Raw genomic sequence first — 57,671 nt, 5'->3', positions numbered from 1 at the left:
ATAGACATAACGTGACGGCTGGAAGTACCGGTACAGATGATCATGCAATCGGTGATACTGGATTTGCCCTGAACGTCTAAGGCGATGATGTCCTGACCTTTAAGGTCATCAATTTTGTCGATAACAAAATCCTGGAGTGCTTTACCCTGCAAGTTTTCCCCCTGGGTGCATGAATGAGTATTAATAAGCCTGTCAGTATACCTGAACCCACCGGCTTTTCGGGACAAATGTCACCGGGCGACTTTGGAAAGTGGGCTATCATCCCACCCCATGCAACAGAATGCATCGCCATTTTTGTAAAACAATTTCTGCAAAACGCTGAAGGGTGGGAAAAGTCTGGCAGCGGAGAATAGCAGCCTGTCCGGGGGTGTCAATGGGCGGAGCGTTGCTGGCAGTAAAAAACCGATATTTTACTCGCCGGGCGCCCATATCGCTCTGCTGTTGAGAACCCGAAGCGTGGCAAAATCGCCAGTAAAATCAATAGCACTCCAGCAGCCTTGCTCAACGCGAAAATGCCACATCGCCGCGGCGGGCATGGCAAGCAACCGGGCGATTAACAGGCTGAGAACACCCTGATGGCTGACTATCAGCACATGATCATGGTGCTGATAATCAGCAAGGATCGAAATTGCCTGCTCAACGCGCTGGGCGAAAGCCTGAAATCCTTCCCCATTGGTGGGAACGGCATTTTGCCAGTCGTTGCACCAGGCCGCGTAGTTCTCGGCATCTTCGCGGGCCAGATCCTGGTGATGACGCATCTCCCAGTCACCAAAAAACATCTCATTGAGCTCAGGCTTCACCTGTAGCGGCAGTTCACGTCCCTGAAGCACTAAGCGCGCCGTGTGCTGCGCGCGCTCCAGCTCGCTACACAGCACCTGCTTAAAGGGAACCTGGCGAAGCAATGTATTCAGCGTTTGCGCCTGCGCCACGCCGCGCCCGGTCAACGGTGTGGGGGCATGACCGCTGTACAAACCCGCCACATTAGCCTCGGTTTCACCATGACGAACTAACCAGAGTCGCATTTATCCCTCGTGATACGTATTCGCGCAAAACATGATATTCGCCCTGAATGCGCGCGCTAATTTCTCTAAAATAGCCTCTTTTGCCAGGAGCGGCACGATGTCTCTATTCCAAAGCGCCCACGGCGGTAATATCCGTGAGGCGGCTGAGTTCCTCGGGATCTCGCCCGAGAAGTTGCTGGATTTTAGCGCGAATATTAATCCATTGGGTATGCCTGAAACGGTAAAACGCGCCATTGTCGACAATTTACACCTAGCCGAGCGCTATCCTGACGTCGATTACCGCCACCTGCATCAGGCACTGGCCCGACATCATCAGGTTCCTGTCGAATGGATCCTCGCCGGAAACGGTGAGACGGAGTCGATCTTTACTCTGGTAAACGGTTTGAAACCGCGGCGAGCGATGATCGTCGCGCCGGGATTTGCCGAATACCGCCGCGCGTTGCAGTGGAGCGAATGCGTCATTGATACGTTCATGCTGCGTGAAGAGGATGGCTGGCAACTGACCGGGGCGATTCTTGATGCGTTAACGGCAGAACTGGACTGTCTGTTTTTGTGCACGCCTAACAATCCCACCGGATTACTGCCGGAGCGGGCGTTACTCGAGGCGATTGCCGGGCGCTGTCAGGCGCTAAATATTGCGCTGATTCTTGATGAAGCATTTATCGATTTTATCGCAGACGAAGCGGGATTTATTCCGCTGTTAAAGGATAACCCGCATATCTGGGTTCTGCGTTCACTGACAAAATTCTATGCCATCCCGGGACTGCGGCTGGGATATCTCCTTAACAGCGATGTGCAGGCGGTCGCGGCGATGAGGGCGCGCCAGATGCCGTGGTCGATCAACGCTTTTGCTGCACTGGCAGGGGAACAGGTGCTGGAGGATACCGCGTATCAACAGGCGACATGGCAGTGGTTGCGGGAAGAGGGCGGACGTTTTTATCAGCAGCTGTGCGCGCTGTCGGGACTAACGGTCTATCCCGGTCAGGCGAATTATCTTCTGCTGTGTTGCGAAACCGATCTCCAGCGCGCTTTGCTGACGCGACATATTCTGATCCGCAGTTGCGCCAATTACCCAGGTCTTGATGGACGCTATTTCCGCGTGGCAATACGCAGTCAGGAAGAGAACAACCGCCTGCTGGCGGCGTTAACCGAAGTACTTAGCGATACAGTCCATGCTCATTGATATAGTCCAGCACCGCGTGCGGCATCAGATCATCACACGGTTCGCCGTTTTCCAGCCGCTCGCGGATGATCGTGGCGGAAATATTGAACCACGGCGTCTCGGCGAGATAAATTTTCCCTGCCGGTAGCTGGTGCAGATCGTCCGGCGTATTCGTCAGATGTTGATCCAGCCAATGCTGATGCTGTTCCTGCGCCATTTCAAGCGGATAGCCCGGACGGCGGCAGACAATCAGATGGGTATTGTCGAGAATGGTTTCGTAGTCGTGCCAGGTCGGGAAGGTCAGCAACGAGTCCTGGCCGATGATAAACGCCAGTGGGGCATCTGGACCTTGCTCTTCACGCCAGGCCTTTAGCGTTTGCGCCGTATAGGAAGGGGTGTCGTGCTTTAGTTCGCGCTCATCAAGGATAAACAACGGCTTGTCGGCAATTGCCAGTTCAAGCATAGTTTTGCGCTGTTCACTCGTCGCCTCTGGCTGCGGGCGATGAGGGGGAACATTATTAGGCATCACGATGACCCGTGATAAACCAATCAGATTGGCCAGCGTTTCCACGGGTTTGAGGTGACCATAGTGCACCGGATCAAAGGTGCCGCCAAAGAGTGCCTGTAACGATTTCATATCAGCCATCAATAAAAACTTCAGCCAGCGCTTTGTGGCAAATCAGCAGTGAGAGCCCTTCAAGCTCCGCCCAGACCGACTGGCCATAGTCCTGCTTCAGCGTGATTTCCGTACGTGTCAGTAACTGGACCGCCTGACGTAACTGCGCCGGACTCAGTCGGTTCAGCGCGTCGCCAATCATGCCCCGACGGTTTTGCCAGACGCGATGCTTATCAAAAAGCGTGCGCAGCGGGGTATGGGCCGACTGGCGTTTCAGCGTAACTAGCAGCAACAGTTCACGTTGCAGGGTTCGCAGCAAAATAACCGGTTCGCTGCCTTCCAGACGTAACTGCTGAAGAATGTGCAGTGCGCGCTTACTTTTGCCCATGATCAGCGCATCCACCCAATGGAATGGGGTGAAGTGGGCGGCATCATTAACGGCCTGCTCGACGCGAGGCAGGGTGAGCTTACCGTCGGGCCACAACAAGGACAAACGTTCCAGCGCCTGCGCCAGCGCCAGCAGGTTACCTTCATAGCAATAGCACAACAGTTGATTTGCTGCGTCGTCCAGCTGCAAATTATTTTGTTTTGCGCGCGCCGCCACCCAGCGGGGAAGTTGCGCCTGCTCCGGCGTCTGACAACTGATCTGTACGCTTCGATCGGTCAGCGCTTTAAACCATGCGGCATTTTCCTGGGCTTTGCTGAGCTTGTTACCGCGTACGATCAGCAGCAGATCGTCATGCAGCAACTGAACCAACGTTGCCAGTTGTTCATTAATCGCGGCATTCGGACCGTTTTCGGGCAGCAGCAACAACAGCGTCTGACGGCTGGCGAACAGACTCATCGCCTGGCATTGCGAGAACAATGCGTTCCAGTCGGTATTGTTGTCGAGAGTAAACGTGTGGTGTTCGTCGAACCCCTGCGTTGCCGCAACCTGACGGATGACATCCTGGCCTTCCTGCAACAACAATGGGTCGTTTCCAAGGAGCAGATACGCCGCGCGCAACCCTTCAGAGAGTTGCGCGCGGAGTTGTTCAGGGTACAACCGAATCATCAGTTACCCAGCGTGCTGGAGACACGCGTTGAAGAGGAAGCGGAAGCCGCTTCTTTATCGTCAACGGCAACCTCTTCTTGCGATGAGAGACGATCCGCAGCATGTACGCTTGGCAGCTTACGAATTAATTGCTCCGCCGCTCTGTCGTACATTTCTTTGATGATCATATCCTGCTCGTTATCCTTCGCCAGCGCCATCTGTGGGTTGTCGAAGAACGAACGGAATACCCGGACGCTGATAGGATAAATATCGTGACCAGGAATCAATACTGACGCATTAACCGTCATAATCATCTGATATTCCGCTGTCTGCCCATTCTGGAAGACAGATGCGGTATCTTTCGAAATGCTGACCCGACCCAGACGCAGAGACGGTACGTCTTTACGCAGCGTACTCTTATCCAGCAGCTCAACGTCGTTCAGACGCAGTTGGTTACGCACCGCACGGCTTAGCGGACCGTTCGGATCCCCCGTGTCCAGAATCATGGTTTTCATGGTGTCCGGAACCTGCGTGGTATTGCGCAGGTGCCAGCCACATCCGGCGGTAGTTAACACCGCCAGAGATAACAACAATGTTGCCAGATATCGCACGCTTCCTCCCGCGCTTAGCCAACGACCAGATTGAGGAGTTTACCCGGTACGTAAATCACTTTACGCACGGTAACGCCATCAAGATATTTAGCGACCAGATGTTCCTGGCCAGCACGTTCACGAACCTGCTCTTCTGTCGCATTCACCGGAACGGTGATTTTACCGCGCACCTTGCCGTTAACCTGAACCACGACCAGCGTGGAGTCTTCGACCATTGCAGCATTGTCCGCAACTGGCCACGGCGCGTTGTCGATGTCGCCTTCGCCTTTCAGCGCCTGCCACAGCGTAAAGCAGACGTGTGGGGTGAACGGGTTAAGCATCCGGACTACCGCCAGCAGCGCTTCCTGCATCAGCGCGCGATCCTGCTCGTCATCCTGCGGGGCTTTCGCCAGCTTGTTCATCAGCTCCATCACGGCGGCAATCGCGGTGTTGAAGGTCTGACGGCGGCCGATATCATCGGTCACTTTAGCGATCGTTTTGTGTACATCGCGACGCAGCGCTTTCTGATCTTCTGTCAGCACGTCAACGTTCAGCGACGCAACATCGCCACGGGAAGTGTGTTCATACACCAGTTTCCAGACACGTTTCAGGAAGCGGTTAGCGCCTTCCACGCCGGACTCCTGCCATTCCAGCGTCATATCAGCCGGAGAGGCGAACATCATAAATAGACGCACGGTATCTGCGCCGTAACGTTCAACCATTACCTGCGGGTCGATACCGTTGTTTTTCGACTTGGACATTTTGCTCATGCCGGTATACACCAGCTCATGGCCCGCCGCGTCTTTCGCCTTCACGATACGGCCTTTCTCGTCGCGTTCAACGATCGCATCCACCGGAGAAACCCAGTTACGCTCGCCGTTTTCGCCCACATAGTAGAACGCATCCGCCAGTACCATCCCCTGACACAGCAACTGTTTCGCCGGTTCGTCAGAGTTCACCATGCCGGCATCGCGCATCAGTTTGTGGAAGAAGCGGAAGTAGAGCAGGTGCATGATGGCATGTTCGATACCGCCAATGTAAATATCTACCGGCAGCCAGTAGTTTGCTGCTTTGGAATCCAGCATCCCTTCCTGATACTGCGGACAGGTGTAGCGCGCATAGTACCAGGATGACTCCATAAAGGTGTCGAAAGTGTCAGTTTCGCGCAGTGCAGGCTGGCCATTAACGGTGGTTTTTGCCCATTCAGGATCGGCTTTGATCGGGCTGGTGATGCCGTCCATCACGACATCTTCCGGCAGGATCACCGGCAATTGATCTTCCGGCGTTGGCAGCACGGTGCCGTCTTCCAGCGTGACCATCGGGATCGGCGCACCCCAGTAACGCTGACGGGAAACGCCCCAGTCGCGCAGACGGTAGTTGATCTTACGCTCGCCCACGCCTTTGGCGGCCAGCTTATCGGCAATGGCGTTGAAGGCCGCGTCGAAGGCCAGACCGTCAAATTCGCCAGAGTTAAACAGAACGCCCTTATCGGTCATCGCCTGTTCGGAAAGATCCGGCTCTGAACCATCGGCTGCCAGGATAACCGGTTTAATGGTTAAGCCGTATTTGGTGGCAAATTCGTAGTCGCGCTGATCGTGACCCGGTACGGCCATGACCGCGCCAGTGCCGTATTCCATCAGCACAAAGTTAGCCGCCCAGACCGGGATTGCTTCGCCAGTCAGCGGGTGAACCGCCTTAAAGCCGGTATCGACGCCTTTTTTCTCCATGGTCGCCATGTCAGCTTCGGCCACTTTGGTGTTACGGCATTCGTCGATAAAGGCTGCCAGTTCAGGGTTGTTCTCTGCCGCTTTCTGCGCCAGCGGGTGACCAGCGGCAACCGCCAGATAGGTGGCGCCCATAAAGGTGTCCGGGCGGGTGGTGTAAACGGTCAGCGTGTTGTCATAATCGTTCACGTTGAAGGTGATTTCCACGCCTTCAGAACGACCAATCCAGTTGCGCTGCATCGTTTTCACGGTGTCAGGCCAGTGATCCAGTTTATCCAGATCGTTGAGCAGTTCATCGGCATAGGCGGTGATTTTAATAAACCACTGTGGGATCTCTTTACGCTCAACTTTGGTGTCGCAGCGCCAGCAGCAGCCGTCGATAACCTGTTCGTTCGCCAGTACGGTCTGATCGTTCGGGCACCAGTTGACCGCAGAGGTCTTTTTGTAGACCAGACCTTTTTTGTACAGTTCGGTGAAGAATTTCTGCTCCCAGCGATAGTATTCCGGGGTACAGGTCGCCAGCTCGCGGCTCCAGTCATAGCCAAAGCCCAGCATTTTGAGCTGGTTCTTCATGTAGGCGATATTATCGTAGGTCCACGGTGCCGGCGCGGTGTTGTTTTTTACCGCCGCGCCTTCTGCAGGCAGGCCGAATGCGTCCCAGCCGATAGGCTGCAGCACGTTTTTGCCCAGCATGCGCTGATAACGGGCGATCACGTCACCGATGGTGTAGTTACGTACGTGGCCCATGTGTAGTCGACCAGAAGGATAGGGAAGCATAGACAGGCAGTAATACTTCTCTTTGCTCTCGTCTTCGGTAACTTCAAATGTGCGCTTCTCATCCCAGTGAAGCTGTACTTTGGATTCTATCTCTTCCGGGCGGTATTGCTCTTGCATGGCAGCCAGTGGTCCTGTTTTCAATACAGCTACAAACGTAGCTTCGATGTGGTGTTTCAGATCCGCATAGCATAGCCCAAACGCCCGCGTCAAAACAGCCTTTCGCGCATTCAGGTTCGAATTCACGCCACGATAATCCTTGCACGAATTTACACACTCTGTGGACAGTCTTGCAAAGCGTAACCCAAATAACGTCTATTATTATAGACAGTTAACGACCCAGGAGGCGAAACGATGAACAAGGTTGCTCAATACTACCGTGAACTGGTGGCGTCATTAAGTGAACGTCTGCGCAATGGCGAGCGTGATATCGATGCGCTGGTGGAACAGGCGCGGCAGCAGGTTTTGCAAGCCGGGGAGTTAACGCGAACCGAAGTGGACGAACTGACGCGCGCTGTCAGACGTGACCTGGAAGAGTTTGCCATCAGCTACGAAGAGAGTCTGGAAGAGGAGTCCGACAGCGTCTTTATGCGGGTAATCAAAGAGAGCCTGTGGCAGGAACTGGCGGATATCACCGACAAAACGCAGCTCGAATGGCGTGAAGTGTTTCAGGATCTAAGTCATCACGGGGTATATCACAGCGGCGAAGTGGTGGGCCTGGGCAATCTGGTCTGTGAAAAGTGTCATTTTCACTTGGCGGTGTATACGCCGGATGTGTTGCCATTGTGCCCAAAATGTGGACACGACCAGTTTCAGCGTCGTCCGTTTGAACCGTAATCTAGTCTGATGCCGAGGTTGACGCATCTTATCAGGCCTACGGTGACTCATTACGTAGGCCGAATAAGCGTCAGCACCGTCCGGCATTGGTCATGCGTAAAACTGTAGCCGTTCTGCCAGCAGGTCTACAAATCCCTGACGATCGACATCCACCATCACGGTGGCATTCGGTTTATTGCCCGTCAGGAAGTAATAGTCCACCACGGTCATCCCCTGAGTGTATTTCCCCTGAGTTTCCACCCCAACCCAGCGTTCAACGGTGGTAAACAGTTCGGGTTTCAACAGCCAGGCGATGGTGCACGGGTCGTGCAGCGGTGCGCCGGTAAATCCCCATTTCTCGTCTTTATGATACTCGAGGAAGAAGTCGAGTAGTTCAGCAACGATCGTGGAAACCGGGTTACCAATGGCGCGGAAGCGTTCGGTATCTGCGACATGAATTTGTGCATTATGCGTGACGTCCAGACCGGCCATCACCACCGGAATCCCCGACTGGAAGACGATTTCTGCGGCTTCAGGGTCGACATAGATATTGAATTCGGCGGCAGGCGTCCAGTTGCCCAACCCCATCGCGCCGCCCATGATCACGATACGGGCGATTTTGTCACGCAGTTCAGGATGGCTGTTCAGCAACAGTGCGACGTTGGTTTGCGGCCCGGTTGAGACAAGGGTGACCGGTTGTGTGCTCTCGCGCAACGTCTTTGCCATCAGCTCAACGGCGGTGCATGGCTGCGGCGCAAAGGCGGGTTCCGGTAGCGCCGGGCCATCCAGTCCGCTTTCACCGTGGACGTTATCGGCAATGATCAATTCACGCATCAGGGGCTTGGGCGCGCCGCCCGCCACTGGAATGTCCGTGCGGTTCAGCAACGTTAACATTCGCAATACGTTGCGTAGCGTTTTATCGGGTGTCTGGTTTCCTGCGGATGAGGTGATGGCTTTAACGTCAAGTTCCGGTGAGGCGAGGGCGAGAACCAGTGCGATCGCGTCATCATGACCCGGGTCGCAATCTATGATTATTGGCAGTGCCATTGTTGCTCCTTATGAATGCTACATTGTGGCAAGGGTAACGCTGGGGTGAAAATGATTCGAGGAGCGAGGCAAGAAAGCGTGAGATGGCGCGCACTCTGACATGCGCGCCGAAAAGATTAATGCAGGATTTTGGCGAGGAAGTCTTTTGCGCGTTCGGATTTCGGGTTAGCGAAGAACTCTTCTTTCGGTGAGTCCTCAACGATTTTCCCTTCGTCCATAAAGATCACCCGATTCGCCACTTTGCGGGCAAAGCCCATTTCATGGGTCACCACCATCATGGTCATCCCTTCGTTGGCCAGTTCAACCATAACGTCCAGTACTTCGTTGATCATCTCTGGATCAAGCGCCGAAGTGGGTTCATCGAACAGCATGGCGATAGGATCCATACACAGCGCGCGGGCAATCGCCACACGCTGCTGCTGGCCGCCGGAGAGCTGCGCTGGATATTTATTGGCATGCGCGGCAAGGCCCACGCGTTCCAGCAACTTCTGCGCTTTTTCACGCGCCGGGGCTTTATCACGCTTAAGCACTTTTACCTGCGCCAGGGTCAGGTTTTCAATAATCGACAGATGCGGGAACAGCTCAAAGTGCTGGAACACCATCCCGACGCGTGAGCGTAACTTCGCCAGATCGGTTTTTTTGTCGTTGACCATAATACCGTTCACGGTGATTTCACCTTTTTGCACCGGCTCCAGGCCGTTAACGGTTTTGATCAGCGTCGACTTTCCGGAACCTGACGGGCCGCAGACGACCACCACTTCGCCTTTTTTCACTTCCGTGGAGCAGTCGGTCAGCACCTGAAAGTGACCATACCATTTAGAAACATTTTTCAGGGTAATCATTAAACTGTCCTTTTCTTCAAATAGCTGACCAACAACGATGCGCTCAGGCTGATAACAAAGTAAACGGCACCGGCAAACAGGATCATTTCGACCTGTGTACCATCACGCTCGCCAATCGTAGACGCAGTGCGGAAGAAATCCGCGAGACTTAAGACGTACACCAGAGACGTATCCTGGAACAGGACGATGCCCTGCGTCAGCAGCAGCGGTACCATCGCGCGAAACGCCTGCGGCAAAATGATGAGCTTCATTGACTGCCAGTGGGTCATCCCCAACGCCAGCGCCGCACTTGACTGTCCGCGGGAAATACTCTGGATGCCCGCACGGATAATTTCGGAGTAATAGGCGGCTTCAAACATCGAAAATGCGACCATTGCCGAAATCAGGCGAATATCGGTTTTCGGTGACAGCCCCAGTACATCCTGTAATAGCCCCGGCACAATCAGATAGAACCACAACAGTACCATCACCAGCGGGATGGAGCGGAAGACGTTAACGTACGCTTTAGCAAACCAGGCGACAGGTGCAAAACTGGAAAGACGCATAACGGCGAGAATAGTGCCCCAGACAATACCGATAATCACCGCGGTGACGGTAATTTTCAGCGTAATGAGCAGCCCATCCAGCAGATAGGGCAGGGAAGGGACAATTGAACTCCAGTCGAATTCGTACATTATTTGCCTCCCAGATTGCCAGGCAGGCGGATTTTACGTTCCACCAGACTCATCACCAGCATGATGAAGGCATTAATCAACACGTACGCCAGGGTAATGGCGGTAAATGACTCCCAGGCATGCGCCGAGTAATCGAGCAGCTTCCCGGCCTGCGCGGCCATATCGACCAGACCGATGGTCGAGGCGATGGCGGAGTTTTTCACCAGGTTCATCATCTCAGAGGTCATCGGCGGGACGATCACGCGATAGGCGTTAGGCAACAACACGTAGCGGTAGGCCTGCGGCAGGGTCAGTCCCATCGCCAGCGCTGCGTTTTTTTGACCGCGTGGCAGTGACTGAATGGCGGCACGAACCTGTTCGCAAACGCGCGCGGCGGTAAACAGCCCCAGACAGAGCATGGACGAAACGAAGAACTGAATATTGGGATCCAGTTCTGCCTTAAACCACATGCCAAGATCTTCTGGCAGCAGTTCAGGCACCACCAGATACCAGGTGAAGAACTGGACGATCAGCGGTACGTTACGGAACAGTTCTACATACAGGGTGCCGATCCCGGAAAAGAAGCGATTCGGGACGGTGCGTAAAATGCCAAATAAAGAACCGACCAGGAAGGCAATGATCCAGGCGGTGATGGAAAGTGCGACGGTAACCTGGAAACCGCTCCAGAGCCAGCCGAGATAGGTGGTGTTGCCGAATGGGGCCTGTTGTAAAAAAATGCCCCAGTTCCAGTCTATTGACATACATCTACTCCGAAAAAATAAGGGTAGCAGCGCTACCCTCGAAGATTGTTATCCAGCGTACTTCGGTTTTCAGGCCTGATGGGGAACGACCATCAGGCATATAGTCTGTCCGTGCTGCATAGCAATCGAGAGGGCAAGGAGTTCCCGCCCCATTTCGTTCTAGTTAGTTAAGTGCTTTATCATTCGGTTCTTTGAACAGCGCTTGCATTTCGTCCGACAGTTCGAAGTTCATGTTCAGGTTTTTCGGTGGGATCGGATTTTTGAACCACTTATCAAACCATTTCGCGGCTTCGCCTGAAGTCTGCGCCTGGGCGATGGTGTCATCCATCAGCTTTTTGAACTCAGGATCGTTCTTACGCAGCATGCAGCCGTAAGCTTCCTGAGACTGTGGTTTGCCGACGATTTCCCAGTTGTCCGGTTTCTTCGCCTTCGCGCGTTCACCGGCCAGCAGGGCATCATCCATCATAAAGGCAACGGCGCGACCGCTTTCCAGGGTACGGAAAGAGTCACCGTGGTCTTTAGCGCTGATGATACGCATATCCATTTTTTGCTCGTCGTTCAGCTTGTGCAGCAGAATTTCAGAGGTGGTACCTGAGGTGACAACAACCGCTTTGCCTTTCAGGTCCGGGAAGTCTTTAATGTCGCCGCCTTTTTTCGCCAGCAGACGGGTGCCGACGACAAAGATGGTGTCAGAGAAAGCGGCCTGTTTCTGGCGCTCAAGGTTGTTGGTGGTGGACCCGCACTCAAAGTCGAAAGTGCCGTTTTGCAGCAGCGGAATACGGTTCTGCGACGTAATCGGGATCAGCTTCACCTGCAGATCGGGCTTGTTCAGCTTCTTCTTCACGGCTTCAACGATGGCGTTGGAGTAATCCTGAGAATAACCCACCACTTTCTGCTGATTGTCGTAATAAGAGAACGGCACGGAGGATTCACGGTGACCGACGACGATAACGCCGTTTTTGGCGATCTTGTCCAGCGTGCCGCCTGCGGCAGGGGCCGCATCTTCCGCATGTACCAGACCGGCTGACATTCCCATTACCAGCATTGCTGCGGCTAGCTTACGTAATTGCATATCCAACTCCTTATCGTCTGCGCCGTCGACGCAGTGATACCTATTGTGAGTGTCTGTGTTGTTATCACCTGCAACTTAAGCGTGCAGTGTTTTACCTGTTTGTTAACATTTAGTCTGGCTTAATGTAAAGATATTGCTGCGTTATTGTTTATTTTTGCGAAGTGCGCCGCACCGTTTAGAGGCAAAAATCCCTCGTTGCACCGTTTCGGTGCTACTGGTGAACTGCTTTAGTGCGACGACGTTGCGCTGAACGCCAAAAACAGGTTTGCCTTTGTTAACAAAGCAATAGGCGTGCCAGAATGGAAGAAGAGGATGGAGAATGGTAGGCCGGATAAGACGCGTAAGCGCGGTTATCCGGCCTGATGCAGGGAGAAATCGATTATTTACGACGTTGACGCAAACTCATTAACACGGCGGCAAAACCGAACAGCGCGGTCAGGAACCACAGCGGCCAGTTGCCAGTGCGAGCATATGGCGTTAAGCCTGTTGTTGGCGTTACATCGGCGGTTAACACCTGGCGCGTAAATTGCGGGATCATCGCCTGAATCTCGCCCTGCGGACCAATCACCGCTGTAATACCGTTGTTAGTACTGCGCAGCAGGGGGCGTGCCAGCTCCAGCGAGCGCATCCGCGCCATCTGGAAATGCTGCCAAGGACCAATCGACTTACCAAACCACGCATCGTTGGAGATGGTTAGCAGAAAGTCCGTGTCCGGGCGGAAGTTATCGCGTACCTGTTCACCCAAAATGATCTCGTAGCAAATCGCGGCGGTCAGTGCTAAACCGTGCGCATGCAGCTGCGGCTGAATGTACGGGCCACGGCTGAACGAGGACATCGGCAGGTCAAAGAACGGCGCTAAGGGGCGAAGAATGGATTCCAGCGGCACAAACTCACCAAACGGCACCAGATGGTTTTTGTTGTAGCGGTTGGTGGAGTCATAACGGTAAGGATTGTCTTTCCCCAACGTGATGATGGTGTTGTAGGTGTCGTAACGGTTCTGCTTGTTCAGTCGCGCATCGACAATACCGGTAATCAGCGAGCTGTTCTTCGAACGCAACAGGTCATCCAGCATGCCCAGAAAGCGCTGCTGGTTGATTTCCAGATCCGGAATGGCGGATTCCGGCCAGATGATCAGCTGCGATTTCCCCATTTCGGGCTGCGTCGCATCCAGATAGATCTTGAGCGTATTCATCAACTGGCCTTCGTCCCATTTCAACGACTGCGGGATATTGCCCTGAACCAGCGACACGCGGGTTGTTCTTTCCGGCTCCAGGGTGAACCACTGGATATAGCGCAGTGGGAAAGGGAGCGCGAAAAGAACGATGGCGACCACCAGCGGACGCCAGTTACGGCTGACCAGCGAGAGAACCAGCAATCCGCTGACCATCATCAACAGGAAGTTTATGGCTTCGACACCCATGACCGGTGCCAGCCCTTTCAGCGGACCGTCGATCTGACTGTAGCCGAACTGCAGCCACGGAAATCCGGTCAGCACCCAGCCACGCAGAAATTCCGTTAGCTGCCAGACCACCGGTGCGGCAATGGCAACCCGCAGCCAGCTGGTTTTTGGCCACAGACGCGCAAGTACGCCAGCAAACAGTCCGGTATACAGTGAAAGGTATGCCGCGAGCAGCACCACAAGGAAGACGTTCACCGGGCCTGGCATCCCGCCAAACTGCGCGATGCTGACGTAAACCCAGTTGATACCTGTACCGAAGAGTCCCAGTCCCCAGAAATAGCCGATAGCAGCTGACTGACGCGGGCGACGATTCAGGGTGAGTGCCTGCAAGCCCATCAGCGACACAATCGCAGCGGGCCAGATGTCATAAGGAGAAAAAGCCAGCGTACCGCAGGCACCGAATAATAACGCCAGCAGCAGGCGAATGCGCTGGCGTTCAAGTAATGAGGCAAAAGCCATTGAGTTCTTCTTCCCGTTCGGTGTTATTCGTCCAGTTTTGGCTGGGGGGAGTCATCCGGAATTCTGACGTGAACCTGAATAATACGACGGCTGTCGGCCATAGCCACTTTGAACTGGTAACCATCGATATCAATGGTTTCACCCCGTGCGGGCAGGTGACCAAACGCCTGCATCACCAGACCCCCAATGGTATCGACTTCTTCGTCGCTAAAGCTGGTGCCGAAGGCATCATTGAAGTCTTCGATCGGCGCGAGCGCGCGAATGGTCCAGGTATGGCGACTGAGCTGACGGAAGTCGATATCATCTTCTTCGTCGTATTCATCTTCGATTTCACCGACGATCAGTTCGAGGATATCTTCAATGGTGACCAGACCAGAGACACCGCCGAATTCGTCGATGACGATAGCCATATGGTAACGCTGAGAGCGAAACTCTTTGAGCATACGGTCAACGCGTTTGCTCTCCGGGACGACAACGGCCTGGCGTAACACTTTCTCCATGCTGAAGGCTTCGGCATCGCTGCGCATAAACGGCAGCAAGTCCTTGGCCATCAGAATCCCTTCAATGTGATCTTTGTCTTCGCTGATCACCGGAAAACGCGAGTGGGCGGACTCGATGATGACATCGAGGCATTCGTCCAGCGTCTGGTTGCGTTTCAGGGTAATCATCTGGGAGCGGGGAATCATGATGTCGCGAACGCGCTGGTCCGCAATGTCCATCACCCCTTCGAGCATATCGCGCGTATCTTCATCGATAAGGTCGTTCTGCCCGGAATCACGGATCAGCGCCAGCAATTCATCACGGTTTTTCGGTTCACCGTGGAAAAGTTGGCTCAGTAACAGGGAGAAAAATCCCTTCTTGCTGTTTAACGTGTCACTACTGTGTGAATTGTCGTCGCTCATGGCGTCGTATGGGTTCTCTTGTTAGTTAATCTCTTGCTCAATGCGCGCAAACTCAGCGCATGGCATCACCAGAAACCACCGGGCATTCGCCCGGTCGCTTATTCCTTCTCGGCAATGTACGGATCCTCATAGCCCAGAGCAAGCATAATCTCTGTCTCGAGGGATTCCATCTCTTCTGCCTCGTCGTCTTCGATATGATCGTAACCCAGCAAATGCAGGCTGCCGTGGACGACCATGTGCGCCCAGTGGGCATCCAGCGGCTTACCTTGATCCTGGGCTTCCTGTTCAACTACCTGACGGCAGATGATCAAATCACCGAGCAGCGGCATTTCAATCCCTGGCGGCGCTTCAAACGGAAAAGAGAGCACGTTGGTCGGCTTATCTTTCCCACGATAGGTCAGATTGAGGTCGTGGCTTTCGGCCTCGTCCACCAGGCGAATCGTCACTTCTGATTCTTCCTGAAATTGCGGGATAACCGCATTCAACCAGGCCTGAAACTGGCTCTCTTCCGGCAAACCGCTGTTGTTCTCACACGCCAGTTGCAAATCAAGGATCACCTGACTCATTTCTGTTCCTGTTGTTCCTGAGCTTCACGCTTGCGCTCGGCAGCCAGCTCGGCTTTACGTTTTTGTTCGGCTTCTTCCCAGGCTTCATAGGCGTTAACGATACGGGCTACCACCGGGTGGCGCACGACGTCTTCGCTGTGGAAGAAGTTAAAGCTGATCTCGTCGACCTCTGCCAGCACCTCAACGGCATGGCGCAGACCCGATTTGATGTTGCGCGGCAGGTCAATCTGTGTGACGTCGCCGGTAATCACCGCCTTCGAGTTAAAGCCGATACGGGTCAGGAACATCTTCATCTGTTCGATAGTGGTGTTCTGACTTTCATCAAGAATGATAAAGGCATCGTTCAGTGTACGTCCGCGCATATAGGCCAGCGGAGCCACTTCAATCACGTTGCGCTCAATCAGCTTTTCAACTTTCTCGAAGCCGAGCATTTCGAACAGGGCGTCATACAGCGGGCGCAGATACGGGTCGACCTTCTGGCTCAAATCGCCTGGCAGGAAGCCCAGTTTTTCCCCGGCTTCAACCGCCGGACGGGTCAGTAGAATACGGCGGATCTCCTGGCGCTCAAGGGCATCCACGGCAGCGGCAACGGCGAGGTAGGTTTTCCCTGTACCGGCAGGACCGACGCCGAAGGTGATGTCATGGTCGAGAATGTTGGCGATGTACTGCGCCTGATTATGTGTACGCGGTTTAATCACACCACGCTTGGTTTTGATATTGACCGCTTTGCCGTACTCGGGAACGCTCTCAGCGCTCTGCTCAAGCACACGCGCTTCTTTAATCGCAAGGTGGATTTGTTCCGGTTCGATATCCTGCGTCTGGCCGCGCATCGGCGCAGTATCCACATACAGGCTGCGCAGGATATCTGCCGCAGCGGTGACGCAAATCGGGCGACCGGTCAGTTTAAAATGGTTGTCACGGCGGTTAATCTCGATGCCGAGACGGCGTTCCAGCTGTTTGATGTTGTCGTCAAACGGGCCGCAAAGGCTCAGCAGGCGGGCGTTGTCTGCGGGCTCAAGGGTAATTTCGCGAGTGTCTGTGTTCAAACTGTTCCTCTTATGCATAGGGAGCCGGAAGGCGAACATTCACCGGCCTGTCAGGAAATTATTCACGCCACGGGTGAAAGGCGCAAGCACTGGAATAAAGATGGGGGCGCAGAGAGGAAATACAAGAGCCTTATCGGGCCTGTGAAGCGTCGTGCTTTGTAGGCCCGATAAGCGCAGCGTTATCGGGCATTTTGACGTTTTCAGCAGAATTAAGGCTGCCAGAACCCGACGCCAATCTCGTTCTCTTTACGGGTTCGCGCAATCACCGATTCCGGGGTTTCTGCAATGCGCAGACCCATTTCGTCTTCGGTACGCACCACTTTCCCGCGCAGTGAGTTGGTCCAGACATCGGTAATTTCCACATCGACAAATTTACCAATCATCTCCGGCGTGCCTTCGAAGTTCACCACGCGGTTATTTTCGGTACGACCAGACAATTCCATGATGCTCTTACGCGACGTTCCTTCTACCAGAATACGCTGAACGGTGCCGAGCATACGACGGCTCCAGGCCATTGCCTGCTGGTTAATGCGATCCTGAAGAATATACAGACGCTGTTTCTTCTCTTCTTCCGGCACATCATCGACCATATCGGCGGCTGGCGTTCCCGGACGTGCAGAGAAGATGAAGCTGTAGCTCATGTCGAAATTAACGTCAGCAATCAGCTTCATGGTCTGCTCGAAGTCCTGGGTGGTTTCACCTGGGAAGCCGACGATGAAGTCGGAGCTTATCTGAATGTCCGGACGTGCCGCACGCAACTTGCGAATGATCGCTTTATATTCCAGCGCCGTGTGGGTACGTCCCATCAGATTCAGTACGCGATCCGAACCGCTCTGTACCGGCAGGTGCAGGAAGCTCACCAGTTCCGGCGTGTCGCGATAGACATCGATAATGTCGTCGGTGAACTCGATCGGATGGCTGGTGGTGAAGCGGATGCGATCGATACCGTCAATGGCGGCAACCAGACGCAGCAGGTCGGCGAACGAACCGGTGGTACCGTCGTAGTTTTGTCCGCGCCAGGCGTTGACGTTCTGGCCAAGCAGATTGACTTCACGGACGCCTTGAGCGGCAAGCTGGGCGATTTCAAACAGAATGTCATCAGACGGACGGCTGACTTCCTCACCGCGGGTGTAAGGCACCACGCAGTAAGTACAATATTTGTTGCAGCCTTCCATAATAGAGACAAACGCGGTCGGACCTTCCGCACGCGGTTCTGGCAGGCGGTCAAACTTCTCGATCTCCGGGAAGCTAATATCAACAACCGGACTACGGTTGCCGCGAACGGAGTTAATCATTTCCGGCAGGCGATGCAGCGTTTGCGGCCCGAAGATAATGTCGACATAATGCGCGCGTTGGCGGATATGATCGCCTTCCTGAGACGCCACACACCCGCCGACGCCGATGATCAGATCGGGATTTTTCTCTTTCAAGAGCTTCCAGCGGCCCAACTGATGGAAGACTTTTTCCTGAGCCTTCTCGCGGATTGAGCAGGTATTCAGCAGCAGCACATCCGCTTCTTCCGCCACATCGGTCAGTTGATACCCGTGAGTGGCATCCAGCAGATCGGCCATCTTCGATGAATCGTATTCGTTCATCTGACAGCCCCAGGTTTTAATATGGAGTTTTTTGGTCATCGACTTGCTCTTGCGAAATAGTGGCTGAATTGCAGGGCGCATAGTGTAATGCTTTGCTGCCCTGGTGACCAGTATGACCGTTATCAGCCTCAAGGGGTAAAAAATCCTGTAAACTTGTCTTATTCATGCAACAGGATGATTGACCATGACAAATCAACCAACGGAAATTGCCATTGTCGGCGGGGGAATGGTCGGTGGCGCACTGGCGCTGGGACTGGCACAACACGGCTTCACAGTAACGGTGATTGAACACGCCGCGCCTGCGCCGTTTGTTGCACACAGCCAGCCGGACGTGCGTATTTCGGCGATCAGCGCCGCCTCGGTTTCACTGCTGAAGGGACTTGGCGTCTGGGATGCCGTGCAGGGGATGCGCAGTCATCCCTATCGTCGACTGGAAACCTGGGAGTGGGAAAACGCACATGTGGTGTTTGACGCCAGCGAACTGAAGCTGCCGCTACTTGGGTATATGGTTGAAAACAACGTTCTGCAACAGGCGCTCTGGCAGGCGCTGGAAGCGCATCCGAAAGTGACGCTGCGGGTTCCGGCTTCGCTGATTGCGCTGCATCGCCATAACGAACGTCATGAGCTGGAACTGGCCGGTGGCGAGCGAATCACCGCAAAACTGGTGATTGGCGCGGATGGCGCAAATTCGCAGGTGCGGCAGATGGCCGGCATTGGCATTCACGCCTGGCAGTATGCGCAATCCTGTATGCTGATTACCGTTCAGTGCGAGAATGACCCTGGTGACAGCACCTGGCAGCAGTTTACGCCGGAGGGGCCGCGCGCGTTTCTGCCGCTGTTCGATAACTGGGCATCGCTGGTGTGGTATGACTCACCGGCGCGGATCCGTCAGTTGCAGGGGCTAAGTATGTCGCAGCTTCAGACGGAGATCGCGAAGCATTTCCCGGCGCGTCTGGGACAGGTGATGCCCGTCGCGGCAGGTGCGTTTCCGCTGACGCGCCGTCATGCCCTGCAATATGTGCAGCCGGGGTTGGCGCTGGTTGGTGATGCGGCGCACACCATTCATCCGCTGGCCGGGCAGGGGGTAAACCTGGGCTATCGCGACGTGGATGCGCTGATTGATGTGCTGGTGAATGCCCGCAGTTATGGCGAGGCCTGGGCGAGTCAGCCGGTTCTGAAACGTTACCAGACCCGGCGCATGGCGGATAACTTCATCATGCAAAGCGGGATGGATCTGTTCTACGCCGGATTCAGTAATGATCTGCAGCCGCTGCGAATTATTCGTAACCTTGGACTAATGGCGGCTGAACGCGCTGGCGTGTTAAAACGTCAGGCGCTGAAATACGCGTTAGGGCTGTAGCGTTGATAAAGGCCTGATGGCGGTACGCTTATCAGGCCTGTTCGTTGGTCACTAGTAGAAAAGCAAAAAGCTCGCCGAAGCGAGCTTTTCTGATGTGGCTGGGGTACGAGGATTCGAACCTCGGAATGCCGGAATCAGAATCCGGTGCCTTACCGCTTGGCGATACCCCAATCGTATGTCGGTTATCTCGCGCCGGACTCAGCCCGGTGCTTTACAGCCTGGAGATATCCAATAGTGCAGGACATCTTGAAATTTGGCTGGGGTACGAGGATTCGAACCTCGGAATGCCGGAATCAGAATCCGGTGCCTTACCGCTTGGCGATACCCCAACAAATTGTTTTTGAACCCGTTTAAAGAAACTAACGTGTTCTGAATATGGTGGCTACGACGGGATTCGAACCTGTGACCCCATCATTATGAGTGATGTGCTCTAACCAACTGAGCTACGTAGCCAGGGTGTTTCTTCGATGGCTGGGGTACCTGGATTCGAACCAGGGAATGCCGGTATCAAAAACCGGTGCCTTACCGCTTGGCGATACCCCAATGACCGTCGCGGTAATCCGCAAACTCGAAGAAAAATGGCTGGGGTACCTGGATTCGAACCAGGGAATGCCGGTATCAAAAACCGGTGCCTTACCGCTTGGCGATACCCCATCCGTGCAACGCTTTTATGGGAATGGTGCGGGAGGCGAGACTTGAACTCGCACACCTTGCGGCGCCAGAACCTAAATCTGGTGCGTCTACCAATTTCGCCACTCCCGCAAAAAAGATGGTGGCTACGACGGGATTCGAACCTGTGACCCCATCATTATGAGTGATGTGCTCTAACCAACTGAGCTACGTAGCCCTCTTTTTTCGCGCTTACCTTATCGGCGTTGCGGGGCGCATTATGCGTATTGAGCCTTGAAGCGTCAACCCCTTTTTCATCGAAAACGCCCGGAATGTGACTGTTTGGTTAGGTTGCGAACAGCGTGGCGCAATATTCGGCAATTATTGGTTATTAATCGCTTTCTGAACCGTTTTTCAGGATCAAAAAAGGGCCCCGAAAGGCCCTTTTTCATCAGCGTGGCTTATTGATAAGCGGACTGGTGAACACCCACTGCGCGACCGGATGGATCGTTCATGGTTTTGAACGCTTCGTCCCATTCGATCGCCTTAGCAGAAGAGCAGGCGACGGAAGGGCCACCCGGTACACATTCTGCGGCGCTTGGTACCGGGAACAACTCTTCGAAGATCTCGCGGTACAGATACGCTTCTTTTGAGGACGGCGTGTTGTACGGGAAGCGGAAGCGGGCGGTTTCCAGTTGCTGATCGGAAACTTGCTTAGCGGCCACCTCTTTCAGGGTGTCGATCCAACTGTAACCCACACCGTCGGAGAACTGCTCTTTCTGACGCCATGCGACGCTTGCCGGCAGATAGGATTCAAAACATTCGCGAAGGATATGTTTTTCCATCTTGCCGTTGCCGCACATTTTATCTTCCGGGTTGATGCGCATCGCCACGTCGAGGAATTTTTTATCCAGGAACGGGACGCGTGCTTCCACCCCCCAGGCCGACATCGCCTTGTTGGCGCGGGCGCAGTCGAACATGTGCAGCGCCTGGAGTTTGCGTACGGTCTCTTCGTGCAGTTCTTTGGCGTCTGGCGCCTTATGGAAATAGAGATAGCCGCCGAACACTTCATCCGACCCTTCGCCAGACAGCACCATTTTGATGCCCATCGCCTTGATCTTACGCGACATTAAGTACATCGGCGTGGAGGCGCGAATGGTGGTGACATCGTAGGTTTCGATGTGATAAATCACGTCGCGGATCGCGTCCAGCCCTTCCTGTACCGTAAAGTGAATCTCATGGTGTACGGTCCCCAGATGGTTCGCCACTTCCTGCGCGGCTTTCAGATCCGGAGAGCCTTCCAGACCGACGGCGAAGGAGTGGAGTTGCGGCCACCAGGCTTCAGAACGTTCGTCATCTTCGACACGACGGGCGGCGAATTTTTTGGTGATCGCTGAGATAACGGAAGAGTCCAGGCCGCCAGAGAGCAGCACGCCGTAAGGCACGTCTGACATCAGGTGGCTTTTGACGGAATCTTCCAGCGCCTGACGCAGTTCGTTTTTGTCGGTAACGTTATCTTTTACCGCGTCAAAATCGAACCAGTCACGCTGATAGTACTGACGGATTTCACCGTCTTTGCTCCACAGATAGCTCCCCGCCGGGAACTCTTTAATGGTGCGGCACACCGGCACCAGCGCTTTCATTTCTGACGCCACATACAGGTTGCCGAATTCGTCGTAGCCCATATACAGCGGGATAATGCCGATATGGTCGCGACCAATCAAATATGCATCCTGCTCGCTGTCATACAGCGCGAAGGCAAACATCCCTTGCAGGTCGTCAAGAAACTCTACGCCTTTTTCCTGATACAGCGCGAGGATCACTTCGCAGTCAGAGCCGGTCTGGAACGCGTAGCGATCGCCATATTCTGCACGCAGCACCTGGTGGTTATAGATTTCACCGTTGACGGCCAGCACGTGGGTTTTCTTTTCGTTATACAGCGGCTGCGCACCGGCGTTGACGTCGACAATCGACAGACGTTCATGGGCCAGAATGGCCTTATCACAGGCATAAATACCGGACCAGTCCGGGCCGCGATGGCGCATCAGGCGTGACAGCTCAAGCGCTTTTTTACGCAGTTCACCTGCATCTGACTTAATATCGAATACGCCGAAAATTGAACACATAACCTTCTCCGTTAACCTGTTGCGTAATGCTTTTTGTGTTTGCTTGCTAAAGAAAATGCCGCAAAGAAACAAGAGGCGCAAGGGGTTTGCGGTCTGAAAAAGAAAAAACGCAATGGCTATTGCTGAATGGTGAAAAAAGATTACGTATTGAGCATATTCATTGATGAATTATCAGTTTTTTGCCGTTTTTGTTGAATGGTGTGATTTTTTCAGAAGACGAAAATGAAAAACCACGTCCTGGGACGTGGTCTGGGTTAAATAACGTCGATTTCGGCGACGGAGGGATAAATCCAGCTCGGGCGGAACGGCATGCTGTCGATGTCATCCAGCGTGGAAACGCCGGAGAGCACCAGAATGGTTTCGAGTCCCGCCTGGAAGCCCGCGAGAATATCGGTGCGCAGGTTATCGCCGACAATGACCGTCTCTTCCGAGTGCGCCTGCATTTTATTTAACGCCGCGCGAATGATCCACGGACTGGGTTTACCAACGTAGAACGGTTTACGACCAGAGATTTTTTCGATACCTGCACAGAGCGCGCCACAGGCCGGATAAAACCCGCGACCGTGAGTGTCCGGGTTGGTGGCGATAAAGCGTGCGCCGTTTGCCACAAAGTAAGCTGCTTTGTGCATCATGTCCCAGTTGTAGGAACGGGTCTCGCCAACGATAACGAAATCCGGGTTTACATCGGTAATGGTGAAACCGGCTTTATACAATTCGTGGATCAGTGCGCCTTCGCCGACCACATATGCCTTTTTCCCTTCCTGACGACGCAGGAAATCGGCGGTCGCCATTGCCGAGGTATAAAACACGCTGTCCGGCACATTGACGCCAGCCGTCGCGAAACGGTTCGCCAGATCCTGGCCGGTCTGCGACGGGTAATTGGTCAACAGCACCAGCGGCAGGCCTTTTTCCATTACGCCAGTCAAAAATTCCGCCGCACCCGGTACGGCGACGTTGTCGTGCATTAGCACGCCGTCGATATCACAAATGACATTCTTAATGGTCATGAACTACCCAGGAGATGTGTTATTAATCCGATACTATAAGAGCGCATCAGTTTTCCAGCAAATGCTGGAGCAAAATACCGTTGAGCATAGCGCGTTTTACCAGCGCAAACGCACCGATGGCTGAGCGGTGATCCAACGTAGAACGCACCACGGGCAAATTCGTGCGAAACGCCTTCAGCGCCTGCGTATTAATGCAGCTTTCAATGGCGGGTAACAGCACTTTATCGGCTTCGGTGATCTCACCGGCAATCACGACTTTTTGTGGATTAAACAAGTTGATGGCGATCGCAATGGTTTTGCCCAGATGACGCCCGACGTGCTCGATCACCTCAGAAGCCAGGCTGTCGCCCTTATTTGCCGCCTTGCAGATGGTTTTGATCGTGCAGTCTTCCAGCGGAACACGGCTCTGGTAACCTTGCTTGAGCAGATTAAGAACGCGATGTTCAATCGCCGCGTTTGCAGCAATGGTTTCCAGACAACCGAAGTTGCCGCAGTGGCAGCGCTCGCCCAATGGTTCAACCTGGATGTGACCAATCTCGCCAACGTTGCCGTTACGACCAATAAAAATTCGCCCGTTAGAGATGATTCCGGCGCCTGTTCCGCGGTGGACGCGCACCAGAATGGAGTCTTCGCAATCCTGACTTGCACCAAAGTAGTGCTCTGCCAGCGCCAGACTGCGGATATCGTGACCGACAAAACAGGTGACGAGGAACCGTTTTTCCAGTGCCTCAACCAGTCCCCAGTTCTCCACCTGAATATGCGGCATATAGTGGATCTTGCCGCTTTCCGGATCGACAAGCCCCGGCAGAATCACGGAAATGGCGATGAGCTCGCGGATTTTGCGCTGATTGCTGTCAATAAAAGCGGTAATGGCGTTGAGCAACGCGTGTTCCAGCGTTTCCTGCGTCCGTTCGGGCAGAGGATAGTGCTCTTCCGCCAGCACTTTGCTGCTCAGGTCGAACAGGGTGATGGTCGCGTCGTGGCGGCCAAGACGCACGCCAATGGCGTGAAAACTGCGGGTTTCGGTGATGATAGAGATGGCGCGGCGGCCTCCGGTGGAGGCCTGTTGATCGACTTCTTTGATCAGTCCGCGTTCAATCAGTTGACGCGTAATTTTGGTTACGCTGGCGGGGGCAAGCTGGCTTTGTTCGGCAATCTGGATCCGCGAGATTGGCCCATGCTGGTCAATCAGGCGGTAAACGGCCGCGCTGTTAAGCTGTTTTACGAGATCAACATTACCTATTTGAGCTTGTCCGCCTGGTGTCATACTTTCTCTTACTCAGTAACGACCTCGTTACCATTAACGATGGTCTTGATGATTTTAAAGTCGTGTGTGAAAGCGGTCAGGTTCGCCACTTTACCCGCCGCGATACTGCCGAGGTGTTTCTCAACACCGATGGCACGCGCAGGGTAGAGGGTCGCCATGCGCAGCACTTCGTCGAGTGCGATACCGCAATGTTCAACCAGATTACGCACGCCTTCAATCATGGTTAGTGATGAACCGCTCAGCGTCCCGTTCTCATCTACACAGAGTCCATTGCGGTAGTATATTGTTTTACCAGCAAAAATGAACTGTTCAATATTTGCCCCTGCCGGCGCAGTCGCATCCGTCACCAGGCACAGTTTGTCGCCTTTCAGCCGTTTGGCGTTGCGGATATTGGCATAGTCAACGTGCAGACCGTCGGCAATCACGCCGCAATAGATATCAGCTTCATCCAGAATCGCACCTGCCAGGCCCGGTTCGCGTCCGGTGATATAAGGCATCGCATTGAACAGATGTGTAGCAAAGGTGATACCTGCACGGAACCCGGCTTTCGCTTCTTTCAGCGTGGCGTTGGAGTGCCCGGCGGAGACTACAATCCCGGCATTCGCCAACTTGCTGATCACTTCCGCAGGAACCATTTCCGGCGCCAGCGTCACTTTGGTGATTACGTCGGCATTATCGCACAGGAAATCGACCAGCGCAGCGTCAGGCTGACGGACAAAGCTCGGATTGTGCGTCCCTTTTTTCACCAGGTTCAGCCACGGGCCTTCCAGGTGCAGACCCAGCGCCTGATTCGGATGTTTGGCCAGGTATTCACGCATCACGCGAATGCCTTGCTTCATGAGATCATCGCTGGTGGTAATCAGCGTAGGCAGGTAGTTGGTGCAGCCCGATTTCTCGTTGGCCTTCTGCATGATCTCCAGCGTTTCAACGGTGACGGCTTCTGCCGTGTCGTTAAACTGCACGCCGCCGCAGCCGTTGAGCTGGACATCGATAAAGCCGGGGGAAAGAATGGCCCCGTTCACTGAACGTTGTTCGATCTCTGGCGGCAGTTCTGCCACAGGACAAACGCGGTCAATCAGGCCATTGGCGACAACAATCGCATGGTCATCAAGAATTTCGTGACCGGTGAAGATCCGGCCCTGGGTTAAAGCATACATTCCGACCCCCGATTTCAAAAAAAATGCCGCCCTGAACATAAAACAGGGCGGAGACTACATTACAGACCTTTGATATTTTCGGCTTCTAACTCGTTGAAATATTTCAGTGTCTTAACTTTCAGTTCCATTGTGGACGGCTCATCGCACACCACAACCGCTTTCGGATGCAGTTGCAGACAGCTGATGGTCCACATGTGGTTCACATTGCCTTCCACCGCAGCCTGCAGTGCCTGCGCTTTCTGTGAACCCAGCACCAGAATCATCACTTCTTCAGCGTCCAGCAGGGTACCCACGCCAACGGTCAGCGCGTACTTCGGTACCTGATCCACGTCGCCGTCAAAGAAACGGGAGTTTGCCACACGGGTGTCATGCGTCAGGGTTTTGATACGGGTACGAGAAGCCAGCGACGAAGCCGGTTCGTTAAAGGCGATATGACCATCATTGCCGACACCCCCCATGAACAGGTGGATTTTACCGTAGGAACGGATCTTTTCTTCATACTGACGGCATTCGGCGTCGATGTCCGGCGCGTTGCCGTTGAGCAGGTTGATATTTTCTGCTGGAATATCAACATGGTCAAAGAAATTGCGATGCATGAAGCTGTAGTAGCTTTCCGGATGCTCTTTTGGCAAGCCGACATATTCGTCCATATTGAACGTCACGACGTGTTTGAAGCTAACCTGGCCCGCTTTGTGCATTTCGACTAAGGCTTTATACGCTGTCAACGGCGTGCCGCCTGTCGGCAGACCCAGAACAAACGGACGATCGGCTGTCGGTTTGAACGCGTTGATGCGATTAACGATATGGCGTGCCGCCCATTTGCCGACCTGTTCAGCGGAAGTCAGGGGAATCAGTCTCATTCTTCACCTCAGAAAGTAAATGTAAGCCGTTGACGGATTGTGCAGGTGCATGGCAAAGCGTAACCTGGCATGCATCAGTTGGGTCAATCTGTCTTGATTTTTTGAATGATAAAATAAGTTTTCCCACATAGCCAGTAAAAGGGAGTGAATATAACGATATTTGGTGACTAAACTCACAAAAAACACGCTTTTAATTTGCGGTACGAATTAAATTTTTACACACTCACAATGCCAGTAAAGCAACAACTGAATTTCAATAAGTTAGTGACAAAATAAAAACACAGCTTAAAGCGAGCCTTAACGGGGTCTCAAAGGGGGAAGAAAGTGAGTATTCTAGGTTATCTGCAAAAGGTAGGCCGTGCGCTAATGGTGCCGGTCGCCACGCTGCCTGCGGCGGCAATATTGATGGGGGTCGGCTATTGGATCGACCCGGTAGGTTGGGGTGGAGATAACGCCCTTGCGGCGTTCTTCATTAAGTCCGGTTCCGCCATTATCGATAACATGTCCGTACTGTTTGCTATCGGTGTGGCTTACGGTATGTCTAAAGATAAAGACGGTGCTGCGGCGCTGACCGGTTTTGTGGGCTTCCTGGTGCTGACCACGCTCTGTTCTCCGGCGGCGGTTTCCATGATTCAGAAGATCCCTGCAGACCAGGTGCCTGCTGCTTTCGGAAAGATCAGCAACCAGTTCGTGGGTATCCTTGTGGGTATTATCTCTGCTGAACTGTACAACCGCTTTAGTAGCGTTGAGCTGCCGAAAGCGCTCTCCTTCTTCAGCGGGCGCCGTCTGGTACCGATCCTCACCTCTTTTGTGATGATCGTTGTGGCGTTCATCATGATGTACATCTGGCCGGTAATTTTCGACGGTCTGGTTAACTTCGGTGAACACATTCAAAAACTGGGCTCAACCGGTGCGGGTATCTACGCCTTCTTTAACCGTCTGTTGATTCCGGTGGGTCTGCATCACGCCCTGAACTCCGTATTCTGGTTCGACGTTGCGGGGATTAACGACATTCCTAACTTCCTCGGCGGTGCCCAGTCTATTGAATCGGGTAAAGCAGTTGTCGGGATTACCGGCCGTTATCAGGCGGGCTTCTTCCCAATCATGATGTTTGGTCTGCCGGGTGCGGCGCTGGCTATCTACCACTGCGCGCGTCCTGAGAACAAGGCGAAAGTGCTGGGTATTATGATGGCCGGTGCGTTTGCGGCATTCTTTACCGGTATCACTGAACCGTTGGAATTCTCCTTCATGTTCGTTGCGCCGGTTCTGTATGTGATTCACGCCGTCCTGACCGGGATCTCTGTATTCATCGCAGCGAGCATGCATTGGATTGCTGGCTTCGGCTTCAGCGCGGGTCTGGTGGATATGGTGCTTTCTTCCCGTAACCCGCTGGCGACCCAGTGGTGGATGCTGATCCCGCAGGGTCTGGTGTTCTTTGCCATCTACTACGTGGTGTTCCGTTTCGTTATTACCAAATTCAACCTGATGACGCCGGGTCGCGAACTGGCTGTGGCTGGCAGCGAAGCGGACGGTCAGGACCTCAATGTGAGCAGCGATAAAGAGCAGGACGTTTCTGCCCTGGCGCGTCAGTACATCGCCGCCATCGGTGGTTCTGATAACCTCACCGGTATTGACGCCTGCATCACCCGTCTGCGTCTGAGCGTAAAAGACTCGTCGCTGGTGAATGAAGGTCTGGCGAAACGCCTGGGTGCTTCTGGTGTGATTCGTCTGAACAAAACCAGCGTGCAGATTATCGTCGGCTTCGTGGCTGAGAAAATCGCTAACGCGATGAAAACCACCGGTCCGGTTGCGGCGGCTGAAGCCTCTGCTGCGCCTGTTGCCCAGGCAGCAGCTAAACCGCAGGCGGTTCCAAATGCGGTGACCATTGCCGAACTGGTTTCTCCGGTAACCGGTGATGTGGTTGCGCTGGAGCAGGTGCCTGACGAAGCGTTCGCCAGCAAAGCGGTGGGTGACGGTGTTGCGGTAAAACCAACGGATAAAACCGTAGTTTCTCCGGCTGCGGGCACGATTGTGAAAATCTTCAATACCAATCATGCGTTCTGTCTGGAAACTGAGAAAGGCGCGGAAATCGTTGTCCACATGGGGATCGATACTGTCGCGCTGAACGGCCAGGGCTTCACGCGTCTGGTAGAAGAGGGCGCGGAAGTGACCGCGGGTCAGCCGATTCTGGAAATGGATCTGGATTACCTGAACGCAAACGCGCGCTCTATGATTAGTCCGGTGGTGTGCAGCAACATCGACGATTTCAGCGGCCTGGTGATTAAAGCCGACGGTCACGTGGTTGCCGGTCAAACGCCACTGTATGAGATCAAAGGGTAGGTCGGATAAGGTATAAGACGCCATCCGGCAACATGAAGCGGCGGGGGAAACCTCCGCCGCTTTTTTTTGCAGCAAATTCCCTCCTATTTTTCTTCAACGCCACTTTTTCAGTAACTAAAGGTTGTCAGTCAGTCCGGCTTATAAGATCATATGCCGTTATACGTTGTTTACGCTTTGAGGAATCCACGATGAGTGAGGCTGAAGCCCGCCCGAGTAACTTTATTCGTCAGATCATCGATGAAGATCTGGCCAGTGGTAAGCACACCACAGTCCATACCCGTTTTCCGCCGGAGCCAAATGGCTATCTGCACATTGGCCACGCGAAATCCATCTGCCTGAACTTTGGTATCGCGCAAGACTACCAGGGCCAGTGCAACCTGCGTTTCGATGACACCAACCCGGTAAAAGAAGATATCGAGTACGTTGATTCGATCAAAAACGACGTTGAGTGGTTAGGTTTTCACTGGGCTGGCAACGTTCGCTACTCCTCAGATTACTTTGATCAACTGCACGCTTATGCGGTTGAACTGATCAACAAAGGTCTGGCGTATGTCGATGAGCTGACGCCGGAGCAGATCCGCGAATACCGTGGCACGCTGACTCAGCCTGGCAAAAACAGTCCGTTCCGCGATCGCAGCATCGAAGAGAACCTCGCGCTGTTTGAAAAAATGCGTACCGGCGGTTTTGAAGAAGGTAAAGCCTGCCTGCGTGCGAAGATCGACATGGCGTCGCCGTTTATCGTGATGCGCGATCCGGTTCTGTACCGCATTAAATTTGCCGAGCACCATCAGACCGGCAACAAGTGGTGCATCTACCCGATGTACGACTTCACCCACTGCATCAGCGATGCGCTGGAAGGTATTACCCACTCTCTGTGTACCCTGGAATTCCAGGACAACCGTCGTCTGTACGACTGGGTGCTCGATAACATCACGATTCCGGTTCATCCGCGCCAGTATGAATTCTCGCGCCTGAATCTGGAATACACGGTGATGTCCAAGCGTAAGCTGAACCTGCTAGTGGCTGACAAGCACGTTGAAGGCTGGGACGATCCGCGTATGCCGACGATCTCTGGTCTGCGTCGTCGTGGCTATACCGCAGCGGCGATCCGTGAATTCTGCAAACGCATTGGCGTGACCAAGCAGGACAATACGATCGAAATGGCGTCGCTGGAATCTTGTATCCGCGAAGACCTGAACGAAAACGCCCCGCGTGCGATGGCGGTTATTGATCCGGTGAAACTGGTTATCGAGAACTACCCGCAGGGTGAAAGCGAAATGGTCACCATGCCTAACCATCCGAACAAACCGGAAATGGGCACGCGTGAAGTTCCTTTCAGCGGTGAAATCTGGATCGATCGCGCTGATTTCCGCGAAGAAGCCAACAAGCAGTACAAGCGTCTGGTGATGGGTAAAGAAGTGCGTCTGCGCAACGCCTACGTGGTGAAAGCAGAACGCGTGGAAAAAGATGCGGAAGGCACTATTACCACCATCTTCTGTACCTATGATGCAGATACCCTGAGCAAAGATCCGGCAGATGGCCGTAAAGTGAAAGGTGTGATCCACTGGGTTAGCGCCGCACACGCGCTGCCAGTCGAAATTCGTCTCTACGATCGTCTGTTCAGCGTACCAAACCCAGGCGCGGCGGAAGATTTCCTCTCCGTGATGAACCCGGAATCGCTGGTGATCAAACAGGGGTTTGCTGAACCGTCGCTGAAAGCCGCAGTAGCAGGGAAAGCGTTCCAGTTTGAGCGCGAAGGTTACTTCTGCCTGGACAGCCGTTACGCCAGCGCAGAGAAGCTGGTGTTTAACCGCACCGTTGGCCTGCGTGACACCTGGGCGAAAGTCGGCGAATAAACTGCCGCAATGCTACCTTCAAGCGCCGCATTCTGCGGCGTTTTTTTATCTTCTGTTCAACGAAAAATCTCGCTTTGCGAAGCGAATTAATTCCCATTCACAAAATAATGCCATTAACAACCGTCTGTTATCGATAACACCCGCAAAAAAACAGATAGTGTCATGAAATCGCGTTCATCTTTCTGGAAAACAAAGAGAATTTTCAGCTTTTACGGTATTTTTTGATGGATGAATAAAATGTAACAGGAAGCAATGAATTATGTGCGGTTGCTCATACTCTTACATTCTCGTTACAGAAAGATATTGATAATTCGCGTCGCGAAAAATAGTCTATCACTGTAGTCAGTGAGGTTTTTTTTCAGTGCTACTTTTACTTTTTTATTTTTTCGCTGTTTTGCCTTTGGCAACAGCAATTTATACGTCAAAGAGGATTAACATATGCGTACGTTTAGTGGCAAACGTAGTGCGCTGGCGTTGGCTATCGCCGGTATCACAGCACTGTCAGGTCTGGTCGTTGTTCCGCAGGCACAGGCCGAAGGCTTTATCGATGATTCAACCCTGACGGGTGGCATTTATTACTGGCAGCGTGAACGCGACCGTAAAGATGTCACCGACGGAGATAAGTACAAAACCAACCTTTCTCACGCGACCTGGAACGCCAACCTGGATTTCCAGTCCGGCTATGCAGCAGATATGTTCGGTCTCGATGTGGCGGCGTTTACGGCAATTGAAATGGCAGAAAACGGCGACAGCGGCCATCCAAACGAAATCGCGTTCTCGAAAAAGAACAAAGGCTACGATGAAGACTACTCCGGTGATAAGAGCGGAATCAGTCTGTACAAGGCCGCCGCGAAATTCAAATACGGCCCAGCCTGGGCGCGTGCCGGTTATATTCAGCCTACTGGTCAGACGCTGTTAGCACCGCACTGGAGCTTTATGCCAGGTACCTATCAGGGTGCTGAAGCGGGCGCAAACTTTGACTACGGCGATGCAGGCGCACTGAGTTTCTCCTACATGTGGGCCAACGAATATAAAGCGCCATGGCACACTGAGGTTGATAAATTTTACCAGGGCGATAAAAAGACCAAAGTCGATTATCTCCATTCTGTCGGCGCAAAGTATGATTTCAAAAATGCCCTGGTGCTGGAAGCCGCCTTTGGTCAGTCCGAAGGCTATGTCGATCAGTACTTCGCCAAAGCCAGCTACAAGTTTGATTTAGGTGGCAATCCGTTCTCCACCAGCTACCAGTTCTACGGTGCGCGTGACAAAGTTGATGACCGCAGCGCCAGCGATATCTATGACGGAACCGCCTGGCTGCAGGCGTTGACCTTCGGCTATAAAGTGGCGGAAGTGGTTGACCTGCGTCTGGAAGGGACCTGGGTTAAGGCCGAAGGGCAGCAAGGGTTCTTCCTGCAACGTATGACGCCGACCTATGCGTCATCCAACGGTCGTCTGGATATCTGGTGGGATAACCGTTCAGACTTCAACGCCAACGGCGAAAAAGCGGTCTTCTTTGGCGCGATGTATGACCTGAAGAACTGGAACCTGCCAGGCTGGGCCGTCGGGGCTTCTTATGTGTATGCCTGGGACGCGAAACCGTCTACCTGGCAGAGCAACCCGGATGCGTACTACGACAAAAACCGTACCATTGAAGAATCGTCATACAGCCTGGATGCGGTCTACACCCTGCAGGACGGTCGTGCGAAAGGCACCATGTTTAAACTGCACTTCACCGAATATGACAACCACTCCAACATCCCGAGCTGGGGCGGCGGTTACGGCAACATCTTCCAGGATGAGCGCGACGTGAAGTTCATTGTGATTGCACCGTTCACCATCTTCTAATGCCAACAGCGGCAGGCCTTGGGCCTGCCGCCTCGTTGAGGACCATGCTATGAAAAAACTGATACTCATCGCCGTAATGGCCTCGGGACTGGTGGCCTGCGCACCGTCAACGGCGCCGAAAGAAGATAGTCGGTTGAAAGAGGCGTATAGCGCCTGTATCAACACGGCACAGGGATCGCCCGAGAAAATCGAAGCCTGCCAGAGCGTGCTGGATGTGCTGAAAAAAGAAAAACAACATCAACAGTTTGCAAATCAGGAAAGTGTTCGTGTGCTGGATTACCAGCAGTGTATTCAGGCGACACGTACCGGTAACGATCAGGCTGTCAAAGCCGATTGCGATAAGATCTGGCAGGAAATTCGCAGTAACAATACGGCGAAGTAAACGTCAGAGACAACATAAAGCGGGCGGAGATATCTCTCCGCCCGCTTGCGTTTCAGAGCTTATTCTCTGCTGTCTGATAGCCACGGCTGAGACGAACAAACAGCATTGCCGTTGCGGCGAGTCCGCACAGCGCCGCGCACATGAGCCACCACCCCGGAGAACTCTTATCGCCGGTCAACTGGACCAATGCGGTGGAGATAGCAGGCGTCAGGCCGCCGAAAATCGCTGTCGCAAGACTAAAGGCCAGCGAAAAACCCACGGTTCGGACATAAACCGGCATCACTTCGGTCAGGGCCGCCACCATCGCGCCGTTATACATGCCAAAAAAGAACGAGAACCAGAGCAGCACCAGCGTCATGCGGGTGAAGTCAGGGGCAGCGGTAAGCCAGTTCATCACCGGCCAGGTGGTGACGAGGGCGAGCAAGGTGATGCCCATCAGCACCGGGCGTCGCCCGATCCGATCAGAGATGGCACCGCCAATCGGCAGCCAGATGAAGTTAGAAATCCCTACCAGCATGGTGACTACCAGGCTGTCACGTGCGCTCAGGTTCAACACCGTTCTCCCGTAAGTGGGGGTATAGACAGTAATAAAATAAAAGGTCGTGGTCGTCATCGCCACCAGCAGGGTACCCGCGGTGATGATGCGCCAGTTTTTAGCAATGGTGGTAAAAATTTCCCGGGTGTCCGGACGGTGTTTACGTTGTAAAAAGGCTTCAGTTTCCTGTAGCGAACGTCGAAGAACAAAAATCAGCGGAATAATCATGCAGCCAATGAAGAACGGGATTCTCCACCCCCATTCGGAGATTTCATCATGTCCCAGCGTGACATTCAGACCGTAGCCGATCAGCGCGGCGACGACAATCGCCACCTGCTGGCTGGCCGATTGCCAACTGGTGTAAAAGCCTTTATTGCCTGGCGTGGCGATCTCAGAAAGATAAACAGAGACGCCGCCCAGTTCGACGCCAGCAGAAAATCCCTGTAGCAGACGCCCCACCAGGACCAGCACGGGAGCCAGCAGGCCGATAGTCTGATAACCCGGCACGAGGGCGATGAGCAGCGTGCCGCAGCCCATAATCGCCAGGGTGACCATCAGCCCTTTCCGTCGGCCGATCCTGTCGATATATGCGCCCAACACCACGGCCCCGATAGGGCGCATTAAAAATCCGGAGCCAAAAACGGCAAAAGTAAGCATTAATGCGGCAAACTCACTTTCGGCAGGAAAAAACGTCTTTGCGATATAAGTGGCGTAAAAACCAAACAGGAAAAAATCGAACTGTTCGAGAAAATTACCGCTGGTCACACGCAGTATTGCGCCGAACGTGCCAGCGCGCGATGGTTGTTGAGTCATTGAAGTTGCTCCACTGTCTTATCATAATTATGTATAGAGGTAAGAGTTTGCGGGTTAGTCGCCTGCGACCCCCGCCTGTTTTCCACGTCGCTTCTCAATCGCCCATTTGAGTAAAGACGCGCAGCGGTAAAATCCGTGGGCAAATTTTCCGTATGGAATGGTCAAAAAAAGCGCCATGACCACGCCAAGATGGATGGCAAGCAGGATCCCCATCCATGAGGTGTCTCTTCCCGCCAGCAAACCTAAACCGGTCAGGCTGGTCAGGAGCAGCAGTAAAATAAAACCGCGATCCATCGGTTTCTGTCGCGCGTCGCCATGCAGTGGCGAGCGCTTAAGGTTTAACCACAGCAGGCCTGCCGGGCCGACAATTAAACCGATTCCTCCGAGCGTGCCAAGCATGACCGGCACGCTGAAGAACGGGTAGGGGGCTTCCCAACCGGCGAAGTAGTGGTAACCCGTCGCCACCACGGTCGCGGCGAAACAGAGCATAAAGCCGTAGAAGGTGAAATGGTGGAAACGACGACGCATCAATGTGAAAGCATCGTCCGCCTCGTTGCAGCCTTTGCCATGTCCGCCATCGAGGTATTTCAGCGTCAGCGCGTTGTGCGACGCTTCGGCAATTTCCGCCGGACGCGGCCCGACGGGAGAGATCTCGCGCCAGAAGCGGATCACCCCTGCCATTAGTAAACCGATCGCCAGCATGAAAACCGATCCAAACATCCATGCCAGCAGGTTGTGCGGGAAGATTTGGTAGAAATCACCGGCCAGCGGCGGATGGAGTAGCGATCCCTTCAGCCCCATCGCGAGGAGTAAAAAGAGGATCAGACTAAAGACCAGTGCCAGCGTCACGGTAACGCCAGCCTGGCGATACAGCGCTCCGAAGGCCGCCGGTTGTGCGTAGTGTTGATACGTTTCCAGACGCACTTCCGCCATTGCTTTCGGCACGTTGATCGCAAACTCATGGGGCGGCGCATACTGGCAGGCGTGCAGACAGGCGCCGCAGTTATGGCACAGGTTTGCCAGATAGTTAATGTCCGCTTTGCCAAATTCCAGCCGTTGCGTCATCGCCGGGAACACGGCGCAAAACCCTTCGCAATAGCGACAGGCATTACACACCTGCATCACCCGCTCGACTTCAGCTTCTGGCTCGGTGAGAATTTTGGCCTCGATGATCAGTTTTTCAAGCTGCTTCATGATGCGCCTCCTTACGTGCTGCCTGCGCGGCTTCTTTACCTGCGATGCGACCAAACGTGGTGCCGATGGACATGCCGACACCGGCGGTATAGCCCTTGCCCAGTACGTTGCCAGCCATCATCTCACCGGCAACGAACAGGTTACGGCTGGGGGTGCCTGCGAAGTGAACCGCAGCGTGTTCATTCACTTTCAGTCCCAGGTAGGTAAAGGTGATCCCCGGTCGCAGGGCATAACCGTAGTAGGGGGGCGTATCAATAGGCCGCGCCCAGTGCGTTTTCGGTGGCGTCAGGCCCTGCGTCGCGCAGTTGTCCAGCTTCGTGTGATCAAACTGACCCGGCTGACAGGCCTGATTGTAGTGCTCCACGGTATGGGTAAAGCGTTCGGGATCCAGCCCCAACTGGCGGGCCAGTTCACTCAGCGTATTGGCCTGTGCGCCGGGGAAAACCGGCGGCATAAAGTGACCGATCGCTTTGCTGTCGATAATGGAGTAGCCAATCTGCCCCGGTTGGTGGGCAACCAGACGCCCCCAGATGGCATAGCGTTTCGGCCAGAAATCTTCGCCTTCATCGTAAAAGCGCTCCGCGTCCCGGTTGACTACCACACCCAGTGAGACGCAATCCACGCGGGTACAAATGCCGCCGTCGTACAACGGGGCCCGGGCATCAATCGCTACACAGTGGGACTGAGACGGATCGCCGATAATGTCAGCACCGGCATCGATCATAAACTTGAGCAAGACGCCCTGATTAAAGCGGGTGCCGCGAATGAGGAAGTTATCGGCTGGCCATTCGCCACGAGCGTTCTCTCCCCAGGCGTCGCGCAGCCATTCGCGGTTGGATTCAAATCCACCGGCGGCGAGTACGCAGGCTTTCGCCTCAATGCGCTCGTGACCTGCCAGGGCTGCGATGAATTCGCCGTTGCGCAATTCAAGTGCCTGTACCGGCGTGTTGTAGCGAATCTGTACCCCCAGCTTTTCTGCGCTGCGGTAATAGGCGTTCACGAGGGCTTTACCGCCGCCCATGAAGAAGGCATTGGTACGCGCCACGTGCAGCGCGCCAGAGAGCGGAGGCTGAAAATTAACGCCGTGCTGACGCATCCAGTCGCGACACTGGGAAGAGGTCCGGATCACCAGTCGCGCCAACGCTTCATTGGTATTGCCTTCGGTGACACGCCAGAGATCCTGCCAGAACTCCTCTTCGGGATAACTCTCGACCAGCACATCCTGTGGCGCATCGTGCATACAGCGTAAATTGCGCGTGTGTTGGGAATTCCCGCCGCGCCATTCCCGGGGCGCAGCCTCTAACAGCAGCACGGAAGCTCCTGCCTCACGGGCGGTTAAGGCGGCACATAACGCGGCATTACCACCGCCAATCACCAGTACATCAACCATCGTCTACTCCATTACCATTTAACTATTTGTTAAATTTGTAATTGAAATGTATACGTGCTGATTGTATGGGCGCTATGACGAATAGCTAAAGAGGGGTTTAGGGAGCGTAAAGGGTTGCGCCCGGCCAATGACCGGTTTCAACGAGTTCACGCATGACTTTTGTGAGTATTACGCGGGCTGCAAGACCGGCAGGGGTGAGTTCATCGTCCGACAGACTGACCAGAAAATTGGGGCGGCTGAGGACAGGATTATGGACGCCGATCACTCTTAGCGCTTCCCATCTCAAGATGCGAAATGGCTGCACCGGGTTGCAGCGTGGCGCCGAGTCCGCTGCCAACGGCGCGCATCAGTAACGTCAGGCCGTCAATTTCCGTGGCAATATCGACCTTCAGTCCGTGTTCCTGACAGATGGCTTCCAGTCTGCCACGCAGGCCGTGTCCCTGGCTTGGCATGATCAGGGGAATATTCGCCAGTTGAGCAGGCGTTATGGTGTCATCCGGAATATCCACCAGCAGCTCGTGTGTGCCAATCAGAAACAGGCGCTCCTCAAGAACCGGTCTGGCGCTCCAGCGTAGGATCTTCTCTTTTTGAAACACGACCGCCAGATCAATCTGGCGCGTGTTGATCATCCGTTCCAGATTACCCGACAGGCTTTCCACCACGTGCAGGCGAACGTCGGCGTAATGTTCCCGCATGGCATGAATAAACGGTATTCCCAGGATGGAGGCGGTGCTGGGGGCCATGCCGACGCTGACGTGTCCCGAAAGACGCGCCTCGCGAGCGGCCAGGATCGCATCATCGGCGTGGCGTAGCGCCAGTTGTGCCTGCGAGTAAAAGGCCAGACCAGCGTTAGTGGGCGTGACGCCGCGCGTGGTTCGCTGCAACAGGCGGATCGCGAGTTCGTTTTCCAGCCGCGTCATCTGCTGGCTCAGGGCGGACACGCCGATGTCGAGATCGAGCGCCGCGCTGCCCATACTGCCGGTTTCTACAATACGGACAAAGTAACGTAGCTGGCGAAGTTCCATTTCGATTCTCCGGACGAAGCAGGGTAAGATATTTTACATTAAAGCAACATGCAGGCAGAAGAAAGCGCTGAGTAGGGAATGGCAGGCATAAAAAAAGCCAACCGGCAGGTTGGCTTTTCAGAATAATGCAGATTATTTCGCGTCATGCGCGTGTTCGTTTTCGCGGCAATCGCCTTCAGCGCAGTGGCCATAGAGGTAGAGGCTATGGTTCGTCAGACGAATGCCATGCTTCGACGCGATCTCACGCTGGCGCGCTTCAATAGACTCATCGCTAAATTCGATCACTTTGCCGCAATCAAGGCAAATCAGGTGATCGTGATGATGCTGCTGGGTCAGCTCGAAAACGGATTTGCCGCCTTCAAAATTGTGGCGGGTTACGATACCGGCGTCATCAAACTGGTTCAGCACGCGATACACGGTCGCCAGACCAATTTCTTCACCCATGTCGATCAGCCGTTTGTATAAATCTTCCGCACTGACGTGATGGTTATCCGGTCCCTGAAGAACTTCCAGAATCTTTAAACGTGGAAGCGTTACTTTCAGGCCAGCCTTCTTTAATGCGGTATTGTTGTCAGTCATGCGGAATCTGTCCTGTTGCTAAACGATTCACTTCATACAAGAAGTGACAGAAATTGCACTCGGGATAATGCGTTTCATTATAGGACTGCCGTGTCTAAATGAAAACTGCAAGCCTCTGGCAAATGTTAATAAATAGTCGGTATTGCCTGGAAATGAGAGCGCCACCTAAAAACTCCCGCACATTGTACAGGGATGGGCAAGAAAGTTACAAATTTGTAGCAATTATTTTGATTGGTTCTGTCTATTGATGCGGCGCAAACCTTGTCTGCGCCGCCGTACATCAGGCGTTGATGATCTCATCAAGGTGCAATTCTTCAGAGATCTGCTTCACCCATTTTTCCACGCGCTCGGCGGTCAGTTCCGGCTGACGGTCTTCGTCAATCGCCAGACCGACAAAATGGTTATCATCCGCCAGACCTTTGGAGGCTTCAAAATGATAGCCAGCGGTCGGCCAGTGACCCACGATGGTTGCACCGCGCGGCTCAATGATATCGCGGATTGTGCCTAACGCGTCGCAGAAGTATTCTGCATAATCTTCCTGATCGCCACAGCCGAACAGTGCGACCAGTTTGCCGTTAAAATCGATGTCTTCGAGGGTAGGGAAGAAGTCGTCCCAGTCGCACTGCGCTTCACCGTAGTACCAGGTTGGGATGCCAAGCAGCAGAATGTCATAACTTTCGAGATCTTCCTTGCTGCTTTTTGCAATGTCATGCACATCGGCAACGTCTTTACCAAGCTGTTTTTGAATCATTTTTGCGATATTTTCGGTATTCCCGGTGTCGCTGCCGAAAAAGATGCCAGTGATTGCCATGAGTAAAGTAACCTCTTGAAACTTATTGAAATGGTGGTGGCGAATTGCCCACAGATAAGGGCAATCATAGCAGAACAGTCAGGTATGCGGAAATAGCAAACGCATACGAGTGCACTCCATGCTACACGAAAGTGGGAGAGAGGATAATTTCAGGCGAGATCCTGGCCGCGTAGCGTTGCCAGTTGGGCCATCAATATCTCTTCGATCAGTTCACTGCGGCTCATCTCTCGGGATTCCGCCAGCTCATTCAACGCGTCAACAGCTTCTGCGTTGAGTTTGAGTTCGACACGCTTAAGACCGCGAACTTTGTCGCGTTTGAGTTGATTACGCTTATTAATGCGCAGCTGTTCATCGCGTGAAAGCGGATTGGTTTTCGGTCGTCCCGGGCGACGCTCGTGCGCGAACAGATCTAGTGTCGTACGGTCCGTTTGTTCTTTGGCCATGATATTGGTGACTTCGGGGAAACAATCAGCCAGGCCTCTGCCCGGATGGATAGCGCGCCATCATACATCAGCGAATGAGGCGCGCCAACGTTCACACGCGTAATCGCGCACGGACGCTGAGTTTTTAATCAGTTAGCTGTTTCATTAAGATAACGACGGATGGCGCGCAACACCGCCTCCGGTTTTTCGGCATGCACCCAGTGACCGGCCCCGGCAATCACATGCGCACGTGCTTGCGGAAACTGTGCCAGTAAATCGTCGCGATACGCCTCGGTGACGTATGGGGAGTTGCCGCCGGGGATAAACAGCGCCGGATGATTCCAGGCGGGAATTGTCTCCCAGCCGACGATATGCGGATATTGTTCCCACAGTACCGGCACGTTGAAGCGCCACTCGCCGTCAACATACGATTTCAGCAAAAATTGAATCACGCCTTCTTCATTAAGATGTTCGCGCATGACCGCTGCCGCCTGCTGGCGAGTTTTTGCCGCTGATGCCGTCACCGCGTTGATAGCCGCGAAAATTTCGTCGTGGCGGCGGACATGATAGTCCACCGGGGCGATATCGATAGCCACTAAGCGATCGATGCGTTCCGGAGCCAGCGCACTGAGCGCCATCACCGCTTTACCCCCCATCGAGTGGCCAATGAAGGTGGCTTTTTCGAGGTGTTGCGCATCCAGCGTATCCAGCAGATCCTGCGCCATCGCCGGGTAGTTCATCACTGGGTCGCGAGGAGAGAGACCGTGGTTACGCATATCGACCTGGATGATGTCATGGTCGTTCACCAGATCACGAGCAAGCACGCCCAGATTGTCCAGACTGCCAAATAAACCGTGAACCAGTACGATGGGAGAATTATTGTGCAGGTTTTGTGCGGATTGCGCTCGGATATTCAATTTCATGGCAAAGTTCTTTTTTTCGCTCTGTCGGGTTAGGGTATTATGTTGACCATTCTGCCACTGGGCTGCAACCACTTCGGTTTTCTCCGAGTTTTTTGTTCAGCCGGGTTTGACGCTATTCGCTGTTGGGATTTGCTCCTATACTCCCAACGATTTGTATTTCAGATCAGATAAGACACCGCACTGGATTAAGATGAAAACGATTGAAGTTGATGATGAACTCTACAGCTATATTGCCAGCCACACGAAGCATATCGGCGAGAGCGCATCCGAGATTTTACGGCGTATGTTGAAGTTTTCCGCCGCATCACAGCCCGTCACGCCAGTGACAAAAGAGGTTCGCGCTGCGCAACCGGTTGTTGCTGAGGCGAAACCCGTCAATCTTGTCAAAGATAAAGTGCGCGCTATGCGTGAACTGCTTCTGTCCGATGAATATGCGGAACAGAAGAAGGCCGTTAACCGCTTTATGCTGGTGCTGACTACACTCTATACACTGGATCAGCACGCGTTTGCTGAGGCAACCGAATCGTTGCATGGCCGTACGCGTGTCTACTTCGCGGCTGATGAACAGACGCTACTGAAAAACGGTAACCAAACCAAACCAAAACACGTGCCCGGCACGCCGTATTGGGTGATCACCAACACCAACACCGGCCGTAAATGCAGCATGATTGAGCACATCATGCAGTCAATGCAATTCCCGGCGGAATTGATTGAAAAGGTTTGCGGAACAATTTAATCCATGCAGAAAAGGACCAGGCAATGGCAATCCACGACCGTGCAGGTAAACCTGCGCAACAGAGTGATTTGATTAACGTCGCGCAACTGACGTCACAATACTATGTACTGAAGCCCGCAAAAGGAAATGCGGAACACGCGGTGAAGTTCGGCACCTCCGGACACCGTGGCAGTGCAGGCCGTCATAGCTTCAACGAACCCCACATTCTGGCGATTGCGCAGGCTATCGCGGAAGAACGTGCAAAAAATGGTATTACGGGTCCATGCTACGTGGGGAAAGATACCCATGCACTGTCTGAACCGGCGTTTATCTCCGTTCTGGAAGTGCTTGCCGCGAACGGTGTTGATGTGATTGTTCAGGAGAACAACGGTTTTACCCCAACACCCGCTGTGTCAAATGCCATTCTGGTTCACAACAAAAAAGGCGGTCCGCTGGCTGACGGTATTGTGATTACCCCGTCCCACAACCCGCCAGAAGATGGTGGCATTAAATACAACCCGCCTAATGGTGGCCCGGCAGATACCAACGTCACGAAAGTGGTGGAAGATCGGGCGAATGCGCTGCTGGCTGACGATCTGAAAGGCGTGAAGCGCATTTCTCTGGATGCAGCGCTGGCATCCGGTCATGTCAAAGAGCAGGACCTGGTACAGCCGTTCGTTGAGGGGCTGGCAGATATCGTCGATATGGCGGCGATTCAGAAAGCCGGTCTGACGCTGGGTGTGGATCCGCTGGGCGGCTCCGGTATTGAATACTGGAAGCGTATCGCAGAGCATTACAAACTGAATCTGACCATCGTAAACGATCAGGTTGATCAGACTTTCCGCTTTATGCATCTCGATAAAGATGGCGCAATCCGTATGGACTGCTCGTCTGAATGTGCCATGGCCGGTTTGCTGGCGCTGCGTGATAAGTTTGACCTGGCGTTCGCCAACGATCCGGATTATGACCGTCACGGTATTGTCACTCCGGCGGGGTTGATGAATCCAAACCACTACCTGGCGGTGGCTATCAACTACCTGTTCCAGCATCGTCCGCAGTGGGGCAAAGACGTGGCTGTCGGTAAGACGCTGGTGTCGTCGGCAATGATTGACCGCGTGGTTAACGATCTGGGGCGTAAACTGGTTGAAGTTCCGGTTGGCTTTAAATGGTTTGTTGATGGTCTGTTTGACGGCAGCTTCGGCTTTGGCGGCGAAGAGAGCGCGGGGGCATCCTTCCTGCGTTTTGACGGTACGCCGTGGTCTACTGATAAAGACGGGATCATCATGTGTCTGCTGGCAGCAGAAATTACTGCCGTCACCGGGAAGAACCCGCAGGAGCACTACAACGAGCTTGCCGCCCGTTTTGGTGCGCCGAGCTACAACCGTCTGCAAGCTGGCGCAACATCGGCACAGAAAGCGGCGCTGTCGAAACTGTCTCCGGAGATGGTCAGCGCCAGTACGCTGGCTGGAGACCCGATCACAGCACGTCTGACGGCGGCGCCCGGTAACGGTGCGTCGATTGGCGGTCTGAAAGTCATGACTGACAATGGTTGGTTCGCGGCACGCCCGTCGGGTACGGAAGATGCGTACAAGATCTATTGCGAGAGCTTCCTTGGCGAAGAACATCGCAAGCAGATCGAGAAAGAAGCGGTCGAAATCGTCAGCGAAGTGCTGAAAAACGCCTGAGTTGTACCACTGAATTAAAAAAGGAGCCGAAAGGCTCCTTTTTTGTTTGGCTAGCCTTAACCGTGCTTATTCTTCAGTTCAAAGCGTGGTGATACCAGGCCGTACAGCGTCCAGCCGAGGAAGGTCACGATGGAACCATACAACATCGCTTCTTCACCTGACGAGTAGAGCGCATAGAAGCTGTACATCGCACCGATGAAGGCGACAAAGTTTGCCATCTTCGCCTTTGACGGCGGAACGTTCGCCACTCTCTGGATGATCACCAGTGCGGCCATCGACAGAATATACGGAATGATATTCGTCACCACGGCCAGGTTGACCAGCACGTTAAACTGGCTGTTCAGCGACGGGCTGATGGTCATCAGCGATAAGCCACTCTGGATGATAACAATCGTCAGCATCCCCTGAACCGGCGCATCGACTTTGGTCACGCGAGAAAAGATTTTCGGGAAATAGCCTTCATCGGCAGAGGATTTAAAGACCTGCGCAATGGTGAACTGCCAGCCCAGCAATGAACCACAGCAGGACATGATCATCAGCGCCATGATCACTTTACCCACTTCCGGTGTGAACATCTGCGCGAACGCCAGACCAAACGGTGCGGTGGAGTTAGCCAGATCCATGTTAGGTACAATCCCGGCAATCACGTTGGTAGAGACGATGTAGATCACCGCCGCGCCCAGCGTCCCGCCCAGTACGGCAATCGGTACGTTCTTCTCCGGGTTTTCCACCACTTCCGCGTTCGCACAGGCGGATTCCAGACCAAGGAACGCCCACAGCGTCATCGCGATAGAGGAACCGACGGCGGTAAAGAACGGTACATGATGCGGGTTCCACGAGTTGGCATATAGCGTTGGGCTGAACCAGAACCAGCCAATGATGCACAGACCGACCACCGGAATGATCACCCCCCAGACGGTAATGCTACTGATCTGTCCGGTAATGCGCGCACCGCCAAAGTTCGCGACCGTACAGATCCACAGTACGCCGATGGTGGCGAGACCGATTTGTACCGGGGAGAGGGTGGCGCCAAAAAGTTCGGTACCGTAACCCACGGCGGAGATGGCAATGGCGACGTTGGCAATCAACAGCGATACTCCATAGGTGTAGTTCGCCATAAAGTTACCGGATTTACCAAACGCATATTCTGCGTAGCCCCCCATCCCGCCGGCTTTACGGCTGAACATTCCGCACTTGGCGAACGCCCAGGCCAGCGCCATGGACCCGACGGCTGTCACCAGCCAGGAGATAATCGAAATGGTGCCGACTTCAGCCAGTTTGGTCGGCAGCATGATGATCCCGGAGCCCATCATATTGACCATGGTCAGGATGGTGAGCTGCATCACGCCCATTTTATTGGATTTGGCTTTACTCATAATGCTTCTCCTTTCAACAGGTCGCTTTGTGCTTCACGCGGTTTAATCACGTAGCACCACACCTGTTTGCGACCATCGCACTCGTTGATGTACACACCCTGAAGTTCCGGCGCGAAACCGGGCAGCAGGTTGATCCCTTCTTCCAGTGCGCTGAAGTAACGCAGTACCGCACCGCCCCAGACTTCCCCAGGAACCACGCACAGCACACCCGGCGGGTAAGGGAGCGCGCCTTCAGCGGCAATACGGCCTTCGGCCTCAGGCAGCGGCACCAGATCCACCTCACCACGCAGATAGGCGTAGTTGGCATCTTGTGGGTTCATGCTGACGCGCGGGAAATGGGACTTGCGGAACATCTCTTTTTGCAGTTGTTTTACGTTGTGACGCGCATACAGGTCGTGCATCTCCTGACACAACTGGCGCAGGGTGTAACCGGCATAACGCGCTTCGTGCTGTTTGTAGATAGACGGCAGAACGTCCGCCAGCGGTGCGTCAGATTCCAGCAGGCGCTCGAAGCGCACCAGCAGGGCGACGAGTTGTTGCAGTTTCGCCATGTCTTCCGCCGGGGTCAGCAGGAACAGGATCGAGTTGAGGTCGCATTTTTCCGGGACCACGCCGTTTTCACGCAGGAAGTTGGCAAGAATAGTCGCCGGGACGCCGAAGGTGTCGTACTCGCCATTGCGTGCGTTGATACCCGGAGTGGTCAACAACAGTTTGCAGGGGTCAACAAAGTATTGATGCTCGGCGTAACCTTCAAACGCATGCCAGTGTTCGCCAGGGACGAAGTGGAAAAAGCGCAGATCGTTGGCGATTTCCGCAGTCGGATAAGACTGCCACGGTTTGCCATCAACCAGTTCCGGAACAAAGGGACGGATATGATGGCAGTTATCAAGGATCAGCTTACGGGCGTCGATACCGTTGGCGACACAGTCCATCCACATGTTGCGGCCACTGACGCCTTCGTGCATTTTGGCGTTAATATCCAGTGCGGCAAACAGCGGATAGAACGGGCTGGTGGAGGCGTGCATCATGAACGCGTTATTCATGCGTTTATGCGGCACATAGCGCGGCTGACCTTTGATATGGCTGTCTTTTTTGTGAATTTGCGAGGTCTGGGAGAAGCCCGCTTGCTGTTTGTGAACGGACTGCGTTACCAGAATACCCGGATCGTTTTCGTTCAGTTCCAGCAGCAGCGGAGAACAATCCGCCATCATCGGGATAAACTGCTCATAGCCCACCCAGGCGGAATCGAACAGAATGTAATCGCAAAGGTGACCAATTTTATCCACCACCTGACGGGCGTTATAAATCGTGCCGTCGTAGGTGCCCAACTGGATAACGGCAAGACGGAATGGACGTGCGTCACGAGCCCGTTGCGGCGCCACTTCGCTGACCAGTTCGCGCAGGTAGCTTTCTTCAAAGCAGTGGGCATCGATCCCGCCGATAAAGCCGTACGGGTTACGTGCGGTTTCCAGATAGACCGGCGTTGCGCCCGCCTGCAATAACGCGCCGTGGTGGTTTGACTTATGGTTGTTACGGTCGAAGAGTACCAGATCGCCCGGAGTCAGCAGTGCGTTCAGCACCACTTTGTTAGACGAAGAGGTTCCGTTTAACACAAAGTAGGTTTTATCGGCGTTAAAAACCTTCGCGGCATGTTGCTGGGCGATGCACGGTGCGCCTTCATGGATCAGCAAATCGCCCATTGCCACGTCAGCATTGCACAGGTCGGAGCGGAAAAGCGTTTCGCCGAAATATTCCACGAACTGGTTACCTGCCGGGTGACGGCGGAAAAACTCGCCGCCCTGATGTCCGGGGCAGTCGAAGGCGCTGTTTCCCTGGTTTACATAATCAACCAGCGCGCGGAAGAACGGTGGTCGTAATTGTGTTTCGTAATGACTGGCTGCCGTTTCTAACTGACGACCGTAGAAAGCGGTACGGGCTTCATTGCATTCGAATACGCCCGAAATGCGCGGCAGATGTTCTGCCGGAACGCGCTCTTCCTCTTCGGTTGCGATAAATACCGGAATACCGTATCCGGTCGCGTCAATTTCATCGAGCTTCCCACGTTCAATATCATTGACAGACAACACGACGGCAGCGACATCAATAAAATTACTTTCATCAACATTCACAATCGTGCGTTGTGTAGAAAAACAGTCAGGGCAAGAACGACTCACGGCAATTTTTAATTCAGACATTTTCATCTCTTTATTTTCAGATAATAGCAGGTCCTCAATTTCCCGAATGAGAAACTGATAACGCCGGAATAAAAGCAAAGTGTGTCCCCTGATAAATAAATCAGTAAATTGCTTTTTTTCAGGATGCAAAAAACCTTACCTGTCCGGTCACAGGCAAATCAAGGCTTAAGCAGAGTGAGCACTGAGGAATACAGGCGTGAGCCTGCGATACAGCGAGTCAGGAAGACCTGTATGCTGGAGTGCCCATAGTCGAAAGACTAACGGGCATTAAAGAAATGAAAGTCAAAACTATTACGGTGGGCAAACATCATAATATGTGTTGTCCGCCTGATATGTGGCATAGTACGGCTATTGTTTTCCATTTTGATTACCTTTTCTTTATCAGTAGAAGGTGAAGGTATTTTATCCAGGAAAACGGCCTGATCCGTGAAGGAGATCAATAAAAAACGATCATTCGCAAAATATTTAGTCGTTTTTTATGCATGGCTGGCGATAAGATATCGTTTTGTTTATTATTTGTTATAATTCTGTATTTTTTAATTTTGTGGAAAATCTTAAATACCCGAAATAATATAATTTCGGCTAAGTAAGAATAATAAAAATTAATTTTAAGATTTATTTAAAAATAATGAATAACCATTCATGGCATAAAACGATAGCCAATACCGGTTTCGGTAATAAAGTGGCGGGGGCGCGCGGGATCACGCTCCAGTTTCTGTCGCAAGTGACCCATATAAATACGCAAATAATGGCTGTGCTCGACGGCGTTCGGTCCCCAGACCTGGTTCAACAACTGGCGCTGGGTCAGCACTTTCCCGGCGTTGTTGAGCAACACGGCCAGCAGGCGAAACTCAATCGGTGTTAAATGGATTTCTGTTTCTCCGCGATGAATCAGATGCGCAGCGAGATCGACGACCACATCGGAAAAGCGTACCACCGGCTCAGGAGAGGGCGTTGCAGAATGACGGCGCAGGGCGACGCGCAGACGTGCCTGTAACTCGCCAATGCCAAACGGTTTGCTCAGGTAGTCGTCGGCACCGGCGTCGAGCGCGGCAATTTTATCGCTCTCTTCGCTACGTGCAGAGAGCACGATCACCGGGACGGCGCTCCACTGTCGCAGGTCGCGAATGAAATCGATGCCGTCACCATCCGGCAGGCCGAGATCGAGAATAATGAGATCGGGCTTGCGCGTTGCCGCTTCCAGCAAACCACGCTGAAGCGTCTCGGCGTCGTACACGCGCAACCCATCGGCTTCCAGCGCGGTACGCAGAAAGCGGCGAATGGCCTGCTCATCTTCAACAATCAGAACGTTTGTCACATATCCTCATGAAAATCTTCAAGTTCTGGTGGAGCGTCTTGCCTCAGTGTAACACGGAAACAGGCACCGCCCTGAGGGCGATTATAGACGGCAATTGACCCGCCATGCACTTCCACTATCGCCCGACAAATGGCCAGCCCCAGCCCGACGCCCGGCACCGCCGACTCTTTATTCCCTCGGGAGAATTTATCGAACACGCGCTGCTCCTGTCCTTGTGGAATGCCAGGCCCATTATCCCAGACGTCGAGTTGCAGATGTTCGTCTTCAACGTGCGCGTCGATGCCGATCTGCGCCTGTGGTCCGGCATATTTAATGGCATTCTCCAGCAGATTAATCAGTACCCGTTCGAACAGGGGGCCATCGACGTGAATGAGGGTCAGCGGCGCGGGCAGGGAAAGGTTTACCGGATGAACCAGGCCTGGCTCCAGCATTTTCAGCGCGCTGCCCACTACTTCTTCCAGCGTCAGCCACTCTTTTTTGAGGTTGAAACCACCAGACTGAATCCGCGCCATATCCAACAGGTTATTCACCAGACGGGTGGTATTCAGTACATGCTGGCGAATTTCGCTGGCCTGTCTGGCATGAGGCGAGCCTTCGCTGGCGAGGTCGAGCGTGAGGATTTCCGCCTGACCAAACAGCACGGTCAGCGGGGTGCGCAGGTCGTGAGAAAGTGCCGCGAGCAGGGCGTTGCGCAGGCTTTCCCGTTCGCTGGCCAGCCGCGCCTGCTCTTCGCTGGCCGTTAAGGTCAGACGTTCCAGCGCATTCGCCACCAGCAAAGTGAAGGTTTCCAACAGTCGCTGCTGCTCGGGGATCATTAACTGACGCAGATTGCCGGGTTCGACAACCACCAGGCCGTGGGTTTTGTCGGCGCTGCGTAACGGCAGGATCTGGTACGGCACGCCTGGCAGGGTATCGGTGCCAGCGCCTGCCGGTAACCCTTTATCAAAGCTCCAGCGGGCAATAGCATCATCCCAGGGGGTCATTCCCTGCTGGTGGGTGAGGGCGGCCAGTTTGCCCTCTTCATTCGGCAATAAAATCTGGCTGCGGGCATGAAAGGTGGAGGCAATAAATTGTTCGCTGGTACTGGCGATGTCTTGCGCACTGCGCCCCATCGCCAACGCTTTCGACATCTCATAAAGATGACGAGTTCGCTGTTCCCGGTAGCGCGCAACGCGAGCCTGATAGCGCACGCCCGCCGTCAGGTTACCCACGACCAGTCCAACCGTCAGCATGACGCCGAAGGTGAGGAGATACTGCACGTCCGAGACGGCGAGCGTGCCGCGCGGCGCAATGAAGAACAGATCAAAGCTGACCACGCCAATAAAGGTGGAAAACGCCGATGGCCAGCGACCATAGAAGAGGGCGATGACCACCACACCGAGCAGATAGAGCATCACCAGGTTTGCGGCATCAAAGGCGGCCAGCCACTGGCTGGCGATAAACGTTGTCAGAGCGCAGAGTGCAACGGCAACCAGACAGCCCTGAATTTGCACCCGCCACTTGTCTTTAAAGGCGCGGGTATCGGGCAGGGACGACAGCGTCCGCACCGGTGGCTCATCGAGGGCGACCACCATCAAATCCAGCTCAGGGGCGCGTTTCGCCAGCCGATCGGCAAACGACTCCCGGTGCCACCAGCGTCGCGTTGACGTCCGCCCCAGCACTATTTTTCCCAGATTATGCTCGCGAGCGTAGCGGACCACCGCTTTATCCTCGCTGGGATCGGATAGCGTGGCGGTCTCCGCGCCCAGCTCTTGCGCCAGTCGCAGGGCGTGCAGAATATTGCGCCGCTGCTTTTCCGGCAAGCGATGCAGCGCGGGGGTTTCGACGTAGACGGCGTGCCAGATGCTGCCCAGTCGCGACGCCAGTCGTGCGGCAGTACGCACCAGTTTTTCACTGCCGGTGTTGTGACCAATGCAGAGCAGTATGGCGTCGCGGGTATGCCAGACCTTCTCTTCACCCGGACGACCGCGCCAGGCGCGCATCTGATCGTCCACCCGATCGGCGGTGCGGCGCAGCGCCAGTTCGCGTAGCGCGATTAAATTACCCTTACGGAAAAAGTGTTCAATAGCACGCTCGGCCTGTCCCGCAATATAGACTTTGCCCTCTTTCAGGCGCTGGCGCAGATCGTCAGGTGGTAAATCGACCAACACCACCTCGTCGGCAGCGTCAAAAAACGGATCCGGCACGGTTTCGCGCACCTGAATCCCCGTCACGCCGCTGACCACATCGTTCAGGCTTTCGAGATGCTGCACGTTGACGGTGGTAAAGACATCAATACCGGCGTCGAGCAGTTCTTCAATGTCCTGCCAGCGCTTGGGATGGCGTGAACCCGGTGCATTACTGTGCGCCAGTTCATCCATTAAGATCAGCGCCGGACGGCGTGCGAGCGCGGCATCGAGATCGAATTCACTGATATGACGTCCGTGGCGCGCCTGGCGTTTCAACGGCAGAATGCTGAGACCCTCCAGCAGGGCGGCGGTCTCTTTGCGTCCATGGGTCTCCACCACGCCAATCAGGATGTCGAGTCCCTGTGCGCGCAGGCGCTGGGCTTCAGCCAGCATCGACCAGGTTTTCCCGACGCCCGCACAGGCGCCGAAGAAGATTTTTAGTTTTCCCCGATGGGGGGCGACCGCCTGCTCAAGCAGGCGATCGGGATCGGGGCGTACTGGTTCACTATTCGCCATTCATGCTGTCCAGCGCTAAATTGAGTTCGACAATATTTACGACCGGTTGACCGATAAAGCTCACCAGTGGTTTCTGCGTGTATTCTGCAACCCGTTGCGTCACCTGTTCAATGGTCAGATGACGAGCCTGCGCCACGCGGGGGATTTGCCATGCCACCGCAGCGGGTGTCAGGTTGTTGTCCAGACCGCTCGCGGAGGCAGTAACCAGTTCCACCGGTACGTTACGACTGGCCTGCGGGTTGGCGGCGCGCAGGGTGGCGACCCGGTTTTGCAGTTGTTTATCCAGTTCCGGGTTACTGGCGGCGAGGTTACTGCCGCCGGATGCCATGGGATTATAGGGCATTTCAGCGGTGGCCGAAGGCCGTCCCTGGAAATAGCCTTCAGAGGTAAAGTTCTGCCCGATCAGCGCAGAACCCCGCACCCCATGCTCATCCCGAATCAGTGAACCGTTGGCCTGATACGGGAACCACCATTGCCCCAGCGCGGTGGTCAGCAGCGGATACGCACCGCCCGTCAGCAGCAGCAGGAAAATCAGTGTTGAAAACAACGGACGTAAAGCACTCATCAGACACCTCACACCAGACCCAGCAGGGTCAGCAGCAAATCAATTACTTTGATGCCAATAAACGGCACCACCAGCCCCCCCAGACCGTAAATCCACAGGTTACGGCGCAGCATGGCGGAGGCGGAAAGCGGTTTGTAGCTCACGCCTTTCAGCGCCAGCGGGATCAGAAAGACAATAATCAAGGCGTTAAAGATCACCGCACTCAGAATGGCCGAGTCCGGCGAATGCAGACGCATGATGTTCAGCGCATTCAGTTGCGGATAGGTCGCGGCGAACGCGGCCGGAATGATCGCAAAATACTTCGCCACGTCGTTGGCGATACTGAACGTGGTCAGTGAACCACGCGTCATCAGCATCTGTTTGCCGATGTGCACCACTTCGATAAGCTTGGTGGGGTTAGAGTCGAGATCGACCATGTTGCCCGCTTCTTTTGCCGCCTGCGTACCGGAGTTCATTGCTACCGCGACATCGGCTTGGGCCAGCGCCGGGGCGTCGTTGGTACCATCACCGGTCATCGCCACTAAGCGGCCTTCCGCCTGATACTGGCGGATGAGCGCCAGCTTGGCTTCCGGTGTCGCTTCGGCAAGAAAGTCATCCACACCCGCCTCGGCGGCGATGGCGGCGGCGGTCAGGCGATTATCGCCAGTGATCATCACCGTTTTAATGCCCATTTTACGCAACTGGGCAAAACGCTCTTTTATCCCGCCTTTGACGATATCTTTCAGCGCGATCACGCCTAGCACCCGGGAACCTTCCACCACCACAAGCGGCGTGGCGCCCAGACGGGCGACGCTGTCCACTTTCTGCTCGACATCCGCCGGGAACTGGCCGCCGCTGGCCTCAATGTGGCGACGGATGGCGTCGACGGAACCTTTACGAATCATCCGGTTGTCGATGTTAATACCGCTCATACGACTCTGGGCGGTAAAGGGGACGAAGGTGGCATGCAGCGACTGCACGTCACGTTCGCGCAGATTAAAGCGCTGCTTGGCGAGGATCACAATGCTGCGACCTTCCGGCGTCTCATCGGCTAACGACGAAAGCTGTGCGGCGTCGGCCAGCGTTTTTTCGTCGACACCCTGCGCAGGCAGGAAGTCCGAGGCCTGACGGTTACCGAGAGTAATGGTGCCGGTTTTGTCCAGCAGCAATACGTCCACGTCGCCTGCGGCTTCCACCGCGCGGCCACTGGTGGCGATGACGTTCGCACCGAGCATACGGCTCATTCCGGCGACGCCAATCGCGGAGAGTAACCCGCCGATTGTCGTTGGGATCAGACAAACCAACAGGGCGACCAGCACCGTGACGCTGACCGCGTGACCGCCCCAGGCAGAAAATGGCCACAGCGTGGCGGTTGCCAGCAAAAAGACAATCGTCAGGGCTACCAGCAGAATGGTCAGGGCGATCTCGTTGGGCGTTTTACGGCGCTGGGCGCCTTCGACCATGGCGATCATCCGGTCAAGGAAAGTTTCGCCAGGGTTCACGCTACACTCGATCACCAGCCAGTCGGAGAGAATGCGCGTCCCGCCAGTCACCGAGGCGAAATCGCCGCCGGATTCGCGGATGACCGGCGCAGACTCTCCGGTAATCGCACTTTCATCCACGGAGGCGCCGCCTTCAATGACTTCGCCGTCACAGGGAATGATATCACCTGCTTCCACCAGCACGATGTCGCCTTTGCGTAGCTCATCGGCCGGAACGTGATCCATTTTCGCGCCGTACTTCGGCTCGCGCAGTTTGCGGGCAAAGGCCGTCTTTTTCACTCCTTTGAGGCTGTTGGCCTGTGCTTTACTGCGCCCTTCGGCGAGCGCTTCCGCAAAGTTGGCAAACAGTACAGTGACCCACAGCCACAGACTGATCGCCCCGGTAAACAGCGCGCTGCCGGCCATCTGTCCTGTCGCCATCGCAACGGTAATCACGGTGGTCAGCAGGCTACCCATCCAGACAATGAACATCACCGGGTTGCGCCACTGGGTATGTGGGCTTAATTTTTTCACTGCGTCCATCAGCGCCTGAGCGACCAGAGACGGTTCGAACAGCGCCAGTTGTTTGCGACTCATAACATTTGCTCCGCATCGCTTAGCGTAAGGAAAGGTGTTCAGCGACTGGGCCAAGCGCCAGTGCAGGAATAAAGGTCAGGGCGCCGACTAACAGCACTGTGCCGATCAGTAAACCGACAAACAGCGCGCCGTGGGTCGCCAGGGTGCCGGGACTGGCCGGTTGGCTCTTTTTCGCCACCAGCGATCCGGCAATCGCCATCACCGGGATGATGACCCCGAAGCGACCGACGAACATGCAAAACGCCAGCAGGCAGTTCCAGAACGGGGTGTTTGCGCTCAGACCAGCAAAGGCGCTGCCGTTGTTGTTGGCGGCGGAAGAGACGGCGTACAGGACTTCGCTAAAGCCGTGTGGGCCAGGGTTGAGCATGGCGCTGCGTCCCGCATCGGTCATCATGGCAAGCGCGGTGCCGAGTAAAACCAGCGCAGGGGTGACCAGAATCGCCAGTGCGGTCATTTTCATCTCGCGAACGTCGATCTTTTTGCCCAGGTATTCTGGCGTGCGGCCAATCATCAGTCCGGCGATAAACACTGCCAGCAGCACGAACAACAGCATGCCGTAAAGGCCCGAACCAACGCCGCCGAACACAACTTCACCAATCTGCATCAGCCACATCGGCACCATGCCGCCCAGCGCGGTAAACGAGTCGTGCATGGCGATCACCGCGCCGCATGAGGCTGCCGTCGTCACCACCGCAAACAGACTGCTCACCAGCACGCCAAAGCGGCTCTCTTTGCCTTCCATATTAAGAGTGGAATCCGCGCCAAATTGCAGCAGATGGGGGTTGCCCTGGACCTCCGCCCACATCACCACGGCGACGCAGACGATGAAGATGAGCGACATGGTCCACAGCAACATCCGCCCCTGGCGACGATCGCCTGCCGCGTCGCCAAACGCGAAACAGAGCGCGGCTGGAATTAAAAAGATGGCCAGCATTTGCACCATGTTGGTCAGCGCGGTGGGGTTTTCGAACGGGTGTGCCGAGTTGGCGTTAAAGAAGCCGCCGCCGTTGGTCCCCAGCATCTTGATGGCTTCCTGCGAGGCCACCGGCCCCATCGGCAGCAGTTGCTGCACACCTTCCAGAGTAGTGAAAGTCTGATAGGGCAGCAGGTTTTGCAGGCTGCCTTGCTGAATAAAGAACAGCGCAATCACCAGCGCGATGGGGCATAAAATCCACAAGGTAATACGCACCAGGTCGACCCACGCATTGCCCAGCGTATTCATGCTCTGGCGGGTAAAGGCGCGGATCAGCGCGAACACCACCGCAATGCCGGTCGCGGCGGACAGGAAGTTTTGTACCGTCAGCCCGGCCATCTGGCTGAAATAGCTTAAGGTGGTTTCCCCGCTGTAAGCCTGCCAGTTGGTATTGGTAACAAAACTCACCGCCGTATTAAGCGCCAGATGCCAGGGCAGACCGGGCAACTGCTGTGGATTCAGCGGCAGAAGGTGTTGCCACAACAACAGCAGGAACAGTAGCGTCAACCCCAGCACATTCAACGCGAGGATCGCCAGCAGGTACTGCTTCCAGTTCATCTCGTGTGTCGAAATGCCCAGACCGCGCCAGATCAGGCGTTCAACCCTCGCGGTACCAGGCAGCGAATGGTTGCCGATCAGCCGTGCCAGGCCCGCGCCTAACGGCCTGGCGAGCACGAACAGAATCAGCAGAAAACTGGCGATGAGTAAAAATCCTTGCGCAGCCATCAGAACGCCTCCGCATTGATCAATGCATATACCAGGTAACCTAATAATAAGAAAATCAGCACGATGCCGATTATCACGCCTGCACTCACAGTGCACCTCCCGTGGCATAAATGTGATAAACAAAGCGTAAATATCTGCCTGCAAAGATTTCGCAAAAATCGACGTCGGGGGTGTAAAAAAAGTATAAAAATGGCAAAGACCATTATTTAACTAATGATTAGTATTAATTTAACTTTTTTGTAACTTAATTACGCGATAAAGATAAATAAAGCGTAAATAGCTAAAAATAAGTGGTCGGATGAGTAGTAAAATTACACGCAAAGCGGTACTATTTTCAGCAGATAACCAATTTGACTTTACCGGTGATGATTACCGGCCAGATAAAGGGGAGAGAATCATGGAGTTGTACAAAGAATATCCAGCACATGTTGTATTGTTACGCCGTACTTTCGCCGTCGTGGCTGGGGTGCTGGCACTACCGGTCATGCTGTTCTGGAAAGACCGCGCCCGTTTTTATAGCTATTTACACCGCGTGTGGTCAAAAACCAGCGATAAACCGGTGTGGATGGATCAGGCTGAAAAAGCCACCTGCGATTTCTACTAAGCGCATCGCGTTCAGAAAAACCGCCAACAGCAATGTGGCGGTTTTTTTATGTCTCTGTGTCTACACTTATTTCAGAAATGGAAAAGGAGACATCATGAGCGAGAAAATCCCTGTTGGCATTAGCGCTTGTTTGTTAGGGGAGGCGGTTCGCTTTGATGGTGGACACAAACGCCTGCCCTTTGCAGTCGAAGAACTTTCACCGTGGGTGCACTTTGAACCCGTCTGTCCGGAAATGGCGATCGGCCTGCCGGTGCCGCGTCCTGCATTGCGCTTAGTCAAAATGGAAGAGGCAATTGCACTGCGTTTCAGTGACCGGCGCGAGGGCGATTTAACCCAGACGATGACCGCGTTCAGTGAAGAACGTGTCAGTCGTTTCGAACACCTTTGTGGCTATATTGTCTGTGCGAAATCCCCAAGTTGCGGCATGGAACGCGTTCGTGTTTATGACGCCGATGGGAAAAACAATCGCAAAGCCGGTCGCGGTATCTTTACCTCAGTCCTGATGGCGTCTTACCCGTGGCTCCCTGTTGAAGAGGACGGGCGATTGCACGATCCACAATTACGGGAAAATTTTGTCGCGCGGATTTATGCCCTGCATGAATTGCATGGATTGCGGCAACAAGGACTCACGCGTGGCGCGCTGATTGACTATCACAGCCGCTATAAACTGTTGCTGCTGGCCCATTCACAGCCGGAATACCGCGAGCTGGGGCGCTTTGTCGCTGCGCTTTACGAGTGGGAAAGCCTTGATGACTTTTTCATTGAATATCGTCTGCGCCTGATGAAACTGATGTCCCATCCTGCCACCCGGCGTAACCATACCAATGTCCTGATGCACGTTCAGGGCTATTTTCGCAAACAGCTCAATGCCCGTCAGCGGCAGGAGTTGGCTTCCCTTATTGACGGTTACCGACGCGCTACGCAGCCACTGCTTGCGCCTGTGACGCTGCTCAAACACTATATGGCAGAATATCCGGATGCGTATCTCTCCGGGCAACGCTATTTTGATCCCTGGCCGGAAGCCCTGCGGCTGCGCTACGGGAGTTGATTTTTTTCATTCGGGAGTGTTATGTCCACCCATCTGGTCTGGTTTCGTCGCGATCTCCGTCTGCATGACAATCTTGCCCTCGCCGCCGCCTGCCGCCACCGTGCCGCGCGCGTTGTGGCGTTATTTATCTCCACGCCTGAGCAGTGGAAGAATCACGTCATGTCACCGCGTCAGGCCGCCTTTATCCAGGCTCAGCTAAACGCTTTACAACAGGCGCTGGCGGAAAAGGGCATTCCGCTGCTGTTTGAGGAAGTCGACGACTTCGCAGGCAGTATTGAAACGGTGAAAGCGGTGTGCGAACAGCATGACGTCAGCCACCTGTTTTATAACTATCAGTATGAAGTGAACGAGCGTGAACGCGATGCGGCGGTAGAAAAGGCGCTGCCGCATGTGGTTTGCGAAGGGTTTGATGACAGCGTGATCCTGCCGCCAGGTGCGGTGACGACGGGAAATCATGAGATGTATAAAGTCTTCACGCCGTTTAAAAACGCCTGGTTAAAACGGCTGAAGGAGGGGATGCCGGAGTGCGTATCCGCACCGGCCCGCCGGGAGAACGGTAGTGTTTCTTCCGCACTGGTGCCAATTAACCTTCACTATCCGCAACAGGAATTCGACCCCGCCCTTTTTCCCGCCGAAGAAAAAGCCGCAATTGCCCGGTTACGCCAGTTTTGCCAGCAGGGGGCAGGAGAGTACGACGAATGTCGCGACTTCCCGGCCATTGAGGGCACCAGTCGTTTATCCGCCAGTCTTGCTACCGGTGGCTTATCGCCGCGCCAGTGTCTGCATCGCCTGCTGGCGGAACAGCCGCAGGCGCTGGACGGCGGCGCGGGCAGTGTCTGGCTGAACGAACTTATCTGGCGTGAGTTTTATCGCCATCTAATGACGTACCATCCCAATCTGTGCAAACACCGCCCCTTTATTCTCTGGACCGATCGCGTGCGCTGGCGGGATCGTGCGGAAGATTTACAGGCCTGGCAGGAGGGGAGAACGGGTTATCCGATTGTTGATGCGGCGATGCGGCAACTGAACGCCACCGGCTGGATGCACAACCGTCTGCGGATGATTGCGGCCAGCTTCCTGGTCAA

At 54.3% G+C, this 57,671-nt stretch carries 50 protein-coding genes, 7 tRNA genes and 1 pseudogene (2 of these 58 only partly in view); 13 read left to right on the top strand and 45 right to left on the bottom strand.

The annotated features are described in order from the left end of the window. Positions 1 to 152 carry the start of a ribosome silencing factor gene (rsfS, locus tag OGW13_RS20255; RefSeq protein WP_012904988.1) on the bottom strand. Its footprint begins 166 nt before the window's first position, so only the first 152 of its 318 coding nucleotides appear in the window; its start codon is at positions 150 to 152; its stop codon lies off the left edge, out of view. Between the two features lie 21 nt (positions 153 to 173). Between rsfS and OGW13_RS20250 the strand changes: the two genes are divergently transcribed. Further along, positions 174 to 353: a hypothetical protein gene (locus tag OGW13_RS20250; protein WP_155273612.1), complete on the top strand. Its 180-nt coding sequence runs from the start codon at positions 174 to 176 to the stop codon at positions 351 to 353. A 57-nt stretch (positions 354 to 410) separates the two neighbouring features. Here the strand turns inward: OGW13_RS20250 and OGW13_RS20245 are convergent, their stop codons facing one another. Continuing rightward, a complete protein-coding gene (locus OGW13_RS20245; RefSeq protein ID WP_044328080.1) occupies positions 411 to 1,022 on the bottom strand; it encodes an adenosylcobalamin/alpha-ribazole phosphatase in 612 nt (203 codons plus the stop codon). 97 nt (positions 1,023 to 1,119) lie between these two features. On the opposite strand from OGW13_RS20245, the gene cobD reads away from it, so the two are divergent. Then, positions 1,120 to 2,205, top strand: coding sequence for a threonine-phosphate decarboxylase CobD (gene cobD / locus OGW13_RS20240; RefSeq protein ID WP_287116413.1), 1,086 nt, complete (start codon positions 1,120 to 1,122; stop codon positions 2,203 to 2,205). On the opposite strand, the gene nadD is transcribed toward cobD, so the two are convergent. From nadD to leuS, 4 genes are read right to left on the bottom strand one after another with little or no spacing between them, the layout of a single operon-like run. Further along, positions 2,180 to 2,821: a nicotinate-nucleotide adenylyltransferase gene (nadD, locus tag OGW13_RS20235; protein ID WP_080343225.1), complete on the bottom strand. Its 642-nt coding sequence runs from the start codon at positions 2,819 to 2,821 to the stop codon at positions 2,180 to 2,182. The genes cobD and nadD overlap by 26 nt on opposite strands. A gap of 1 nt (position 2,822) precedes the next feature. Continuing rightward, positions 2,823 to 3,854, bottom strand: coding sequence for a DNA polymerase III subunit delta (holA, locus tag OGW13_RS20230; RefSeq protein WP_044328082.1), 1,032 nt, complete (start codon positions 3,852 to 3,854; stop codon positions 2,823 to 2,825). Continuing rightward, positions 3,854 to 4,444, bottom strand: coding sequence for an LPS assembly lipoprotein LptE (gene lptE, locus OGW13_RS20225; protein ID WP_044328083.1), 591 nt, complete (start codon positions 4,442 to 4,444; stop codon positions 3,854 to 3,856). The genes holA and lptE overlap by 1 nt, the downstream gene beginning before the upstream one ends. A gap of 14 nt (positions 4,445 to 4,458) precedes the next feature. Continuing rightward, positions 4,459 to 7,041 (bottom strand): leucine--tRNA ligase, encoded by a 2,583-nt coding sequence (leuS, locus tag OGW13_RS20220; RefSeq protein ID WP_082366166.1) that lies wholly within the window; start codon positions 7,039 to 7,041, stop codon positions 4,459 to 4,461. A 234-nt stretch (positions 7,042 to 7,275) separates the two neighbouring features. Between leuS and OGW13_RS20215 the strand changes: the two genes are divergently transcribed. Next, positions 7,276 to 7,758: a zinc ribbon-containing protein gene (locus OGW13_RS20215; RefSeq protein WP_043001417.1), complete on the top strand. Its 483-nt coding sequence runs from the start codon at positions 7,276 to 7,278 to the stop codon at positions 7,756 to 7,758. A 90-nt stretch (positions 7,759 to 7,848) separates the two neighbouring features. On the opposite strand, the gene rihA is transcribed toward OGW13_RS20215, so the two are convergent. The 10 genes from rihA to miaB all read right to left on the bottom strand — a co-directional run bounded on the left by rihA (position 7,849) and on the right by miaB (position 18,178). Next, positions 7,849 to 8,784 carry a pyrimidine-specific ribonucleoside hydrolase RihA gene (gene rihA / locus OGW13_RS20210; protein WP_287116412.1) on the bottom strand — a complete coding sequence of 312 codons (936 nt, stop codon included), beginning with the start codon at positions 8,782 to 8,784 and terminating at the stop codon, positions 7,849 to 7,851. Between the two features lie 116 nt (positions 8,785 to 8,900). Then, on the bottom strand, positions 8,901 to 9,626 hold the full coding sequence (gene gltL / locus OGW13_RS20205) for a glutamate/aspartate ABC transporter ATP-binding protein GltL (RefSeq protein WP_043001415.1): 726 nt from the start codon (positions 9,624 to 9,626) through the stop codon (positions 8,901 to 8,903). Beyond that, entirely contained in the window at positions 9,626 to 10,300 is a 675-nt protein-coding gene (gltK, locus tag OGW13_RS20200; protein WP_043001414.1) for a glutamate/aspartate ABC transporter permease GltK, read from the bottom strand. Before gltK ends, gltL begins: the two co-directional genes overlap by 1 nt. Then, positions 10,300 to 11,040, bottom strand: a complete 741-nt coding sequence (gene gltJ, locus OGW13_RS20195; RefSeq protein WP_044256590.1) for a glutamate/aspartate ABC transporter permease GltJ — start codon at positions 11,038 to 11,040, stop codon at positions 10,300 to 10,302. Before gltJ ends, gltK begins: the two co-directional genes overlap by 1 nt. A gap of 163 nt (positions 11,041 to 11,203) precedes the next feature. Continuing rightward, positions 11,204 to 12,112 (bottom strand): amino acid ABC transporter substrate-binding protein, encoded by a 909-nt coding sequence (locus OGW13_RS20190; RefSeq protein ID WP_054176132.1) that lies wholly within the window; start codon positions 12,110 to 12,112, stop codon positions 11,204 to 11,206. Positions 12,113 to 12,491: 379 nt separating this feature from the next. After that, complete coding sequence (gene lnt, locus OGW13_RS20185; RefSeq protein WP_044256589.1) at positions 12,492 to 14,030, bottom strand: apolipoprotein N-acyltransferase; 1,539 nt, start codon at positions 14,028 to 14,030, stop codon at positions 12,492 to 12,494. A 23-nt stretch (positions 14,031 to 14,053) separates the two neighbouring features. Next, positions 14,054 to 14,932 (bottom strand): CNNM family magnesium/cobalt transport protein CorC, encoded by an 879-nt coding sequence (corC, locus tag OGW13_RS20180; RefSeq protein WP_043001410.1) that lies wholly within the window; start codon positions 14,930 to 14,932, stop codon positions 14,054 to 14,056. A 98-nt stretch (positions 14,933 to 15,030) separates the two neighbouring features. Next, the gene (gene ybeY, locus OGW13_RS20175) at positions 15,031 to 15,498 is read right to left on the bottom strand and encodes an rRNA maturation RNase YbeY (RefSeq protein ID WP_061070379.1); all 468 of its coding nucleotides are present in this window, start codon (positions 15,496 to 15,498) and stop codon (positions 15,031 to 15,033) included. Further along, the gene (locus OGW13_RS20170; RefSeq protein WP_287116411.1) at positions 15,495 to 16,544 is read right to left on the bottom strand and encodes a PhoH family protein; all 1,050 of its coding nucleotides are present in this window, start codon (positions 16,542 to 16,544) and stop codon (positions 15,495 to 15,497) included. Before OGW13_RS20170 ends, ybeY begins: the two co-directional genes overlap by 4 nt. Before the next feature lie 209 nt (positions 16,545 to 16,753). Further along, the gene (gene miaB, locus OGW13_RS20165) at positions 16,754 to 18,178 is read right to left on the bottom strand and encodes a tRNA (N6-isopentenyl adenosine(37)-C2)-methylthiotransferase MiaB (protein ID WP_043001407.1); all 1,425 of its coding nucleotides are present in this window, start codon (positions 18,176 to 18,178) and stop codon (positions 16,754 to 16,756) included. A 145-nt stretch (positions 18,179 to 18,323) separates the two neighbouring features. Here miaB and ubiF point away from each other — a divergent pair, with 145 nt between their 5' ends. Next, positions 18,324 to 19,499 carry a 3-demethoxyubiquinol 3-hydroxylase gene (gene ubiF / locus OGW13_RS20160; protein WP_054176136.1) on the top strand — a complete coding sequence of 392 codons (1,176 nt, stop codon included), beginning with the start codon at positions 18,324 to 18,326 and terminating at the stop codon, positions 19,497 to 19,499. Positions 19,500 to 19,594: 95 nt separating this feature from the next. Here the strand turns inward: ubiF and OGW13_RS20155 are convergent. The 12 genes from OGW13_RS20155 to nagB form a co-directional block, all read right to left on the bottom strand. Then, a tRNA-Gln gene (locus OGW13_RS20155) sits at positions 19,595 to 19,669 on the bottom strand. Positions 19,670 to 19,753: 84 nt separating this feature from the next. After that, positions 19,754 to 19,828: transfer RNA gene (locus OGW13_RS20150), tRNA-Gln, on the bottom strand. A gap of 47 nt (positions 19,829 to 19,875) precedes the next feature. Continuing rightward, positions 19,876 to 19,952: transfer RNA gene (locus OGW13_RS20145), tRNA-Met, on the bottom strand. Positions 19,953 to 19,967: 15 nt separating this feature from the next. Then, a tRNA-Gln gene (locus tag OGW13_RS20140) sits at positions 19,968 to 20,042 on the bottom strand. A gap of 36 nt (positions 20,043 to 20,078) precedes the next feature. Beyond that, a tRNA-Gln gene (locus tag OGW13_RS20135) sits at positions 20,079 to 20,153 on the bottom strand. Positions 20,154 to 20,176: 23 nt separating this feature from the next. Then, a tRNA-Leu gene (locus OGW13_RS20130) sits at positions 20,177 to 20,261 on the bottom strand. An 8-nt stretch (positions 20,262 to 20,269) separates the two neighbouring features. After that, positions 20,270 to 20,346 (bottom strand) — tRNA-Met (locus OGW13_RS20125). 223 nt (positions 20,347 to 20,569) lie between these two features. Then, positions 20,570 to 22,234, bottom strand: a complete 1,665-nt coding sequence (gene asnB, locus OGW13_RS20120; RefSeq protein WP_054176137.1) for an asparagine synthase B — start codon at positions 22,232 to 22,234, stop codon at positions 20,570 to 20,572. 254 nt (positions 22,235 to 22,488) lie between these two features. After that, entirely contained in the window at positions 22,489 to 23,241 is a 753-nt protein-coding gene (gene nagD, locus OGW13_RS20115; protein ID WP_042320681.1) for a ribonucleotide monophosphatase NagD, read from the bottom strand. Positions 23,242 to 23,287: 46 nt separating this feature from the next. Beyond that, positions 23,288 to 24,508 (bottom strand): DNA-binding transcriptional regulator NagC, encoded by a 1,221-nt coding sequence (gene nagC, locus OGW13_RS20110; RefSeq protein ID WP_044266370.1) that lies wholly within the window; start codon positions 24,506 to 24,508, stop codon positions 23,288 to 23,290. An 8-nt stretch (positions 24,509 to 24,516) separates the two neighbouring features. Continuing rightward, complete coding sequence (gene nagA, locus OGW13_RS20105; RefSeq protein WP_043001403.1) at positions 24,517 to 25,665, bottom strand: N-acetylglucosamine-6-phosphate deacetylase; 1,149 nt, start codon at positions 25,663 to 25,665, stop codon at positions 24,517 to 24,519. A gap of 59 nt (positions 25,666 to 25,724) precedes the next feature. Next, a complete protein-coding gene (nagB, locus tag OGW13_RS20100) occupies positions 25,725 to 26,525 on the bottom strand; it encodes a glucosamine-6-phosphate deaminase (RefSeq protein ID WP_043001402.1) in 801 nt (266 codons plus the stop codon). 324 nt (positions 26,526 to 26,849) lie between these two features. Here nagB and nagE point away from each other — a divergent pair, with 324 nt between their 5' ends. From nagE to OGW13_RS20080, 4 genes are all read left to right on the top strand, one after another. Then, a complete protein-coding gene (nagE, locus tag OGW13_RS20095) occupies positions 26,850 to 28,865 on the top strand; it encodes an N-acetylglucosamine-specific PTS transporter subunit IIBC (RefSeq protein ID WP_043001401.1) in 2,016 nt (671 codons plus the stop codon). Positions 28,866 to 29,053: 188 nt separating this feature from the next. Beyond that, a complete protein-coding gene (glnS, locus tag OGW13_RS20090; RefSeq protein ID WP_043001400.1) occupies positions 29,054 to 30,721 on the top strand; it encodes a glutamine--tRNA ligase in 1,668 nt (555 codons plus the stop codon). 438 nt (positions 30,722 to 31,159) lie between these two features. Further along, positions 31,160 to 32,566, top strand: coding sequence for a chitoporin ChiP (chiP, locus tag OGW13_RS20085; RefSeq protein WP_287116410.1), 1,407 nt, complete (start codon positions 31,160 to 31,162; stop codon positions 32,564 to 32,566). A gap of 49 nt (positions 32,567 to 32,615) precedes the next feature. After that, positions 32,616 to 32,948 carry a ChiQ/YbfN family lipoprotein gene (locus OGW13_RS20080; protein WP_044256579.1) on the top strand — a complete coding sequence of 111 codons (333 nt, stop codon included), beginning with the start codon at positions 32,616 to 32,618 and terminating at the stop codon, positions 32,946 to 32,948. A 52-nt stretch (positions 32,949 to 33,000) separates the two neighbouring features. Here OGW13_RS20080 and tcuC read toward each other — a convergent pair whose 3' ends face one another. The 8 genes and pseudogenes from tcuC to ybfF form a co-directional block, all read right to left on the bottom strand. Continuing rightward, positions 33,001 to 34,296, bottom strand: coding sequence for a tricarballylate/proton symporter TcuC (tcuC, locus tag OGW13_RS20075; protein WP_032190702.1), 1,296 nt, complete (start codon positions 34,294 to 34,296; stop codon positions 33,001 to 33,003). Positions 34,297 to 34,350: 54 nt separating this feature from the next. Beyond that, on the bottom strand, positions 34,351 to 35,490 hold the full coding sequence (gene tcuB, locus OGW13_RS20070; RefSeq protein ID WP_044326662.1) for a tricarballylate utilization 4Fe-4S protein TcuB: 1,140 nt from the start codon (positions 35,488 to 35,490) through the stop codon (positions 34,351 to 34,353). Then, complete coding sequence (tcuA, locus tag OGW13_RS20065) at positions 35,477 to 36,880, bottom strand: FAD-dependent tricarballylate dehydrogenase TcuA (RefSeq protein WP_043001396.1); 1,404 nt, start codon at positions 36,878 to 36,880, stop codon at positions 35,477 to 35,479. The genes tcuB and tcuA overlap by 14 nt, the downstream gene beginning before the upstream one ends. 97 nt (positions 36,881 to 36,977) lie before the next feature. Continuing rightward, positions 36,978 to 37,905, bottom strand: a pseudogene (gene tcuR, locus OGW13_RS20060) (tricarballylate utilization LysR family transcriptional regulator TcuR). Between the two features lie 132 nt (positions 37,906 to 38,037). Continuing rightward, positions 38,038 to 38,484 carry a ferric iron uptake transcriptional regulator gene (gene fur, locus OGW13_RS20055; protein ID WP_043001394.1) on the bottom strand — a complete coding sequence of 149 codons (447 nt, stop codon included), beginning with the start codon at positions 38,482 to 38,484 and terminating at the stop codon, positions 38,038 to 38,040. Between the two features lie 280 nt (positions 38,485 to 38,764). After that, entirely contained in the window at positions 38,765 to 39,295 is a 531-nt protein-coding gene (gene fldA / locus OGW13_RS20050; protein WP_044256572.1) for a flavodoxin FldA, read from the bottom strand. A 149-nt stretch (positions 39,296 to 39,444) separates the two neighbouring features. Then, positions 39,445 to 39,738: a LexA regulated protein gene (gene ybfE / locus OGW13_RS20045; protein WP_043001392.1), complete on the bottom strand. Its 294-nt coding sequence runs from the start codon at positions 39,736 to 39,738 to the stop codon at positions 39,445 to 39,447. Between the two features lie 128 nt (positions 39,739 to 39,866). After that, on the bottom strand, positions 39,867 to 40,640 hold the full coding sequence (ybfF, locus tag OGW13_RS20040) for an esterase (protein WP_061070697.1): 774 nt from the start codon (positions 40,638 to 40,640) through the stop codon (positions 39,867 to 39,869). Positions 40,641 to 40,830: 190 nt separating this feature from the next. On the opposite strand from ybfF, the gene seqA reads away from it, so the two are divergent. Then, positions 40,831 to 41,376, top strand: coding sequence for a replication initiation negative regulator SeqA (gene seqA, locus OGW13_RS20035; RefSeq protein WP_043001391.1), 546 nt, complete (start codon positions 40,831 to 40,833; stop codon positions 41,374 to 41,376). A 23-nt stretch (positions 41,377 to 41,399) separates the two neighbouring features. Then, positions 41,400 to 43,040, top strand: coding sequence for a phosphoglucomutase (alpha-D-glucose-1,6-bisphosphate-dependent) (pgm, locus tag OGW13_RS20030; protein WP_044266360.1), 1,641 nt, complete (start codon positions 41,400 to 41,402; stop codon positions 43,038 to 43,040). Positions 43,041 to 43,096: 56 nt separating this feature from the next. Here pgm and potE read toward each other — a convergent pair whose 3' ends face one another. The 9 genes from potE to kdpF form a co-directional block, all read right to left on the bottom strand. After that, on the bottom strand, positions 43,097 to 44,416 hold the full coding sequence (gene potE, locus OGW13_RS20025) for a putrescine-ornithine antiporter (RefSeq protein ID WP_044256569.1): 1,320 nt from the start codon (positions 44,414 to 44,416) through the stop codon (positions 43,097 to 43,099). Next, complete coding sequence (gene speF, locus OGW13_RS20020; protein WP_046401512.1) at positions 44,413 to 46,611, bottom strand: ornithine decarboxylase SpeF; 2,199 nt, start codon at positions 46,609 to 46,611, stop codon at positions 44,413 to 44,415. Before speF ends, potE begins: the two co-directional genes overlap by 4 nt. Before the next feature lie 257 nt (positions 46,612 to 46,868). Next, positions 46,869 to 46,973, bottom strand: coding sequence for a leader peptide SpeFL (gene speFL, locus OGW13_RS20015; RefSeq protein WP_114149115.1), 105 nt, complete (start codon positions 46,971 to 46,973; stop codon positions 46,869 to 46,871). 278 nt (positions 46,974 to 47,251) lie between these two features. Continuing rightward, positions 47,252 to 47,929: a two-component system response regulator KdpE gene (gene kdpE, locus OGW13_RS20010; protein ID WP_043001388.1), complete on the bottom strand. Its 678-nt coding sequence runs from the start codon at positions 47,927 to 47,929 to the stop codon at positions 47,252 to 47,254. Beyond that, positions 47,926 to 50,613 (bottom strand): two-component system sensor histidine kinase KdpD, encoded by a 2,688-nt coding sequence (gene kdpD, locus OGW13_RS20005; protein WP_061070376.1) that lies wholly within the window; start codon positions 50,611 to 50,613, stop codon positions 47,926 to 47,928. The genes kdpE and kdpD overlap by 4 nt, the downstream gene beginning before the upstream one ends. Further along, positions 50,603 to 51,178 (bottom strand): potassium-transporting ATPase subunit KdpC, encoded by a 576-nt coding sequence (gene kdpC / locus OGW13_RS20000; protein ID WP_043001386.1) that lies wholly within the window; start codon positions 51,176 to 51,178, stop codon positions 50,603 to 50,605. The genes kdpD and kdpC overlap by 11 nt, the downstream gene beginning before the upstream one ends. Before the next feature lie 8 nt (positions 51,179 to 51,186). Further along, positions 51,187 to 53,235 (bottom strand): potassium-transporting ATPase subunit KdpB, encoded by a 2,049-nt coding sequence (gene kdpB / locus OGW13_RS19995; protein ID WP_044327929.1) that lies wholly within the window; start codon positions 53,233 to 53,235, stop codon positions 51,187 to 51,189. A 19-nt stretch (positions 53,236 to 53,254) separates the two neighbouring features. Continuing rightward, the gene (kdpA, locus tag OGW13_RS19990; protein WP_287116409.1) at positions 53,255 to 54,934 is read right to left on the bottom strand and encodes a potassium-transporting ATPase subunit KdpA; all 1,680 of its coding nucleotides are present in this window, start codon (positions 54,932 to 54,934) and stop codon (positions 53,255 to 53,257) included. Further along, positions 54,934 to 55,023 (bottom strand): K(+)-transporting ATPase subunit F, encoded by a 90-nt coding sequence (gene kdpF, locus OGW13_RS19985; RefSeq protein ID WP_042285393.1) that lies wholly within the window; start codon positions 55,021 to 55,023, stop codon positions 54,934 to 54,936. Before kdpF ends, kdpA begins: the two co-directional genes overlap by 1 nt. Before the next feature lie 308 nt (positions 55,024 to 55,331). Between kdpF and OGW13_RS19980 the strand changes: the two genes are divergently transcribed. The 3 genes from OGW13_RS19980 to phrB all read left to right on the top strand — a co-directional run. Further along, on the top strand, positions 55,332 to 55,538 hold the full coding sequence (locus tag OGW13_RS19980; RefSeq protein ID WP_043001383.1) for a YbfA family protein: 207 nt from the start codon (positions 55,332 to 55,334) through the stop codon (positions 55,536 to 55,538). 94 nt (positions 55,539 to 55,632) lie between these two features. Continuing rightward, entirely contained in the window at positions 55,633 to 56,586 is a 954-nt protein-coding gene (locus OGW13_RS19975; RefSeq protein WP_156595401.1) for a YbgA family protein, read from the top strand. 21 nt (positions 56,587 to 56,607) lie between these two features. Then, a protein-coding gene (phrB, locus tag OGW13_RS19970; protein WP_054176147.1) for a deoxyribodipyrimidine photo-lyase crosses the window boundary here: on the top strand, positions 56,608 to 57,671 show its 5' portion. Its footprint extends 355 nt past the window's final position; the window shows 1,064 of its 1,419 coding nt (coding positions 1–1,064); its start codon is at positions 56,608 to 56,610; the stop codon falls past the right edge of the window.

The organism is Citrobacter sp. Ca225 (assembly GCF_030337175.1).
Classification (GTDB): Bacteria; Pseudomonadota; Gammaproteobacteria; order Enterobacterales; family Enterobacteriaceae; genus Citrobacter_A; species Citrobacter_A amalonaticus.
The sequence above is the reverse complement of the archived record's forward strand: the minus strand, read 5'-3'. Positions and strand labels throughout refer to the sequence as shown.

Bases quoted from the DNA above. Each gene is read 5' to 3' on its own strand.
- OGW13_RS20250 (WP_155273612.1), top strand. From the start codon at position 174: ATGAGTATTAATAAGCCTGTCAGTATACCTGAACCCACCGGCTTTTCG.
- OGW13_RS20245 (WP_044328080.1), bottom strand. From the start codon at position 1,022: ATGCGACTCTGGTTAGTTCGTCATGGTGAAACCGAGGCTAATGTGGCG.
- cobD (WP_287116413.1), top strand. From the start codon at position 1,120: ATGTCTCTATTCCAAAGCGCCCACGGCGGTAATATCCGTGAGGCGGCT.
- nadD (WP_080343225.1), bottom strand. From the start codon at position 2,821: ATGAAATCGTTACAGGCACTCTTTGGCGGCACCTTTGATCCGGTGCAC.
- holA (WP_044328082.1), bottom strand. From the start codon at position 3,854: ATGATTCGGTTGTACCCTGAACAACTCCGCGCGCAACTCTCTGAAGGG.
- leuS (WP_082366166.1), bottom strand. From the start codon at position 7,041: ATGCAAGAGCAATACCGCCCGGAAGAGATAGAATCCAAAGTACAGCTT.
- OGW13_RS20215 (WP_043001417.1), top strand. From the start codon at position 7,276: ATGAACAAGGTTGCTCAATACTACCGTGAACTGGTGGCGTCATTAAGT.
- rihA (WP_287116412.1), bottom strand. From the start codon at position 8,784: ATGGCACTGCCAATAATCATAGATTGCGACCCGGGTCATGATGACGCG.
- gltL (WP_043001415.1), bottom strand. From the start codon at position 9,626: ATGATTACCCTGAAAAATGTTTCTAAATGGTATGGTCACTTTCAGGTG.
- gltK (WP_043001414.1), bottom strand. From the start codon at position 10,300: ATGTACGAATTCGACTGGAGTTCAATTGTCCCTTCCCTGCCCTATCTG.
- gltJ (WP_044256590.1), bottom strand. From the start codon at position 11,040: ATGTCAATAGACTGGAACTGGGGCATTTTTTTACAACAGGCCCCATTC.
- OGW13_RS20190 (WP_054176132.1), bottom strand. From the start codon at position 12,112: ATGCAATTACGTAAGCTAGCCGCAGCAATGCTGGTAATGGGAATGTCA.
- lnt (WP_044256589.1), bottom strand. From the start codon at position 14,030: ATGGCTTTTGCCTCATTACTTGAACGCCAGCGCATTCGCCTGCTGCTG.
- corC (WP_043001410.1), bottom strand. From the start codon at position 14,932: ATGAGCGACGACAATTCACACAGTAGTGACACGTTAAACAGCAAGAAG.
- ybeY (WP_061070379.1), bottom strand. From the start codon at position 15,498: ATGAGTCAGGTGATCCTTGATTTGCAACTGGCGTGTGAGAACAACAGC.
- miaB (WP_043001407.1), bottom strand. From the start codon at position 18,178: ATGACCAAAAAACTCCATATTAAAACCTGGGGCTGTCAGATGAACGAA.
- ubiF (WP_054176136.1), top strand. From the start codon at position 18,324: ATGACAAATCAACCAACGGAAATTGCCATTGTCGGCGGGGGAATGGTC.
- asnB (WP_054176137.1), bottom strand. From the start codon at position 22,234: ATGTGTTCAATTTTCGGCGTATTCGATATTAAGTCAGATGCAGGTGAA.
- nagD (WP_042320681.1), bottom strand. From the start codon at position 23,241: ATGACCATTAAGAATGTCATTTGTGATATCGACGGCGTGCTAATGCAC.
- nagC (WP_044266370.1), bottom strand. From the start codon at position 24,508: ATGACACCAGGCGGACAAGCTCAAATAGGTAATGTTGATCTCGTAAAA.
- nagA (WP_043001403.1), bottom strand. From the start codon at position 25,665: ATGTATGCTTTAACCCAGGGCCGGATCTTCACCGGTCACGAAATTCTT.
- nagB (WP_043001402.1), bottom strand. From the start codon at position 26,525: ATGAGACTGATTCCCCTGACTTCCGCTGAACAGGTCGGCAAATGGGCG.
- glnS (WP_043001400.1), top strand. From the start codon at position 29,054: ATGAGTGAGGCTGAAGCCCGCCCGAGTAACTTTATTCGTCAGATCATC.
- chiP (WP_287116410.1), top strand. From the start codon at position 31,160: ATGCGTACGTTTAGTGGCAAACGTAGTGCGCTGGCGTTGGCTATCGCC.
- OGW13_RS20080 (WP_044256579.1), top strand. From the start codon at position 32,616: ATGAAAAAACTGATACTCATCGCCGTAATGGCCTCGGGACTGGTGGCC.
- tcuC (WP_032190702.1), bottom strand. From the start codon at position 34,296: ATGACTCAACAACCATCGCGCGCTGGCACGTTCGGCGCAATACTGCGT.
- tcuB (WP_044326662.1), bottom strand. From the start codon at position 35,490: ATGAAGCAGCTTGAAAAACTGATCATCGAGGCCAAAATTCTCACCGAG.
- tcuA (WP_043001396.1), bottom strand. From the start codon at position 36,880: ATGGTTGATGTACTGGTGATTGGCGGTGGTAATGCCGCGTTATGTGCC.
- fur (WP_043001394.1), bottom strand. From the start codon at position 38,484: ATGACTGACAACAATACCGCATTAAAGAAGGCTGGCCTGAAAGTAACG.
- fldA (WP_044256572.1), bottom strand. From the start codon at position 39,295: ATGGCAATCACTGGCATCTTTTTCGGCAGCGACACCGGGAATACCGAA.
- ybfE (WP_043001392.1), bottom strand. From the start codon at position 39,738: ATGGCCAAAGAACAAACGGACCGTACGACACTAGATCTGTTCGCGCAC.
- ybfF (WP_061070697.1), bottom strand. From the start codon at position 40,640: ATGAAATTGAATATCCGAGCGCAATCCGCACAAAACCTGCACAATAAT.
- seqA (WP_043001391.1), top strand. From the start codon at position 40,831: ATGAAAACGATTGAAGTTGATGATGAACTCTACAGCTATATTGCCAGC.
- pgm (WP_044266360.1), top strand. From the start codon at position 41,400: ATGGCAATCCACGACCGTGCAGGTAAACCTGCGCAACAGAGTGATTTG.
- potE (WP_044256569.1), bottom strand. From the start codon at position 44,416: ATGAGTAAAGCCAAATCCAATAAAATGGGCGTGATGCAGCTCACCATC.
- speF (WP_046401512.1), bottom strand. From the start codon at position 46,611: ATGTCTGAATTAAAAATTGCCGTGAGTCGTTCTTGCCCTGACTGTTTT.
- speFL (WP_114149115.1), bottom strand. From the start codon at position 46,973: ATGGAAAACAATAGCCGTACTATGCCACATATCAGGCGGACAACACAT.
- kdpD (WP_061070376.1), bottom strand. From the start codon at position 50,613: ATGGCGAATAGTGAACCAGTACGCCCCGATCCCGATCGCCTGCTTGAG.
- kdpC (WP_043001386.1), bottom strand. From the start codon at position 51,178: ATGAGTGCTTTACGTCCGTTGTTTTCAACACTGATTTTCCTGCTGCTG.
- kdpB (WP_044327929.1), bottom strand. From the start codon at position 53,235: ATGAGTCGCAAACAACTGGCGCTGTTCGAACCGTCTCTGGTCGCTCAG.
- kdpA (WP_287116409.1), bottom strand. From the start codon at position 54,934: ATGGCTGCGCAAGGATTTTTACTCATCGCCAGTTTTCTGCTGATTCTG.
- OGW13_RS19980 (WP_043001383.1), top strand. From the start codon at position 55,332: ATGGAGTTGTACAAAGAATATCCAGCACATGTTGTATTGTTACGCCGT.
- OGW13_RS19975 (WP_156595401.1), top strand. From the start codon at position 55,633: ATGAGCGAGAAAATCCCTGTTGGCATTAGCGCTTGTTTGTTAGGGGAG.